This is a genomic window from Pusillimonas sp. NJUB218 (assembly GCF_003788685.1).
GTDB lineage: Bacteria > Pseudomonadota > Gammaproteobacteria > Burkholderiales > Burkholderiaceae_B > Neopusillimonas.
The window spans coordinates 168,782-221,170 of record NZ_NQMK01000006.1; the positions used below are offsets into that span (position 1 = coordinate 168,782).

General features: G+C 55.1%; 53 protein-coding genes and 1 riboswitch (1 of these 54 running past the window's edge). Of the genes, 19 read left to right on the forward strand and 34 right to left on the reverse strand.

All coding sequences use genetic code 11. The annotated features are described in order from the left end of the window. The 10 genes from flgK to flgB all read right to left on the reverse strand — a co-directional run. Positions 1-234 carry the 5' portion of a flagellar hook-associated protein FlgK gene (gene flgK, locus CHR62_RS09620; protein ID WP_123660793.1) on the reverse strand. The gene continues 1,425 nt to the left of window position 1, outside the view, so only the first 234 of its 1,659 coding nucleotides appear in the window; its start codon is at positions 232-234; its stop codon lies off the left edge, out of view. A 75-nt stretch (positions 235-309) separates the two neighbouring features. Further along, on the reverse strand, positions 310-1,341 hold the full coding sequence (flgJ, locus tag CHR62_RS09625; protein ID WP_123660794.1) for a flagellar assembly peptidoglycan hydrolase FlgJ: 1,032 nt from the start codon (positions 1,339-1,341) through the stop codon (positions 310-312). Positions 1,342-1,353: 12 nt separating this feature from the next. Beyond that, entirely contained in the window at positions 1,354-2,457 is a 1,104-nt protein-coding gene (locus CHR62_RS15685) for a flagellar basal body P-ring protein FlgI (RefSeq protein WP_199722920.1), read from the reverse strand. Positions 2,458-2,475: 18 nt separating this feature from the next. Beyond that, positions 2,476-3,165: a flagellar basal body L-ring protein FlgH gene (locus CHR62_RS15690; RefSeq protein ID WP_173862521.1), complete on the reverse strand. Its 690-nt coding sequence runs from the start codon at positions 3,163-3,165 to the stop codon at positions 2,476-2,478. Between the two features lie 21 nt (positions 3,166-3,186). After that, positions 3,187-3,972 carry a flagellar basal-body rod protein FlgG gene (gene flgG / locus CHR62_RS09635; protein ID WP_093970468.1) on the reverse strand — a complete coding sequence of 262 codons (786 nt, stop codon included), beginning with the start codon at positions 3,970-3,972 and terminating at the stop codon, positions 3,187-3,189. A gap of 42 nt (positions 3,973-4,014) precedes the next feature. After that, positions 4,015-4,773 (reverse strand): flagellar basal body rod protein FlgF, encoded by a 759-nt coding sequence (locus CHR62_RS09640; RefSeq protein ID WP_093970469.1) that lies wholly within the window; start codon positions 4,771-4,773, stop codon positions 4,015-4,017. Positions 4,774-4,785: 12 nt separating this feature from the next. Next, on the reverse strand, positions 4,786-6,258 hold the full coding sequence (locus CHR62_RS09645; protein ID WP_123660795.1) for a flagellar hook protein FlgE: 1,473 nt from the start codon (positions 6,256-6,258) through the stop codon (positions 4,786-4,788). Positions 6,259-6,296: 38 nt separating this feature from the next. After that, entirely contained in the window at positions 6,297-6,995 is a 699-nt protein-coding gene (locus CHR62_RS09650) for a flagellar hook capping FlgD N-terminal domain-containing protein (RefSeq protein WP_093970471.1), read from the reverse strand. Positions 6,996-7,046: 51 nt separating this feature from the next. Continuing rightward, positions 7,047-7,469, reverse strand: a complete 423-nt coding sequence (gene flgC / locus CHR62_RS09655; RefSeq protein WP_123660796.1) for a flagellar basal body rod protein FlgC — start codon at positions 7,467-7,469, stop codon at positions 7,047-7,049. Between the two features lie 16 nt (positions 7,470-7,485). Then, a complete protein-coding gene (flgB, locus tag CHR62_RS09660; protein ID WP_093970473.1) occupies positions 7,486-7,896 on the reverse strand; it encodes a flagellar basal body rod protein FlgB in 411 nt (136 codons plus the stop codon). 215 nt (positions 7,897-8,111) lie between these two features. Here flgB and flgA point away from each other — a divergent pair, with 215 nt between their 5' ends. From flgA to CHR62_RS09675, 3 genes are all read left to right on the forward strand, one after another. Beyond that, the gene (gene flgA / locus CHR62_RS09665) at positions 8,112-8,828 is read left to right on the forward strand and encodes a flagellar basal body P-ring formation chaperone FlgA (RefSeq protein WP_093970474.1); all 717 of its coding nucleotides are present in this window, start codon (positions 8,112-8,114) and stop codon (positions 8,826-8,828) included. A gap of 90 nt (positions 8,829-8,918) precedes the next feature. Then, positions 8,919-9,200: a flagellar biosynthesis anti-sigma factor FlgM gene (gene flgM / locus CHR62_RS09670; protein WP_093970475.1), complete on the forward strand. Its 282-nt coding sequence runs from the start codon at positions 8,919-8,921 to the stop codon at positions 9,198-9,200. Positions 9,201-9,209: 9 nt separating this feature from the next. Next, positions 9,210-9,722 (forward strand): flagella synthesis protein FlgN, encoded by a 513-nt coding sequence (locus CHR62_RS09675; RefSeq protein ID WP_093970476.1) that lies wholly within the window; start codon positions 9,210-9,212, stop codon positions 9,720-9,722. A gap of 114 nt (positions 9,723-9,836) precedes the next feature. On the opposite strand, the gene flhF is transcribed toward CHR62_RS09675, so the two are convergent. The 13 genes from flhF to flhD form a co-directional block, all read right to left on the reverse strand. Continuing rightward, on the reverse strand, positions 9,837-12,434 hold the full coding sequence (gene flhF, locus CHR62_RS09680) for a flagellar biosynthesis protein FlhF (RefSeq protein ID WP_123660797.1): 2,598 nt from the start codon (positions 12,432-12,434) through the stop codon (positions 9,837-9,839). After that, positions 12,431-14,545, reverse strand: a complete 2,115-nt coding sequence (gene flhA, locus CHR62_RS09685) for a flagellar biosynthesis protein FlhA (RefSeq protein ID WP_093970478.1) — start codon at positions 14,543-14,545, stop codon at positions 12,431-12,433. Before flhA ends, flhF begins: the two co-directional genes overlap by 4 nt. Positions 14,546-14,562: 17 nt before the next feature. Continuing rightward, positions 14,563-15,702, reverse strand: coding sequence for a flagellar biosynthesis protein FlhB (gene flhB / locus CHR62_RS09690; protein ID WP_123660798.1), 1,140 nt, complete (start codon positions 15,700-15,702; stop codon positions 14,563-14,565). A 114-nt stretch (positions 15,703-15,816) separates the two neighbouring features. Then, positions 15,817-16,473, reverse strand: coding sequence for a protein phosphatase CheZ (gene cheZ / locus CHR62_RS09695; RefSeq protein ID WP_123660799.1), 657 nt, complete (start codon positions 16,471-16,473; stop codon positions 15,817-15,819). A 10-nt stretch (positions 16,474-16,483) separates the two neighbouring features. After that, on the reverse strand, positions 16,484-16,873 hold the full coding sequence (gene cheY, locus CHR62_RS09700; protein ID WP_093970481.1) for a chemotaxis response regulator CheY: 390 nt from the start codon (positions 16,871-16,873) through the stop codon (positions 16,484-16,486). A gap of 40 nt (positions 16,874-16,913) precedes the next feature. Next, the gene (locus CHR62_RS09705) at positions 16,914-17,969 is read right to left on the reverse strand and encodes a chemotaxis response regulator protein-glutamate methylesterase (protein WP_123660800.1); all 1,056 of its coding nucleotides are present in this window, start codon (positions 17,967-17,969) and stop codon (positions 16,914-16,916) included. A 71-nt stretch (positions 17,970-18,040) separates the two neighbouring features. Continuing rightward, on the reverse strand, positions 18,041-18,880 hold the full coding sequence (locus CHR62_RS09710) for a CheR family methyltransferase (protein ID WP_370318053.1): 840 nt from the start codon (positions 18,878-18,880) through the stop codon (positions 18,041-18,043). Positions 18,881-18,892: 12 nt separating this feature from the next. Then, positions 18,893-19,393, reverse strand: a complete 501-nt coding sequence (locus CHR62_RS09715) for a chemotaxis protein CheW (RefSeq protein WP_093970484.1) — start codon at positions 19,391-19,393, stop codon at positions 18,893-18,895. Then, entirely contained in the window at positions 19,386-21,575 is a 2,190-nt protein-coding gene (gene cheA, locus CHR62_RS09720; RefSeq protein ID WP_123660801.1) for a chemotaxis protein CheA, read from the reverse strand. The genes CHR62_RS09715 and cheA overlap by 8 nt, the downstream gene beginning before the upstream one ends. 19 nt (positions 21,576-21,594) lie before the next feature. Further along, entirely contained in the window at positions 21,595-22,581 is a 987-nt protein-coding gene (motB, locus tag CHR62_RS09725) for a flagellar motor protein MotB (RefSeq protein ID WP_093970486.1), read from the reverse strand. A gap of 10 nt (positions 22,582-22,591) precedes the next feature. Further along, the gene (gene motA / locus CHR62_RS09730; protein WP_093970487.1) at positions 22,592-23,461 is read right to left on the reverse strand and encodes a flagellar motor stator protein MotA; all 870 of its coding nucleotides are present in this window, start codon (positions 23,459-23,461) and stop codon (positions 22,592-22,594) included. Between the two features lie 155 nt (positions 23,462-23,616). After that, positions 23,617-24,189, reverse strand: a complete 573-nt coding sequence (flhC, locus tag CHR62_RS09735; protein WP_093970488.1) for a flagellar transcriptional regulator FlhC — start codon at positions 24,187-24,189, stop codon at positions 23,617-23,619. Positions 24,190-24,209: 20 nt separating this feature from the next. Beyond that, positions 24,210-24,533 carry a flagellar transcriptional regulator FlhD gene (gene flhD, locus CHR62_RS09740; protein WP_093970489.1) on the reverse strand — a complete coding sequence of 108 codons (324 nt, stop codon included), beginning with the start codon at positions 24,531-24,533 and terminating at the stop codon, positions 24,210-24,212. Positions 24,534-25,186: 653 nt separating this feature from the next. Between flhD and glpK the strand changes: the two genes are divergently transcribed. The 6 genes from glpK to CHR62_RS09765 all read left to right on the forward strand — a co-directional run bounded on the left by glpK (position 25,187) and on the right by CHR62_RS09765 (position 29,364). Next, positions 25,187-26,683: a glycerol kinase GlpK gene (glpK, locus tag CHR62_RS09745; RefSeq protein WP_123660802.1), complete on the forward strand. Its 1,497-nt coding sequence runs from the start codon at positions 25,187-25,189 to the stop codon at positions 26,681-26,683. Between the two features lie 19 nt (positions 26,684-26,702). Beyond that, positions 26,703-27,782, forward strand: a complete 1,080-nt coding sequence (locus tag CHR62_RS09750; RefSeq protein ID WP_093970491.1) for a class I SAM-dependent methyltransferase — start codon at positions 26,703-26,705, stop codon at positions 27,780-27,782. An 83-nt stretch (positions 27,783-27,865) separates the two neighbouring features. Beyond that, positions 27,866-28,333: a TM2 domain-containing protein gene (locus tag CHR62_RS09755; protein WP_093970492.1), complete on the forward strand. Its 468-nt coding sequence runs from the start codon at positions 27,866-27,868 to the stop codon at positions 28,331-28,333. An 87-nt stretch (positions 28,334-28,420) separates the two neighbouring features. Beyond that, the gene (locus CHR62_RS15695; RefSeq protein ID WP_199722921.1) at positions 28,421-28,579 is read left to right on the forward strand and encodes a DUF5993 family protein; all 159 of its coding nucleotides are present in this window, start codon (positions 28,421-28,423) and stop codon (positions 28,577-28,579) included. A gap of 9 nt (positions 28,580-28,588) precedes the next feature. After that, entirely contained in the window at positions 28,589-29,152 is a 564-nt protein-coding gene (locus CHR62_RS09760; RefSeq protein WP_123660803.1) for a disulfide bond formation protein B, read from the forward strand. 23 nt (positions 29,153-29,175) lie between these two features. Then, entirely contained in the window at positions 29,176-29,364 is a 189-nt protein-coding gene (locus CHR62_RS09765; protein ID WP_093970563.1) for a ribbon-helix-helix protein, CopG family, read from the forward strand. Here CHR62_RS09765 and CHR62_RS09770 read toward each other — a convergent pair. Further along, positions 29,318-30,949, reverse strand: a complete 1,632-nt coding sequence (locus tag CHR62_RS09770) for a SulP family inorganic anion transporter (protein WP_123660804.1) — start codon at positions 30,947-30,949, stop codon at positions 29,318-29,320. The genes CHR62_RS09765 and CHR62_RS09770 overlap by 47 nt on opposite strands. 201 nt (positions 30,950-31,150) lie before the next feature. On the opposite strand from CHR62_RS09770, the gene panD reads away from it, so the two are divergent. The 4 genes from panD to CHR62_RS09790 all read left to right on the forward strand — a co-directional run bounded on the left by panD (position 31,151) and on the right by CHR62_RS09790 (position 34,687). Then, entirely contained in the window at positions 31,151-31,564 is a 414-nt protein-coding gene (gene panD / locus CHR62_RS09775; protein ID WP_093970495.1) for an aspartate 1-decarboxylase, read from the forward strand. A gap of 33 nt (positions 31,565-31,597) precedes the next feature. Further along, a riboswitch (TPP riboswitch) is annotated at positions 31,598-31,690 on the forward strand. Positions 31,691-31,753: 63 nt separating this feature from the next. Next, entirely contained in the window at positions 31,754-33,022 is a 1,269-nt protein-coding gene (locus CHR62_RS09780; protein ID WP_093970496.1) for a cytosine permease, read from the forward strand. Between the two features lie 93 nt (positions 33,023-33,115). Next, a complete protein-coding gene (locus CHR62_RS09785; RefSeq protein ID WP_093970497.1) occupies positions 33,116-33,904 on the forward strand; it encodes a hypothetical protein in 789 nt (262 codons plus the stop codon). A gap of 177 nt (positions 33,905-34,081) precedes the next feature. Then, positions 34,082-34,687, forward strand: coding sequence for a hypothetical protein (locus CHR62_RS09790; protein ID WP_123660805.1), 606 nt, complete (start codon positions 34,082-34,084; stop codon positions 34,685-34,687). Between the two features lie 71 nt (positions 34,688-34,758). Here CHR62_RS09790 and CHR62_RS09795 read toward each other — a convergent pair whose 3' ends face one another. After that, on the reverse strand, positions 34,759-35,223 hold the full coding sequence (locus CHR62_RS09795; RefSeq protein ID WP_233574948.1) for a tautomerase family protein: 465 nt from the start codon (positions 35,221-35,223) through the stop codon (positions 34,759-34,761). An 80-nt stretch (positions 35,224-35,303) separates the two neighbouring features. Between CHR62_RS09795 and CHR62_RS09800 the strand changes: the two genes are divergently transcribed. Next, the gene (locus CHR62_RS09800; RefSeq protein WP_093970499.1) at positions 35,304-37,220 is read left to right on the forward strand and encodes an ABC transporter ATP-binding protein/permease; all 1,917 of its coding nucleotides are present in this window, start codon (positions 35,304-35,306) and stop codon (positions 37,218-37,220) included. Between the two features lie 20 nt (positions 37,221-37,240). After that, complete coding sequence (locus tag CHR62_RS09805; RefSeq protein WP_123660806.1) at positions 37,241-37,615, forward strand: SirB2 family protein; 375 nt, start codon at positions 37,241-37,243, stop codon at positions 37,613-37,615. Positions 37,616-37,677: 62 nt separating this feature from the next. Here CHR62_RS09805 and CHR62_RS09810 read toward each other — a convergent pair whose 3' ends face one another. Genes CHR62_RS09810 through pap form a run of 3 tightly spaced genes read right to left on the reverse strand, consistent with a single transcriptional unit; the run spans position 37,678 to position 41,292 of the window. Then, complete coding sequence (locus CHR62_RS09810) at positions 37,678-38,607, reverse strand: DMT family transporter (protein ID WP_123660807.1); 930 nt, start codon at positions 38,605-38,607, stop codon at positions 37,678-37,680. A gap of 38 nt (positions 38,608-38,645) precedes the next feature. Further along, entirely contained in the window at positions 38,646-39,737 is a 1,092-nt protein-coding gene (locus tag CHR62_RS09815) for a hypothetical protein (protein ID WP_123660808.1), read from the reverse strand. After that, positions 39,712-41,292 (reverse strand): polyphosphate:AMP phosphotransferase, encoded by a 1,581-nt coding sequence (pap, locus tag CHR62_RS09820; RefSeq protein ID WP_123660809.1) that lies wholly within the window; start codon positions 41,290-41,292, stop codon positions 39,712-39,714. The genes CHR62_RS09815 and pap overlap by 26 nt, the downstream gene beginning before the upstream one ends. Positions 41,293-41,470: 178 nt before the next feature. Between pap and CHR62_RS09825 the strand changes: the two genes are divergently transcribed. Then, positions 41,471-43,027, forward strand: coding sequence for a diguanylate cyclase domain-containing protein (locus tag CHR62_RS09825; protein WP_123660810.1), 1,557 nt, complete (start codon positions 41,471-41,473; stop codon positions 43,025-43,027). On the opposite strand, the gene CHR62_RS09830 is transcribed toward CHR62_RS09825, so the two are convergent. The 4 genes from CHR62_RS09830 to CHR62_RS09845 form a co-directional block, all read right to left on the reverse strand. Continuing rightward, positions 43,028-45,136 carry a TIGR03768 family metallophosphoesterase gene (locus tag CHR62_RS09830; protein WP_199722922.1) on the reverse strand — a complete coding sequence of 703 codons (2,109 nt, stop codon included), beginning with the start codon at positions 45,134-45,136 and terminating at the stop codon, positions 43,028-43,030. A gap of 6 nt (positions 45,137-45,142) precedes the next feature. After that, positions 45,143-47,065, reverse strand: a complete 1,923-nt coding sequence (locus CHR62_RS09835; RefSeq protein ID WP_123660811.1) for an FUSC family protein — start codon at positions 47,063-47,065, stop codon at positions 45,143-45,145. Further along, positions 47,062-47,532, reverse strand: a complete 471-nt coding sequence (locus CHR62_RS09840; RefSeq protein ID WP_093970505.1) for a MarR family winged helix-turn-helix transcriptional regulator — start codon at positions 47,530-47,532, stop codon at positions 47,062-47,064. The genes CHR62_RS09835 and CHR62_RS09840 overlap by 4 nt, the downstream gene beginning before the upstream one ends. 104 nt (positions 47,533-47,636) lie before the next feature. Continuing rightward, positions 47,637-48,563 (reverse strand): LysR family transcriptional regulator, encoded by a 927-nt coding sequence (locus CHR62_RS09845; protein WP_123660812.1) that lies wholly within the window; start codon positions 48,561-48,563, stop codon positions 47,637-47,639. A gap of 138 nt (positions 48,564-48,701) precedes the next feature. Between CHR62_RS09845 and CHR62_RS09850 the strand changes: the two genes are divergently transcribed. Both CHR62_RS09850 and CHR62_RS09855 read left to right on the forward strand, forming a co-directional pair. After that, positions 48,702-49,340, forward strand: a complete 639-nt coding sequence (locus tag CHR62_RS09850) for an NAD(P)-dependent oxidoreductase (RefSeq protein WP_093970507.1) — start codon at positions 48,702-48,704, stop codon at positions 49,338-49,340. A gap of 16 nt (positions 49,341-49,356) precedes the next feature. Further along, positions 49,357-50,016, forward strand: a complete 660-nt coding sequence (locus CHR62_RS09855) for a DsbA family protein (protein ID WP_158214025.1) — start codon at positions 49,357-49,359, stop codon at positions 50,014-50,016. A 37-nt stretch (positions 50,017-50,053) separates the two neighbouring features. Here the strand turns inward: CHR62_RS09855 and CHR62_RS09860 are convergent, their stop codons facing one another. Then, positions 50,054-50,602: a GNAT family N-acetyltransferase gene (locus tag CHR62_RS09860; protein WP_123660813.1), complete on the reverse strand. Its 549-nt coding sequence runs from the start codon at positions 50,600-50,602 to the stop codon at positions 50,054-50,056. Between the two features lie 96 nt (positions 50,603-50,698). Here CHR62_RS09860 and CHR62_RS15645 point away from each other — a divergent pair, with 96 nt between their 5' ends. Beyond that, on the forward strand, positions 50,699-50,839 hold the full coding sequence (locus CHR62_RS15645) for a hypothetical protein (RefSeq protein WP_158609112.1): 141 nt from the start codon (positions 50,699-50,701) through the stop codon (positions 50,837-50,839). Between the two features lie 388 nt (positions 50,840-51,227). Here the strand turns inward: CHR62_RS15645 and CHR62_RS09865 are convergent, their stop codons facing one another. Next, positions 51,228-51,563, reverse strand: a complete 336-nt coding sequence (locus CHR62_RS09865) for a hypothetical protein (protein WP_093970510.1) — start codon at positions 51,561-51,563, stop codon at positions 51,228-51,230. Positions 51,564-52,389 lie beyond the last annotated feature (826 nt).

A 52,389-nucleotide genomic window follows, 5' to 3' on the forward strand; every position in this document is an offset into this window, starting at 1 on the left:
TTGCGAATTGACCAACTGACGATACAAAAAGTTGTCGTAGGCGCGCTCAATGGAGTCGGTTTTCACGCCCATGCCGATATACCCACGCCCCATGCTCTGAGCACCCGCCGTCGAAACATTGACCGACTGACGGTTATAGCCATCGGTATTGGCGTTATTGATGTTGTGGCCGGTGGTCTGGAGACGGTTTTGTGCAACATTGATGCCCGACAGACCCAGATTCGCTAAATTCATTGAGGTTCCACTAAGAAAACAGGGTAAATAACCTTACGTCAGGTTAACGGCCGGAATCGCCAAATGTTTAGCGCCTTAACCGGGGGTTACCGAAGAAGTCGGGTTAGCACGCGCTACCTGCTTCGGCCCCAGACGATCGTCTAGGTAACCCATGATAGAAATGAGCTTGTCTGCGTATTTTGGATCAGTTGCATAACCCGCCTGCTGGATCCTTACCGCCGCCGCTTCGGCATTGGGCGCCGTCATCACCTCGCTGTAGCGCTCGGACTGGCTGATCAAGCGCGCATAGTCGGCAAATGATTCGGCATACGAGTTGTAGGCCCGGAATGGCTGCACCATTTTTTGCGGCTGGCCGTCGACGTACTCGGTGGTGGTGATATTCACGACTTTGCCAGTCCAGTTTGACGTAGCCTTGATACCGAACAGGTTATAGCTGTTACTGCCATCTTCGCCGCGGATTTCACGCCGCCCCCACCCCGATTCGAGCGCAGCCTGGCTAAGAATCAATTTAGCCGGAATACCGCTGCTTTCCGCGGCCTGGCGCGCAGCACCGCCCAATTTCGCCACGAACTCTTCTATGTGAGCGGGCGAACCTTTAATGGCCGTATACAAGGCTTCGGTTGTGGCCTTAGCCTGCTTGGCTACGGGCGTATTGCCCAACAGTTGGAGCAAATCGGTAATTGAATCAAATTTATTTGGCGACCCTACGCCCGATGACTGCAGCGCCGCAGCGGCGGCCAGACCACGATCGTGCGGCAAACGCGGATCGACCGCGGGCTGCATTTCGCCCCGCATTTGCGACAGCAAAGCTTGAGCCAGGCCCAACCCCGATTTGGCCAGCGTCTGCGCCGATTGCTCATCGGACAAGCTCTGAGCCAAACGCGTTTGATCGCTGTCGAAAATACCTTCGATACCTGGTGTCGAGGCGCGGGCCTGCTTGAGCATTTGCTGGATGAACAAGGCCTCGAACTGCTGGGCAACCTCTTCCTGCGCTTTGGGATCGAGCGCGCCCATGCCCTGCACATCGCCACGCAAACGGTTCAGATGATTCATGTCCATCGAGGACACTTGATCGGCAGGACGAGGCAGATAAAGCGGTGCGTTCATGGCAGTCAAACGTCAGATGATTTCAAGATCGGCGCGCAGAGCGCCCGCGCTTTTGAGTGTTTGCAGTATCGACAGCAAATCTTGAGGTGTCGCCCCCAAGGCATTCAACGCACTAACGACATCAGCCAGGCGGGCACTCGTTTTTACCCGCTTGATGCTGCCACTGTCGGTGCGCATCTCGATTTGGGTGCTTTCGGTCACCACCGTTTCGCCGCCGGCAAAGGGCGTGTCGGGCTGGTTGACCTGCTGCTGGCTGCTGATAGCAACAGACAGGTTTCCGTAGGCAATCGCAGCTTCTTCGATGGTTACCGTACGGTTCATGACCACAGATCCGGTACGCGCATTAATAATGACTTTTGCACGGGCAGGCGGCAAGGCCACTTGAATATTTTCGATTTGCGACAGGAACAAGGCCTGACGCTCAGGATCGGTGGGGCCCCTCAGCTGAACCAAACGCCCATCAAGCACAGACGCGGTACCAGCGCCCAGCTTGCGGTTAACCGCAGACGCCACGTTTTGCGCAATACCAAAATCAGTGGTGTTCAGTTCGAGGTTGATGAAGCCATCGCGAATAAATGTCGTGGGCACCCCGCGCTCGACGATCGCGCCATCGGGAATCGTACCGCCATTCAGCTGATTAACCTGCACACTGGACCCACCCGATTGCGCACCTGCGCCACCTACAAGCAAATTACCTTGGGCAATAGCGTAAACCTGGCCATTGGCGCCTTTGAGAGGCGTCATCAACAACGTGCCACCACGCAAGCTTTTGGCATTGCCCATCGAAGAAACAACGACATCGACAGCCTGCCCTGGGCGGGCAAAGGCGGGCAAACGCGCCGTTACCATCACAGCGGCCACGTTTTTAATCTGCATATTGGTGCCCTGGGGTACGGTCACACCAAGCTGGGACAACATGTTCGTAAGACTTTGCTGCGTAAAAGGCGACTGACGCACCTGATCGCCACTACCGTCCAGGCCCACCACCAAACCGTAACCAATCAACTGGTTCTCACGGACGCCTTGTATTGAAGCCAGATCTTTGATGCGATCAGCCTGGGCCGGCACCATCAGCACCAGCGCCAACACGGCAAAGAAATATTTAAGAAATTTCATACGTATGACCGAGAGAGATTAGAACGGCGAAATGTTGAGGAAGAAACGCTGCAACCAGCCCATTTCCTGAACCTCATCCATACGACCCTTGCTGCGATACTCGATTTTGGCGTCAGCAACTTGCGTAGAAGGCACCGTACCCGCGCCAGAGATAGAGCGCGGGTCGACAACACCAGAAAACCGGATGTACTCAGACCCACGGTTAATGGCAATTTGCTTCTCGCCGGCGATTTGTAAATTGCCGTTAGGCAACACGCCTATAACGGTTGTGGTCAACGTACCGGAGAATGTATTGTTGGCCTGGCTAGACCCCCTGCCTTCGGCATCGTTGTTGCCGCCCATGTTGAAATTTTGCTGCGGGCCAATATTGGAAGGCAAAATTGCCGGCGCCAGCTCAATGCCTAAGCCGGCGCTGCCAGAGCGACTGGACTCGGTCGCTACGCTTTTGGCAGCGTTGGTGCGCTCTTGAATGATGATCGTGACGATATCACCCACATTGCGCGGACGACGGTCTTCGAACAACGGGTAATTACCATACGCCGTCGGTTGATAGATCGAGCCGTTGGGCTCGGGCATGACCGTATTCATGGGAGGCGGCGGCGCCGTGAGCGGCCCCGTAACAATAGGCTCAGGTGGCACAAGTGCACAACCCTGAACCAGAACAGCCACTGCCGCTACCACATACCCACGAAAACCACGAAGCAACATCGATATTCCAGACCAATAAAATTACAGCTGAGTCAAGCGAGCAAGCATCTGGTCGGATGTCTGGATAGCTTTACTGTTCATTTCGTATGCACGCTGCGACGTAATCATGTTCACGAGCTCTTCGGCTACGTTGACGTTCGACGTTTCAACATAGTTTTGCATCAGCAAACCCGCACCATCCAAGCCAGGCTGAGCAAAGTTGCCCGGGCCAGAGGCATCGGTTTCGGCGTAGAGGTTTTCGCCCAAGCTTTGCAAGCCAGTGGGGTTGATGAACGTCGTCAGCTGAATTTGACCGACTTCGACGCTAGCACCGACGGCACCAGGCTGCGTGATGGATACGGTGCCATCGCGGGCAATACTGACGCTCAGCGCATTGTCGGGAATGTTGATGGGCGGCTGTACCGGGTAGCCGCCCGCCGTCACTAACTGACCGTTCTGATCAACTTGCAAGCTGCCGTCACGCGTGTAGGCAAATGTACCGTCAGGCATTTCGACCTGCAAAAAGCCACGACCCTGAATAGCCACATCGAGCTGGTTACCGGTTTCGCGCATATTGCCTTGCGAATGGATGCGCTCGGTGGCAACGGTACGCACACCGGTACCCAACTGCATACCCGAAGGCAGCTGGTTGGCGGCACCCACCTGCGCGCCCGGCTGGCGAATGGTTTGGTACATCAGGTCTTCGAACACCGCGCGGCTGCGCTTAAAACCAGAGGTGTTGACGTTAGCCAGGTTGTTTGAAATGACATCGAGATTGGTCTGTTGAGCTTCAAGACCTGTCTTGGCAATCCATAACGAACGAATCATTGTTTTTCCTTTGGGGCGAGATTTGCGTCGCCCTGCTTTACATTAACCGTTGCTCGACAAAATGCTGTTAGCGCGCTCGGCGTTACGATCAGCATCTTGAATAATCTGCATCTGCATCTCGAACATGCGGCCGTTACGAATCAGGCCGATCATGGTTTCGGCAGCGCTGACGTTGCTTTTCTCGACAAAGCCAGACACCATGCGCACCGCAGGGTCTGCCGGTGCAGCCGCGGGGCCATTGCCCTGGTCGAAGCGGAACAGGCCGTCGTCGCCGCGCTGCATGGCCTGCGCTGGTGGGTTGACCAACTTGAGCTGACCAATAACTTGAATGTCGGCGGGGTTGTCACCTGCACCCAGCGCGGTAATTGAGCCATCAGACGTAAACGTAATGCTGCCGCGCTCGGGCACCTCGATGGGCGCGCCGTCGTTAGACAACATCACATGACCGGCTTGGTTAACCAACTGGTTGTTTTGGTTGACCGCAAGATCACCGGCACGCGTGTAGGCCTCTTGACCATTAGGGCCCCGCACAGCAAACCAGCCGTCTCCCATAACCGCTACATCAAGCGCATGACCGGTTTCGGTCATGGCGCCTTGCCCAAAATTACTGCCCGGGGTTGATGCAATGGTCGCGACTCGGGTGGGCGAGGTATTTTCGGCATTGATGGGAACAGCGCGGTAATTAACGAGCTGTTCACGAAAGCCAGAGGTAGCCACGTTGGCCATGTTGTTGCTGAGCACCGACTGCTGCTCAAGCACCTTAGCCGCCCCACCCGCTGCGATATACGCAATACGATCCATAACTTAAGCCGATTAGCGCATCGAGATCAGATTCTGGACGATCTGATCCTGGGTTTTGATGGTTTGTGCGTTAGCTTGATAGAAGCGCTGAGCAATAATCATGCGCACCAATTCCTGGCTAAGGTCGACGTTGGAGTCTTCGACCGCCTGCCCTTTGATGCTTGCCAGACCATTAGTACCAGGACGGCCCACGATAGGCTGACCCGACGCGCCGGTTTCTACCCAAGCGTTGTCGCCCGAAGGTTTGAGACCATTCAAGTTATTAAAGTTTGCCAGAGCCACGTAACCAGTGGTGCGCATTTCGCCGTTGGTATAGCTGGCAATTACCGCGCCGTCTGTACCGATAGAGATGCCGGCATATTCGCCCGTGGGGTAACCACTGGGGGTAAACGTATAGGAGAACGCGCCGCTGAACGATGTGGATTTGTCGTAATCAAAGGCGAGTTCCAAATCGGCAGCAGGCGCTGTAAGCCCGCCAACATTGGTAATGTTGAGCGTGTTCTGCTGGCCAGACACCAACTGACCACTTTCCGAGAAGCGCATCTGGTGCGGTGCGGTGGGGTTGATGACATTACCATCCATGGCATAGTAGACGTCCCAGGCGGTTTGGCCCGCATCCGATTCGCGCTTGACGAAATACTGAATGAACTGGTGGGAATTACCCAGCGAGTCGTAAGCCGTTAACGGCAACGAGTGGGTATAGCTGTTGGCGTCGGTAGTGCTGAACGGACGGGCAACGATGCCGTCGGTTTCGCCGACCGATTTAATTGCTGCGGTGTCGGCAGGTGCGACTGCATTACCAGCCACTGCGAACGGACCTACTGATCCTGTACCGGCGGCATCATTTGCAAAATTATAATTACCATCGGCAAGCGTCGCTGGCGAACCGTCCGCATTGCTCCATGACAAGATAGCGCCAGAGGCACTATCCATACGATAACGGTATTGATTCCAAGTCGTCCCCCCATCGCTACTGGCATACACCAGCCCGATGGTATCGCCTTGTTCGTACACAATGTTGGCGTTTGCGTTCAGGTTGGTCATCGTCGCAATATCGGTGGTTGCAGACGGAGGCAAGTTACCCAGGGGTACCTGAAGCGGCGCCATATCATCGCCAATCAGGCCAAAACCGGTAAGACGCTGGCCTTGTGCATTGACAATAAAGTTCTTTTCGTCGGCAAAGAACTGACCGTTACGGGTATACAGAATATTGCCGTTGGGGTCCTCGACACGGAACAAGCCCTTCATGCCGTCGATGGCCAGGTCGAGCTGGTTACCCGTGTTTGTGATGGAACCCACCGTAAAACGCTGGTTGACAGCGGCCAGCTTGACCCCCAGACCGACCTGCGAATTGGCGTAGACGTCGGAGAACACCACCGACGACGACTTGAAGCCGACTGTGCCCGCGTTGGCAATGTTGTTGCCAATGACGTCGAGCTCTTGTGCAGCAGCATTCAGACCGCTTAAACCTTGACCGAAACCCATGATTCTTCCTTGTCCTGACCGTTAACTTAACGAATGAATTACATAATTTTGCGAATGTCGAACAGCGAGCGTGACCCCACAAGACCGAGGTCGAGCCGCACGCCGTCGGAGGCATACGCAACACTTGAAACCTTGCCGTACGTGAGTGCTTCACTGCTGACCGCTACGCCTTCGGCGCCTGTGGCGGCAACCTGCACCGAATAGGCGCCATCGGCCACCGGCTGACCGGCGTCGTCCAGGCCGTCCCACTCCATGGAGAGCACGCCTGAGGGTGTGGCACCCAGTTCGATAGTGCGCACTGCACGGCCGCTGCCGTCTTGAATGGTGACAACAACCTTTTGAGCGGACGAAATAAGATCGACCCCGAACGGTGTCGCCACTTTGACCGTTTCGCCATCGACCTGCGAGCTGCCCAAGGAAATCTTATTGCCCGTGACCAGGACGCCCTTGCCAATCAGACTGGCAGCCTGCATGGACTGGGTCATGTCGAGCTGACCAGACAACGCCAGCAACGTATTGTTCAGCTGTGTAATGCCGTTTACCGTCTCGAGCTGCGCCAATTGCGAAGTGAACTGCGCATTGTCCATTGGGCTTAAAGGATCTTGGTTACGCAACTGCGTCACCAACAAGGTCATGAACTGATTCTTGGCGTCTTCGGCCCGCTTGTTTGCTGCCGCATTTGCTGCAAACATAGAGGCCGAATCAACGGCATTACTGGTAGGATTCACTGTAGCCACGGTTCAATCTCCGTATCGGGGCCAGGCATCACCGCCTGGCCATTAAAACTGTTACTGACCAATCGACAACGTACGATTCATCAGGCTTTTGGCCGTATTGATGACTTCGACGTTGGCCTGGTAAGAGCGCGACGCTGAAAGCATATTGACGGTTTCTGCAACGACATCGACATTAGGCAAGGTGACGTAACCGTCGGCGTTGGCCAATGGGTTTTTGGGGTCGTATTGCATGCGCGGGGCTGCGTTGCTTTCGATGACACGAGACACCTGCACACCACCCACCGCTGCCGCACGGCCGGCATTTTGGCCGCCCTGCGGCACCATTTCGAAGACAACCTGACGGGCCTTGTAGGGCTGGCCGTCGGGGCCGGCGACGCTGTCGGCGTTGGCCAAATTACTGGCCGAAACGTTCATGCGTTGCGACTGGGCGGTAAGCGCCGAGCCGGCGATCTGAAAAAGACTTAACGAAGACATGACTTAATAACCCTAATTACTGCTGCAACGCGGCCATCAGACCCTTGATACGCTGGGAAATGATAGTGAGGTCGGTTTGATATTTGGTGGTGTTCTCGGCAAACTGCACGCGCTCGACATCCATATCGACGGTGTTGCCATCAAGACTGGGCTGCAAAGGCTGACGGTAAAGCAAATTGGCACCCGCGGGTGATTGCGCCAAACCTGGAATGTGCCGCGCCGATGTCGTTGCCAGCGCTGTGTCGGGCAAACGCTGGTGGCCATTGCCCATTGCTTCTTTCAGGGCACTGCCAAAATCAAAGTCGCGGGCCTTGTAATTAGGCGTGTCGGCATTGGCAATATTTGCAGCCAGCACTTCTTGACGCTGCTGACGCAGCCTGATGGCGTCCTGGAAAAACTTGAAATCTTCGCCGATACGATCAACCATGATCCAACCTGTACAATTCAAAACGCAAATTTTTGATTACCGGCCTAAAGGTTTTACCTATGCAGCCGTTAATCGTCAGGTTCTATAGTAGACGCCGGCCTCGCAAGACAAACTTCGAAATAAGGTGCAATTTGTCGGCCAATTCCCCAGTTGAATTGCAGTCATCGGGCGAACCGGCTATTGGCGACACTTTGAACGGGCCTTAAAATGGGGCCATGTCCACATTAAATGCCCTAGGGCTCAGCGTTCTGCTTTTCTTAGCCCCCACCTGGGCCGCAGCGCAATCAGCCCCCTCCTCTCCCGAATCCCCAGCCATCAACACCGATGCCTTGGTGTCCGATATCGAGGCATTTTTGCAAGATCTGGCCGCTTCGTGGCCTGGCGTACCCGTGATCTCGATCTCTGACCCCAACCTGCAAAGACAGCCGGCCTGCGCCGACTACGAAATTTTCTTGCCAGGCCGCCAAACGTTACGATCACGGCTTAACGTGGGCATACGATGCTTGGCACCGCAACCGTGGGTCGGCTACACCCAGGTCAATGTACGCATCGACGGCGTGTATTACGTTGCCGCACGCAGTGTTAATGCAGGCAGTGTGCTTAGCCTAGACGATATCTTGCCGCAAGAAGGCGACCTGCTTCGCCTACCCGCGGGGTCGTTGCTCGACCCGGGTCAACTCGTTGGCTACATTACCACCCAGCGCTTAGCCGCCAGGCGCCCAATCAAGGCATCTGCCTTACGCAGCCCCGACTCTATTGAACGGGGGCAACGCGTTAAAATAGAGGTTCGGGGCCTGGGGTTTGTCGCCAGCAGCGACGGCCAGGCCATGCAGGGCGGCGAACCGGGTACCCAAATCCAGGTCAAGACCGCATCAGGCCAAATCGTGACAGCCACCGTACTTAATGCCCAAACCGTCATCATCCCGATGTAAGAATCTTGTTTTAGCGGCTAAAGTTTTGTGTCGTGCGTCCGTTACCCTCTATACTTAGGGCTCAGACGCCCTGTTACACCGGAGCAACCCGTGAAAATCACACCGTCGCTGAACAAACCTGCCGTTAATCCAATTGCCCCTCAACGGGCGGGCGCAACCGCGACCCAAAATAACGCAGGCCCAACCGGCAAATCGGCTGTCGACCTCAGCAGCACAGCACGACACTTGTCCAGCCTCGAAAACAGCGACAACGACATCAACATGGAGCGCGTCCAGCAAATCCGCGATGCCATCGCTGCTGGCGAACTCAAAGTCAACCCCGAGCGCATCGCCGACTCGTTGCTGGCAAGTGCCCGCGAACTTCTCAAATAAGTAGCCATCATGTCAGACCAGCCCGAAGCACTTCAAGCCCTTATCAATTGTCTTGATACCGAAGTGCGTCTCGTCGGGCGGTTTATCGACACCCTGAAAAGCGAAGCTCAAATTCTCGAATCGGGCCGCCCCGACGAGCTGGTTGCATCAAGCCAGAAAAAAGAACAACACGCCGAACAACTGGGGCAGGCGACGCAAGCCCGCGACCAAGCCCTCGAGGCCCTCGGTTTTTCTGCAGGCCATGCTGGTTTACAAGCAGCAGCAAAAGCACACCCCGAAGCCTCTACCCTAGCGGCACGGCTAACCGACCTCGCCCTGCAAGCACGCAGCCTGAACGAAACCAACGGCGCATCTATTGGCTTGCTGCAACGCCAAAACCGGCAGATGCTGGAAGTATTGCAACGCCTAGCCAATGTAGGTACAGGGGCTAGCGAAGTCTACGACGCCAGCGGAAAGTCGAAACACCTCGACACCCCCGGCGGTAGCACCCAACCACGGCTCAAGCCCGTCAAAGCCGGCTGATATCCGGCAGTCACAGGCGTATCACGTCTTGGGCAAGCTTAAACAAAGATAGGTGAAGCGGCACCCGCAGGCAGATTACGTTATACATGCCTGCGGTTACCTGGGCCTGTCAGCTCAGACGGTCATTTCTTTGAGCGTAAACAATTTCATCATGGCCGACACTGCTGCCACCTGAGTGGGTCTTGGGCTACCCGCCAGGCCCAAAAGCGCCTTACGCAACCCGACAGTCTCAACACCCGCAAGAGCATGCCACGTTGTCAGCCCTACCTGTATGGCGGTCAACGCACGCTTTTGAGAGGCATCGGCCCATTGTCGTGGCGCAAGCATAGGCCACCAGCGGGCGGCCAGACGGAAAGCGGCTTTCTGCTCGGTGGCGACCAACAACGCCATTGCCAAACGCTCGGGCGATGCATTGATGGTGGTGGCATGTGCAAGCCCATGCACCGTGCGCAATACAGTACCGCTGTCGCGATCGACTACGCGAGCAGCCACCAGAAGCACTGGCAGATGGCCGGCCTGCCGAGATACAAGCTCTACGGCTTGAACGCCAGCCCAAACAACCAGCCGCCCACGATCTATGCTTTGAATTTCGGCCAGATCGAGGAGCTCGTTGAGTGCGCCGACGGGATGGTAGTCGACGGCCTTGGACAGCGCGCCTACCGTCGTGGCGCACCCCTGTTCGTACACTTTGGTTGTTGCGGGGCATGGCGACAGCCAAGCTGCACCCGACGCAGACACCGCATGCCAAAGCGCTTGCGTTGACTGGTCGAAAACATGCAACACAGGCACTTCGGCCAGCGACTGCGCCACCCAACTGATCTGGTCCAGCAAGGCCTCGATGTTGCCAGGTGCCTGAAGCGCGGAACTGCCGTCGGAGGCTCGCCACCCGTCGGCCAGCGTAAGCTGCTGATAAGGCGACGCCCAAGGTGTGCCGGATTGACTGCACAATACTGTGGCGCGCAAGCGGCCTGCCGAACGGTTATCGGATTCTCGCAGCGCAATTTGATCGTGCAATGCCAGCATGTATTGCCCCTGCTGGCCTACAAATTCGTTTTGCGCGGCCCGCAATAAGTGCAAGCCCAATGCCTGGATGCCGTCGGTAATATCACCTTTAAAATAGCGGCGCCACAGCTCGTAAGTTTCAGAGGTCAGCAGATCGTCGTCGATTTGCGCACAAGCGCCCTCGATGTCGGCGAGCTCGACGCCACTGCCCGCACTGCCGGCAACCGTCAACAAATTCGGCAATAACTGACGACGCTTTTTCTCGATATTCTGAGGTGTCTCTTCAGCCGGCTTGGCCATGGACATCAGGGCCGCAAAATCGGCCTCGGACGGCGCATACAAAGCCTGAGACTGTGGCTTGACCATGGCCCGGTCGACTAAATCAGACGCCGACAAATACGACAGGTTTTGCGGAACTTTCTGACCGTCGGATATATAGCAAACCGGCAACTGATAGCGAATGGCCGTGTCGAGTGCAGCGCCCAGGCGAGTTGCTTCGTCGACCTTGGTAATGATGCAACCGCGCAACCGGCTGCCACCATCATTGGTGTAGCTGCGGGCGACTTCATCGAGCGTATCACCGTGGCTGGAGGCATTCAGTACGAGCAAGCGCTGGATGTCGCGCCCGGCCTGGCCCAGCATGGTGGCCTGTTCAGCCACATGGCGATCGCGTTGGCTGATACCTACGTTGTCGATAAGCACGGTTTGATGCGCGCTCACACCGCCCAGGATACGGCGCAACTCGGCAGCATCTTGAACCACGTGAACCGGCACGCGCATCATTTGGCCATAAATGCGTAACTGTTCGTGGGCTCCAATACGGTAGGTGTCGGTCGTCAGCAACACCACATTTTCTGCACCCAAACGCTTGACGCAACGCGCGGCCAGCTTGGCCACCGTCGTCGTTTTACCCACACCGGTCGGCCCCACCAGCGCCACGACTGCACCAGGTTGCCAAAGCTCGTCTTCAGTTTCAAGCACGGGCAAGTGGCGCACCAATTCGTTGCGTGCCCACTGAAATGCCGCTTTGGCACCCATGTTTTCTGGCAAACGCTTAAGCATGGCCCGAAGCAGTGCCGTACTGAACCCAAAACCCAACAGGGTTTGAAAAAGTGAAATAGCCTGGGGCGCCCGACGCAGCTGGCTGCCCCATAAAAGTTCGTCGATACGGCTTTCAAGAACGCCTTGCAGAGCGCCGATGGCCCCAAGCACATCGCCGGACGACTCGGCCGGCCCGCCCATCGCTGCAGCCAAAGCTGCCGGCGCTGGGCGCAAACCTGTTGCCGGCGGCTGACGCAACCCCGAAGGAGGCAAACCGCCAGCGGACGGCATCGCGCCGGTCGGACGTGATCCGCCCTCTGCAGAAGACATGTGCCCGGACAAAGCCCCGGCACGACGCGGATCACTGCCAGAGGCAGACGTGGGCGGTGTCCCAGGCATACCCGGATATGACACCGGACCCGAAGCCGGATCAGGACGTCGAAAAGCGGTACGCATTGTGACGGGCGCCTGCTTGGCTGCAGCTTCGGCTTCTTGAGCTGCAATCTGCTGCACGACATTATCGGGTAATGCGGTTTGATCGGTGGCCAGTATTTCGACGCCGCCATTGACACGGCGATTGGAAATAATCAGCGCATCAGGCCCAAGCGCCAGACGAACCTGACGCAGGGCTTCACGATTCGTCGCGCCGAAAAAACGACTAATGTTCAACTAGGACTCCCGCCAATTACTGAAGTGATACGCAGTATACGTTCTTCAGGAATTTCGAAGTTGGACAAGACACCCAGTTGCGGAAAATGATGTCGCAAGAATCGCGACAATGAAGATCGCAACACAGGCGGCACAACAAGCACGGCTGCATCACCACGCGCTTCTTGCGCATTGATGGCGCGCTGTGCGTCGTTGAGCAGAGTTTCAGCCAGACCAGGCTCGAGCGCACCACTTGTAGTGAGCGCCTGAGTCAGCACCCGCTCGAGTTTGGGATCGAGGCCAATAACGCGCAAGTCGCCATCGCCCGGAAACCACTGCTGAGTAATTGCCCTGCCCAATGCCATACGAACCTGCTGCAACAACTCGACTGGATCGGGCCCAGTACCATTAGCATTCATGGCCGAAAGTCGTGGTGCATGTTCGGCAAGGCATTCGATAATAGTGCGGACATCTCGAATGGGTACCTCTTCGTCGAGCAAGCCTCGCAATATTTTCTGCAAGGCGGTCAGGCTGATGGTCTTGGGCACCAGGTCTTCGACCAGCTTGGGCGACTCTTTTGCAATATGGTCAAGCAACTGCTGGACTTCTTGACGGCCCAGTAACTGGGCACCGTAGCGATGCATTAAATGATTTAAATGCGTCGCCACAACGGTACCCGCGTCCACCACGGTATAGCCAGCAATCTGTGCCTGTTCACGCAACGACACATCAATCCATACAGCCGGCAAGCCAAACGCGGGGTCGGTCGTTGGAGTACCCGGCAACTTGGTAGCCACCTCGCCCGGGTCGATCGCCATCCATTGGTCAGGCATGGCCAGGCCGCGCCCGACTTCAACGCCCGACAGCAAAATACGGTATTCGTTGGGTTTGAGCTCGAGATTGTCACGAATATGCACCACGGGCGGCAAAAAGCCGACGTCTTGCGCAAACTTTTTACGTAGACTGCGAATCCGGTGCAACAACTCGCCATTTTGAGAGTGGTCGACCAAGGAAATCAACCGGTAGCCGACCTCAAGCCCCAGCGGGTCGACCAAGGCAACGTCATCCCAGGTCGCCTCGGCTGCGGCAGCTTCGGCTGCTGCCTGCTGCTGGACGGGATCCGGCGCCGCCTTCACGGCTTCTTCCTGCTGACGCTTGTAAAGCACCCAGCCCGTGCCGGCTAACGAAGCGGCCAACAACAAAAATGCGAAATGCGGCATGTTGGGAATGAGCCCCATGATGCCCAAAATAGCGGCCGTGATGAACATGACGGTGGGATTGGCCAACAATTGCCCGACCATTTGCTGGCCGATATCTTCGTCGGTAGCCACACGCGACACCACTACACCCGCAGCAGTTGAAATAACGAGCGCCGGAATTTGCGCGACCAGACCGTCGCCAATCGCCAGAATAGTGTAGACCTCGGCGGCATCAGCGAAACTTAAGCCGTGCTGACCAACGCCCACGATCAGGCCACCAACAACGTTGATGACCATGATCAGCAAACCTGCGACGGCGTCGCCACGCACGAACTTGCTGGCGCCGTCCATCGAACCATAGAACTCCGCCTCCTGACTCACCTCGGAGCGGCGTCGGCGCGCCTCTTCTTCACCAATCAGCCCCGCATTCAGATCGGCATCAATAGCCATCTGCTTACCCGGCATCGCATCGAGCGTAAAGCGTGCGCCGACTTCGGCAATACGCCCCGCACCCTTGGTGATGACCATGAAGTTGATGATGACCAGAATGATGAACACGATGATACCGACCGCAAAATTGCCGCCGATAAGAAAGTGACCGAAAGCTTCGATGACCTGGCCGGCTGCGTCGGGGCCTTGATGCCCGTTCATCAGCACCACGCGGGTCGAGGCGACGTTAAGCGCCAGCCTTAACAAGGTGGTAAACAGCAGCACCGCCGGGAAAGCCGCGAAATCGAGCGGCTTTTTAGTAAACATGGCCACCAACAGCACCATGATCGACATCGCGATGTTGAACGTAAAAAACAAGTCGAGGACGATGGGCGACAACGGCAGGATCATCATGGACAAAACCATGATGATCAAGACGGGGCCGGCCAGCAATCGTGCGTGCTGCGAACCGTTGGCTTTAAACAGGGCGAGTAAGTTATTCATTAAATTCAGGTGCCTGGCTATTTAGCCGACAAGGGGTCGAGCTCGGGCGGTACCGGTAAATTGTCGGGCACCAGGGGTTCTGCACCCGTGCCATTGTTCCAGCTTCGCAGCTGGAACACCCAGGCCAAGACCTCGGCCACCGCTTTATAGAGTTCGACAGGAATTTCGTGCCCCAGCTCGACATGCTCGTGCAAGGCACGAGCCAGTGGCGGCGCGCTGAACATGGGGACTTTATGCTCATCGGCAAGCATGCGTATGCGTGCGGCGATCAGGCCACTGCCTTTGGCCACGACACGTGGCGCGCCGGTACCGCCATCTTCGTACTTTAACGCTACCGCATAATGCGTAGGGTTGGTGACAACCACGTCGGCCTTGGGAACCTCGGACATCATGCGACGCCGTGCCATGGCACGTTGCTGCGCCCTGATACGCCCTTTGACGTGTGGGTCGCCCTCGCTTTCTTTGTGTTCTTGCTTGACGTCCTGACGGCTCATTCGCAGCTTTTTATGATGACTGTACAACTGCCAAGGCGCATCGATGAACACAATAAGCAGCAATGCAGCAACTATAAGGGCGCTACACAAGGCCACCAGTCGCATGCCATTGACCAGCGCAGCGGTCGGCGACGCATAAGTCAGCGCCAGCATGTCGTCGCGGTAAGCCCAAATGACTGCGGCCGAGATGCCGCCGATAACCGTTGCTTTAAGCAAGGTCTTAATCAACTCGACCAAGGTTTGCGCTGAGAACATGCGCATGACGCCTTTCAAGGGGTTCATGCGTTCGAACTTGGGCTCAAGTGCCTTCGTAGAAAACAGCAACCCGCCAAGCGAAACCGACGAAAACACGGCCAATATGACCAATATGCCAAAAATCGGCAGCAGAACCAGCAGCGCGTTCCAAGCCGAGTTGGCCGCCTGTGCGGTCATGACTGCGGTATCTTTGGCAACCCGCAGGTCGAACCACATGCCGGCACGTATCACGCCGGTCAGGGTACGGTAGAGCTCGCCGCCCATGAACCATAAACCGGCCACGCCGCCGGCCAGCAACATGAAGGTATTGAGCTCGCGCGAACGCGCCACCTGCCCATCTTCTCGCGCCTTTTCCAGGCGCCGGGGGGTGGCTGATTCGGTTTTTTCGAGGTCGCTATCCTCTGCCATGGGTCAAAATGCTGCCGGAAAAAATAAAAGGTAAAACCTACCTGCCCGGAGTATAAGGGCTGGCCGATTTTACCTAAGTGGCAAGCAACACCAATAAAAGCGCTTAATTCGGGCCTAAAAACCCAGACTGGACAATAAGTCGTCGACCTGATCCTGGCTCGACACAACTTCTGGTTTGCCTTCGGGCTTAACCTGGGGGCCATTAAGCAAAGAATCCATTTCTTTTTGCTTAACCTGGCGCTGGTCTTCAGGCAAGTAGTTAATTAGTACTTGAACCAGTTCAGTCTCGATCGCGCTGATCACGCCCAACATACGCATAATGACCTGACCGGTCAGGTCCTGGAAATCTTGGGCCATAATGATTTCCATGAGCTTGTCTTGCGACACCTGAGTTTTTGTCGGGATATCACGCAACAACGCACGCGTATCGTCAACCAGCTGACGCGCCTCGGTAAGCTCGGCAGGATGCTTGAACCACTCTTGCCAACGCGCATCGAGGCCCTCGGCCTGACGCTGCATTTCTTCTTGCAACGGACGCGCCTCTTCAGCCGCATTCAGCACCCGATTCGCAGCTTGCTCGGTCATTTGAGCAACGTAATCAAGCCGATCACGCGCATCGGGAATGGCTTCTGCGGCCTCGGTGATGGTCTGATCAAGACCCAGTTCTCGCATGCTTTCGCGCAGCATGCGTGTCACATGGGCAATGCGTTGGATAAGTTCGGGGTGCTGCTCGGGGCTGGCGTCAACCGCACCGGGGTCTTCGGTCGTCATGGCACACCCTTTACGCGTTGATCTTTTCGAAAATCTTGTTCAGCTTCTCTTCGAGAACCGCCGCAGTAAATGGCTTGACCACATAACCGCTGGCACCGGCCTTGGCGGCCGCAACAATGTTTTCTTTTTTGGCTTCAGCCGTCACCATCAGCACCGGCAAACTGGCCAGCGCCGCATCGGCACGAATATGCTGCAACATGGTCAGACCGTCCATATTGGGCATATTCCAGTCAGACACGATAAGGTCAAAATTGCCGTTACGAATTTTGTCCAAGCCCATCTGGCCGTCTTCCGCCTCATCGACATTATCAAAGCCCAAGTCTTTCAGCAGGTTTTTAATGATCCGACGCATTGTGGGAAAGTCGTCCACAACGAGGATCTTGATGTTTTTTTGAACCACTTTACTCTCCGATTGAGTTTATGACTGCCCGCGTGGCGGCTTAGACGCGATGACCGTACGCACCCGCGCTAGACAATAATTTTTCGCTAATATTTTGCAATGGAACAGCCTCATCGGCAGCGCCAATCAGTAATGCTTCGCGCGGCATGCCAAAGACCACGCAACTGGCTTCATCTTGCGCAAATGTAGCCGCGCCGGCCTGTTTCATGGCCAGCAAACCCTGGGCGCCGTCTTTACCCATACCCGTAAGCAGTGCGCCAACCGCGTTCTTCCCGGCCACTTGTGCCACAGAATGAAACAGCACATCGACAGAAGGCCGATGCCGGTTAACAGGCTCGGTTTCTTCGAGGCGAACCACATAGTTTGCGCCAGAACGCGCCAGCTTCATGTGCGCCACACCACCTGGCGCAAGGTACACATGCCCAGGCAAGACGCGCTGACCGTCTTCAGCCTCGTGGACCCGAACTGCGCAAAGATTGTCGAGCCGTTGAACAAATGACTTCGTAAACCCAGCCGGCATATGCTGCGTAATCATAATCGCCGGACTGTTGGCTGGCAACGGTACCAGCACCTGCCGAATGGCTTCAGTGCCGCCTGTAGAGGCCCCGATTGCAATGATTTTTTCGGTCGTTGAAAACACCGCATTCAGGCGTTGCGCCGGCGCACCAGGCACCGCCGCGGGGCGAGGCCGTGGGCGCGAGCTGGCCGCCGCACGGATTTTGTCGGCGATCAAGTCGCTATATTCCATCAGACCATCACGCAGGCCCAACTTGGGTTTGGTGACGAAATCGACAGCACCCAGCTCAAGCGCCCTAAGTGTGACTTCGGAGTTGCGTTCGGTCAGTGACGACACCATCACCACAGGCATGGGCCGCAACCGCATCAGGCGCTCAAGGAAATCGAGCCCGTCCATGCGCGGCATTTCAACATCCAGTGTCAGGACATCAGGATTGTGCAGCTTGATCAGCTCGCGGGCAACCAGAGGGTCGGGGGCAACGGCCACGACTTCCATGTCGGGCTGCTTATTGATGATCTCGGTCATCAATCCACGGACCAGAGCCGAGTCATCAACGCATAACACCCGGATTTTCTTCATGACTTTGGCCTTTTGTATATGTGCTACTAAAAATCTTTACCACCCGCCGGACTGGCAGCAGGCATTACCGCTTATCGGACAACTACGTAAACCGTTTGACCTTGCAGCTTGAAGGCCTTGGTCAGATAGGTGAAGTTCTCTGAGTGACCGGCAAACAACAAGCCGTCGGGTTTAAGCATAGGGGCAAACCGGTCGAGGATTTTGGTTTGTGTTTCTTTGTCGAAATAAATCATCGTGTTCCGGCAAAAAATTGCATCGAATTTTTTATCGGCCGGCCACTTGGGCGCCAACAAGTTCAATGGTTCGAACTTGATCATGTCTTGCAACAGGGGCTTGACCCGGACCAAGCCCGACTTGGCGTCTTTGCCGCGCAAAAAATATTTACGCAATAAGGGTTCGGGCACCGTCTTAACGCGCTCAAGGGTGTAAACGCCTTTTTGAGCACGTGCAATGGCTTGGGTGTCGATATCAGTGGCCCAAATCGACGCCTGACTGGAGGCGTTGGGCACGGACTCTTGCAAGGTCATGGCTATTGAATAGGGCTCTTCACCAGTCGACGAGGCGCAACACCAGATATTTATAGGGCCGCGCCGCCCTTTCACAAAATTTCGCAGCGTCTCGAAGTGGTGCTGCTCGCGAAAAAATGCCGTATGGTTGATGGTGAATGCATTAACGAAGTCTTCCCATTCGGGGCCATCAGGGTTCTGCTGCAAAAACCCTAAATAATCGGACACCGTGTTTACGCCCAACTTGCGTGCACGCAAACTGAGGGTGCGCGTCGCCATCTCGCGCTTGTGCTCACCTACAACAATTCCCGTGCGTTGATGCAGCAGACGCGTCGCCCGCTCAAACTCTTCGGGCGCCACGGGCAATACCGCTGGCGTCATCTGCGCAAAAACCGAGGTCGTCAATTGAATATCTTTTTAGACAATAGCTTGTTCGACCAGAGCCATTTCGCTGCTGGTCATCAGCTTTTCGATGTCGACCAAAATAAGCATTCGCTCGCCGACTGTGCCGATACCCGTGAGATATTCGGTAGAAAAAGCCGTACCAAACTGTGGCGCCGCACTGATCTGTGACGGGCGCAACATCAGTACGTCGGAAACGCCATCGACCACCACGCCAACTACTCGAGTTTCGAGGTTGAGAATAACCACGACTGTCTGGCTGTTGTATTCAACATTTTCAAGGTTGAACTTCAGGCGCATATCGACGATAGGCACGATCACGCCGCGCAGATTGGTTACGCCCTTGATAAACGAAGGCACGTTGGCAATACGCGTTACGCTCTGGCTATCGTAACCACGGATTTCTTGCACTTTAAGGATATCGATACCGTACTCTTGGGCGGCCAGGGTAAAGACCAGAAACTCTTTACCGGCGTCGTCGACCTGTTGCGTCTTGTTATTTGTTTCGTTAAGCATTTTGTTCTCCGAGAACTTTCATAGCGGTAGTCTGGGTTCCTTTGCTGCATGTCATGCGCATCAGGGCAAAGACATCGACAATCAATGCAACGCTGCCATCGCCCAAAATGGTTGCTGCCGAAATACCCGGAATTTTCCGGTAGTTCGATTCGAGGTTCTTAACCACGACTTGCTGCTGACCCACGAGATGGTCGACGAGTAACGCAAAGCGGTTTTCTTCGGCCTGCAAAATAACGGCAATTGATTTTGAAATATCAGTTTGGGCGTTATCTACGCTGAAAACATCGTGCAAGGCGACCAGCGGCAGATACTCGCCGCGCACATGCAAAACCTGTTCGGTCTGCGAAATGCTATGTACCTGCTCAAGCGAAGGCTGCAACGACTCGGTCACATGACTGAGCGGCAAGACGAATATTTCTTCGCCCACCTGCACCGACATACCATCCAGAATGGCCAGCGTCAGCGGCAGAAAAATACGGGTTGTCGTGCCCTGCCCCGACCGTGAAGACAACTGGATATGACCACCCATGTCTTGAATATTGCGGCGCACGACGTCCATTCCAACACCACGACCTGAAATTTCGGTCACTTTTTCGGCGGTTGAAAAACCCGGCGCAAAAATCAGCTGCCACAACTCTTCGTCGGGCGTACTGTCATTGACAGGGAAGCCTGAACTAATCGCTTTTTTCAGAATGCGCTCGCGACTCAAGCCAGCACCGTCGTCGGAAACTTCGATGACAATCTGCCCCCCCAGATGTTGCGCGGACAAGGTCAGCGTACCTTCGGGCTTTTTGCCTTTGGACACCCGAACTTCAGGAGTTTCGAGCCCGTGATCAATACTATTGCGCACCAGATGGGTGAGCGGGTCGATAATTCGCTCGATGAGGCTCTTGTCGAGTTCGGTTGCCTGCCCCTTTGTAATAAGGCGAATTTCTTTATTGAGCTTGAGGGCATTTTCACGCACCACCCGCGGGAAGCGGCTGAAAACGTAGTCCATTGGCATCATGCGAATTGACATGACCGCCTCTTGGAGGTCACGGGCGTTACGCTCTAGGTGTTCGATACCATTAAGCAGGCGATCGTGCAGCACGGGATCGAGGGTGGATGCCGTTTGCACCAGCATGGCCTGCGTAATGACCAACTCGCCGACCAGGTTGATGATCTGGTCGACTTTTTCGACCCCTACGCGCAATGTGCCTGCCTCTTTGTTGGCAGCCTTGCCTGCATCGCGCTCTTTGGAAGACGACGGTGTAGAACCTGCGGCAGCAGACGGCTGCGCGGCAGCGGGGTCAGGCGTAATATTTTTTTGTTCGTTGGCTTGGGTTACCGGCGCGGCCTCTGAAACAACCCCTGATGTAGCAGGTATGGCATTGGCGACGGGTGCCGCAGCTTGCACTGCGGGTGCCGAAACATCGGCCTGAGCAGGTACAGCCTGCGCGACCACAGTAACCTGCTTGCTATCGACAACAAAACAACATACAGCTTCGATATCGGCCGCCGATTCTGTTGTTTTGATCCAGAGATCGAGGGTTTGATCGCCCTTGACCTGATGCAGAATATCGCCCATGAGCATCATCTCTGCCTGTAAAACCTCGGCGTCTTTCTCGTTGAGGTTGATCAGGCTTACGTGCAAGGGCAAATCGCTCGAACCGTGGGCGGCAACTGGCGTTGATTCGGCCGCTACGGTCGGTTTAGGGCTTTCGACTGCCGAAGCGTTGGCAGCGGGCACCTGCGCGGCACTTGATGCCATACCCCCGGCAGGACTCGCCGGCACTTTACCGCCCTCTTGCAACGCCAACTGGCGCAATTGTTCACAAATTCGCTCGTAAGCTTCGGCATCGGGCTGCTCGCCATTGCGATAAGCAGCGACTTGATCGGAAAGCACGTCTTTAGTTTCCAGGAATAGGTCTACCATGTCTTTGCGCAGCGTCATTTCGCCCTGGCGCAAAGCATCGAGCAGGTTTTCGAGTAAGTGGGTGGTTTCGGCGAGCTGCCCGAAGCACCCGAACGTACCAGCCCCTCCTTTTATGGAGTGGGCGGCCCTGAAGATGGCATTCAACTGATCCATATCGGGCTGGCCAATATCCAGCTGGAGCAACGTCTGCTCCATATCGGCCAGCAGCTCGTCGGCTTCGTCGAAAAACATGTCATAAAACTGACTAAGGTCGACCCCTTCGCTCATTGCCTTTCCTTCTGGTTCTTTAGTTGTTATTGCCCTGCGCCGCTGCCGGCGGCGTAGTGCCGGGCACAGCGGATTTTGCGTTATCGACGGGCATGGCCTTACCAGCCCCAAGACTTTGTTCGAGTGCCTCGACGATATTGCCTTGCGCATCAACATCGAAACTGTCGGTGGCGCTTTCAAGATCCATACGACGCTCAGACCGGGCGTTAAGTACAACCAGGCTGATCCGTCTGTTAACGGCTGCATACGGGTCTTCTTTAACCAAACTGACGGTAGAGGACAGCCCAAGAATACGTTTGACCTTTTCTTCGGACATACCGCCTGCGATCAGCTCTTGGCGCGCTGCGTTGGCACGATCTGCCGAGAGCTCCCAGTTACTGTAGGCGCGTTCACCGCGCGCATACTGCGTGGCGTCGGTGTGGCCCGATATGGTCAGCGAATTCGGCAAATGATTGAACAGCGGACCCAATTCGCGCAAGATTTCGCGCATATAGGGCTGCACGATTGCGCTACCCGTTTGAAACATTGGGCGATTTTGCTGATCGACGATCTGGATACGCAAACCTTCGGAGGTCATGTCGAGCAACAATTGGGGCCTGAATTGACGCAGGACCGGATCGGTATTGATGAGTTCCTCGAGCTGGCCGCGCAAGTCTTCAAGACGCCGCGTATCACGTGTGTCGGCCTCGTCGTCGATAGGCGTTTGCCGCGACTGGATAGGATTTTTATTGGGAATGACACTCGGTGACTGGCCCGGAATGACCGAGCTGTTGTCATTCAAGGCTTTGCCCCCCGAGATCGCATCCATGAGCGGCATGCGGAAGTACTCGGCGATTTGGCCGAGATTTTCTTTGGGCACCAGTGACAACAGCCACATCACCAAGAAGAAGGCCATCATCGCCGTCACATAGTCGGCGTACGCGATCTTCCAGGCACCACCGTGATGTGCCTCGTGGCCCCGTTTCTTACGTCGGATAACAATGCGTGGGGCGTCAGTACTACTCATGTACGCCCCGTTACGCTTTCTTGACCGACTTGGTCTGGCGCACGTGCTCTTCGAGCTCGCTGAACGACGGCCGCTCGGCAGAGAACAAGACCTTACGACCGAACTCGACAGCGAGCTGCGGCGGATAACCGTTCATATAGGCCAGCAACGTGACCTTGATGCACTCAAGCACTTTGAGTGAGGCATCGTTGCGCCGCTCCATGGCGGAGGACATGGGCGAGACGAAACCGTAGGCCAACAAAATACCCAAAAAGGTACCCACCATGGCCTTGGAAATGAGGTCGGCCAGAATAGCTGGCGGCTGATCGACCGACGCGAGCGCCTTGATGACCCCCAAAACCGCCGCGACAATACCAAACGCCGGCAAGCCGTCGGCCACCATCGCCAAGGCCCGACTTGGCACGCTGGCTTCCTGGTGGTGGGCGTCCAGTTCCTGATCCATCAGGGTTTCGATTTCGAAGGGGCTCATGTTGCCGCTGATCATCAGCCGCATGTAATCTGTAATGAACTCGACCAGGTGATGGTCTTTAAGAATGCGGGGGTATTCGGCAAAAATCGGACTCTTGTCCGGCTCTTCGATGTCGGCTTCGATAGTCATGAGACCATCGCGACGTGCTTTATTTAGCAGCACATACAAAAGCGCCATCAGCTCCATGTAAAGCGCCTTGTCGTAGGGCGACTTTTTCAGTACTGCCGGCAAAGCCTTAAGCAGTAGCTTGATAGAGCGCCCGTTATTGGCGGCAATGTAAGCCCCAAGGGCCCCGCCACCAATAAGCACGAGTTCGAAGGGCTGATACAAGGCACCCAGGTGCCCGCCCAGGGCCACATAACTACCAAATATACATACCGTAACAACAACGAAACCAATAAGAATCAGCACGAACGAACCTTTTTTAACTTTTAGCCGTAACCGGTATGATCGCCGGTTTTAAGCGCCATAAAAATGCCCGTTAACGGGCATTTTTATGGCTAAATCGCCGCGCTAGCATAACGCAGTTTGATACAGCCTGACAGATTTTGAAAACCCGGGATGCATCAGGGGCTGGTGGGCGTAAGCTGCTTGGCGCGAGCGGCCCGTTGATTTCGCGTTTTGCCCGCACGCGGGGGCGGACGACAAATAGCGCAAACAAAATCGTGCTGGGGATCGTGGGCGTGCGCCACAAATAAGCCGGTACACCGCACGCAGGCAGATAGTTGCAACAAACCGCTTTCAAAAAAACGCACCAACATCCAGGCGCGGGTAAAGCTCAGCACCGGCTCGTTGGCATCATCGGGCAAACGGCCCGCCGAAGACTGTTCGATATAAAGCCGGTACGCATGTATGAGCGCCTGCGACTTTTTTGCCGGCGTGAAGCGGTCGAGGTAACTGTAAATATTGTAAAAAAGGCTGGAATGAATATTGGGCAGCCAAGTCATGAACCAGTCGACCGAAAAAGGCAGCATGCCTTTTGGCGGTGAAGCCCCTTTGATTTCCCGGTACAGCCGCGCCAAACGGTCGTAGCTGAGGGAAGTTTCGGCCTGCAAAACCTGCAGGCGCGCACCCAACGCAATCATTTCGGAGGCAAGAATAATTTCTTCTGCTTCTTTAGCGACGCTTTTAGAGGCCATGACTGACGATACCAGACCGCTTAAACGGTTTGTGCTACGCGGTTGGAAAGCAAAATAGTGGCGTGCGCTTGCTGCAGCACACCATCGAGTACGTCGCGCGTTAAGGACGACAACAAGGCGTAGTCGTCGAGGCGAAAACCACACACCAACGAACTGGAACTGGCCAGCTTGACCAACTGGGCCGGAGAGAGTTCGAGCAAAATACCTGCAGCATCTTCGCCAATACCCAAACGAAACATACCTGCAGCGAGGTTTTCGCGCAGTAAACGTTGGGCCAGCATGAGGTACGACAAGTTAACTTCTTGAATATCCTGCAACAATGCAGTTGTTTCTTTCGTAGACACTGTCAAATTCCTTAAATTTGTGTCACATCTGGGCCGCAAACGCGCTGCCCAAACACAAGCTTAGCAACAGTTTATGAGCGCTGTATGACACCTACAAGGCCACACACAAACAACAAACTGTTACCAAATACCCTGCTAACGCCAGCCTTTGGCTGCATAACCAGCAAATACGGCCTACGCCAAAATTCCTAACTCGTTCTATATAACAATTAGACGTGAAGGATTATCGACTTAATCTCTTATGGTTCTGTTGACTAATGTCAAAAACGCAACAAAGTCCGTCGAAATGTTGAAAAAAAGCCGCAAATTCTTAAAGCTTGCCGAAAGCTCATATGACAAACACACGAACAACACAAAACAAGCCTCACACCCCAAAACCCACCGAGTCAGCCTAGGCCGTATTTAAGACAAAAATACGCACCACCACTCAAAAAGAATTAGCCAACCAACAACAAAAGCCCAGCAAAATATTGATAAAAAACAGATTTTCTTGACTTCATCACATAACAAAACATGCATTCAGTGACAGTTTGTTGCCTTTACCAAACAAAGTTTACATCAGCAAACAAAAAAAGGGTCTAGGAACAATAGCCTATTCCTAAACCCATACTTTTATTGATATACTGAAAAGTTATCAAAAAAATATTAAAACCATGGCCTACCTGCTAGCACTCGACCAAGGCACATCAAGTTCGCGCAGTATTATATTCGACTTATCAGGTGGCCTCATCGCCATTGAGCAATCTGAGCTGCTGCCCGCAACACCCAAACCCGATCAGGTTGAACATGATCCTCAGCGCCTTTGGCACACCCAACTTGAAACGGCCAAGAAGGTCATTGCAAAAGCAAATATCAGGCCGCAAGACATATTAGCCATCGGCATTACGAACCAACGCGAAACAGTCGTTGCGTGGGATACGCGCAACGGAACACCGCTTTGTCCCGCTATCGTTTGGCAAGACCGACGCACACAAGCCCGGTGTCAGCAACTTATTAACGCCGGGTACGAAACAGCCATATCGAACGCAACCGGACTACGTCTCGATGCCTACTTTTCGGCAACGAAAATGCAATGGATGCTTGAAAACATCCCCGATGCAAAACGATGCGCCGAGGCTGGGCACCTTGCACTTGGTACTGTCGACAGTTGGCTGTTGTGGCAACTGACCCGGGGCAAGTCCTTTGCAACAGATGTCAGTAATGCGTCGCGCACGCTACTGTTCAATATACATACGGGCCAATGGGACACCGACTTACTCGCCTTGTTCGGCATCAACGCCCAATCACTACCCGCTGTGCTGCCCTCCAGCGGTTTATTCGGCCACACCCACAAAGACTGGTTCGGCGCAGAAATCCCAATATTCGGGGTTGCCGGCGATCAGCAAAGCGCCCTGTTTGGCCAAGCATGCTTTTCAGACGGCATGGCCAAAAACACCTATGGCACCGGCTGCTTTGCCCTGATGCATACCGGCACAACCCCCAAGCCATCCGCCAACGGCCTAATCACGACCCGGGCTGCGCAACCCTCGGCCCAACCCATGTTCGCGCTTGAAGGCAGCGTATTTGTCGGCGGCGCCATTGTGCAGTGGCTGCGCGATGGTCTGAATGCCTTCGAGCGTAGCGCCGACATTGAAGCCTTGGCGAGCAGTGTCGACACCGCGGGCGGCGTTACCGTCGTGCCGGCTTTTTCGGGGCTGGGCGCGCCCTACTGGCAACCCGACGCCCGGGGAACAATTACCGGGCTGACGCGCGGCACGACCTTGGCGCATATTGCTCGGGCTGCCCTAGAAAGCATCGCTTTTCAAAGCACGGCGCTATTGCTGGCCATGAGCCGCGATACAACCCAGCAAGGCGGGCTGCCTCTTTCCGAACTCAGGGTCGACGGCGGCGCCAGTGCAAATAACTTGCTGATGCAGTTTCAGGCTGACTTGCTTGGTATCCCTGTCATCAGGCCAGCCGTGACCGAAACCACGGCCCTTGGTGCGGCCTGGTTGGCCGGCCTGGGGTGTGGCGCCTACACCTCACAAAACGAACTGACCCAGCTCTGGAAACCAGAACGTGTATTCACGCCAGGCATTTCGACGTCTCAGGCGCAGGCCTTAATGCAACAATGGGAACACGCTGTTCGCCAAGCCTGCGTGCCGCAATAAACAAAAAAACTCATTACACATGCCACTGCCCGCGCCCACCGTTTTACCTAAAAAATCAAAAGTCGCCCACGATGGTTACAGCGCAGACGATGCGTTCACGTGGTTCTCACAAGGTGGCACCCTCATATGGGAGGGCGACTACCACCAGGCACGTCAGTTACTTACCGCAGTCGCCAAACGTATCGACAAAAGGCGCAAGGCCAAACCCGACGATGCCGCCCTGTCACCCAAAGACGCCTTCAATCGTTACCGGCAAGCACAATCCCGGCGCGCCGAACTGCTCAACCGCCTGCTAGTGCCGGTCGGCCCGGGCTATACCGTATCGCTAAGGCGCGCCCCCGACATCGTCGAAGCCTGCCAAGCAGCATTCGAACCGCTTTCAAACGACGCACTAATCCCCCTGAGGCAAATTCTGGGTGCGCTCAGCGCCTACGAGTGGCGTAAGAAAGGCGTCGCCATCGAGGGTCTACCCGAACCTTTGCATGTTCATTACGGGGTGTTCTCGCCCATACGGGGCGAGTACCTGGACCTGATCCGAACAACGCCTCTTCCACAGGGCGCATGCCGTGCACTTGATTTAGGCACGGGCAGCGGCGTCATCGCGCTACTTTTAGCCCAACGGGGCATCGAACACGTCGATGCCACCGACAACAATCCCGTTGCCCTGGCTTGTGCAACCGAAAACATCCAGCGCCAGGGGCTTGCAGGCCGCGTCAATGTCATCGCCAACGAAGGCTACCCCGACAACACTTACGACCTGGTTGTTTGCAACCCACCCTGGCTTCCCGGTCGGCCGACATCAGCGCTCGAAACTGCGGTCTACGATCCAGACAGCCAAATGCTCAAGTGGTTTTTACAGGGGCTGTGCCAACACCTGGCGCCAAATGGCGAGGGCTGGCTGGTTATGTCGGACCTTGCCGAGCATCTGGGCCTGCGCGCGCCCGGAGCCATTGAACAATGGGCCGCCGATGCAGGCCTTGCTGTCTCGGCACACCACGACACACGCCCTCGTCACGCCAAGGCCTTTGACGCCCACGATGCACTGCACGCGGCACGGGCCAAAGAAGTGACGCGACTTTGGCGCTTTCGGGTCGCGTAAGCGCGACACAAACCCGTTACACTAGGGCTCGCAGCCCAGGCCTGTGTGTAGGGGCCAGCCAAATTTTATGCACTGAGCCAAAAATGAAGCAAAAGATACTTGTCCCGCTCGCGGTTTTTCTGGTTGTGTTGGTCGCACTGACCTTTGGAGAAACCATAGGGCACGAACTCTTGTTATGGATCGAGGACTTAACCGGGTTAGTGCTGCATAATTTTGCCGATGTGTTTCGCGCCGTCCAACAATATATTGACCAAAACACCTCAAAAATTCTTATCGCACTGGTGGTGACCGTACCCATTAGCATTTGGCTGTTGCGCAACCATGGGCAAGCACTTGCCAAACGCACAAGCCAACGCAAAATAGCCATCGTGCTAGCGGTGTTTTTAGGCTGGCTGGGCGCCCATCGTTTTTACCTGGGCCAGATCGGCTGGGGTATTGTTTACCTGATCATTTTCTGGGTCTTCACACCATTGGTCGTCATCATTGGTCTTATCGATGCCATTCGTTATTTTTTTATGACCGAAGAAGAGTTCGCCCCGCTGCGTCAATAAACTCTGGCAAACCCCGATACATTTCTGACAACAATATCTATACAGTGTGTGTCCGTCTTGATTAAACGACACAGCAAAGGGCCAGCCATGATTATGGTTTTACCGTTCATCACACTTGCCATCACCATCTGGCTAAGCATGGCTGGTCGCCGTGCGGCTTGTATATGGGCGTGGGCCATTAGTTTTGCTATTTTTGTCGCCTGGTGCGACTTCCACATGACCGACCCGCTCGGTCTATCGTTGTAAGGCGGCCCCATGAGAAGTTATCAGGCCAGCGCCGCGTTTACGCTTCCACGGTTTCTTAACACGCTTGGGTTAGCAGGCATTTGCGCCGTGCTGTGCTTTGCCTTTGCGTGGCAGTTCGCCTACAACGAACTCCCCTGCCCGCTGTGTCTTTTACAGCGCGTTGCATTCATCCTTGTTGGCGTAGGGTTTTTGCTCAACGCCCGGTTCGGCTCGTCGCCACTGCACTATGGGGCGATTATTTTGTCGGCACTGGGTGGCGCCTTTGCTGCCGGCCGGCAAACGCTGCTGCATATCGGCCCCGGCGATGCCGGCTATGGCAGCCCGTTTTTGGGCCTGCATTTTTATACCTGGGCGTTTGTCGCCTTCGTGTTAATCATTGTTTTTTGCGCACTGCTTTTAATGATCGACCGCGCTCAAAGCGTATTGTCCAGTAGTGCCTCGCCTAACTTTTTTGTTCGGTTGATCATGTGGGTTTTTTTGTTGCTGGTAGTGGCAAATGGCGTATCTACACTTTTAGAATGCGGCTTTGGCGCATGCCCCGACAACCCAACCCACTACTTGTGGCTTAAATGAACCCGATAACGATGAAGGTCAGCATGGAAACAAAAACTGCACGACTCACCGTACTGCTAGACCCAAGAAAAAAAGAAGCTTTCGAACAACTCTGTGCCAGCCAGGACCTGACATCGTCACAAGTTGTTCGGCAGCTCATTCGGGGTTATTTGGCCGAGCACGGTGTTAATTATCTGGCCGAAACAGATCCGCCAAAGAAGACACCACACTAACTCCTGTTAACGACTGCAAACCCATTTTTTTGATTTTTTCGCCAACACGTGCGTTGGCTTCCGCTAGCAAAACGTTTGCCCCCTCAGCCGTCATGCGGCGCACCTGACCCTCCAAGGCATGCAAGCCCGTGGCATCGATAAAGGGCACCCGCCCCAGCCGAATCACGATCGTTTCGCCCGCCACCGGCTTATGCCCCAAGAAACCGTCGGCAAAGGTATCAGAGGCGCCATAAAACAAAGGCCCCTCAACCGAATAAACGTGCACACCAGGCAGCACCCGAGACTCGGCAACCCCGAAATCGCGCGCCAATTGAGCCGACGATTGCCGCGTCACCGTTACGCTGTCGGCCATGCGTCGTAAAAAATGCAACATGGCCACCACCACACCAATATTCACTGCCACCACCAGGTCGGCAAACACCGTCAGTGCAAATGTCAGCAGCAAAATAGCCACGTCGGCCCGTGGCGCGCGCTTCACCAAACGCACAAAATGAGGCAGCTCACTCATGTTCCAGGCCACGACAAACAATATTGCCGCCAACGTGGCCAACGGTACATTTTTTGCATACGGTGCCAAAAACAAGATAATCAGCACCAGCGTGATGCAATGGACAATACCGGACAGCGGGCTGTTGCCCCCATTACGGATATTGGTTGCCGTACGAGCGATGGCCCCCGTTGCCGCAAAACCACCGAACAAAGGAGCCGCCATATTGGCCAAGCCCTGCCCGATCAATTCTTGGTTGGAGTTATGACGCGACCCGGACATCCCGTCGGCGACGACAGCAGAGAGCAAAGACTCGATGGCACCGAGCATGGCAATAGCAAACGCCGGGCCAATCAGTTCGACCATACGCAGCAATGTAATGTCGGGCCACTCAAATGTGGGTAACCCACGCGGTAGCTCTCCGAAAACACTGCCAATAGTTGGTACCCCTTGAAACTGAAACACCGACTGCAGTGCCGTCATGCCCACCAGCGCAACCAACGGACCAGGTATTTTTGAAAAGCGGGGTACCCGTGGAATGACCAACAATAAAGCCAGCGATACAACACCGAAAAGCGTTGCAACCGGACTTAAACTGGGCAGGGCCTGCAACATCTGCAACACTTTCTGGTGAAAGTGGCCCTCGGGCGTTATGGGCAAACCGAAGAAGTCTTTCCATTGGCCAACCCAAATAATGACACCGATACCCGCGGTAAAGCCAACGATAACGGGCTGTGGGATAAACCGGATGACGGCCCCCAATCGGGCGACCCCCAGTAAAAGCAAAATTACCCCGGCCATCAGGGTGGCAATCTGCAAGCCTTGAATGCCATGAGTGGCCACAATGCCAGACAAAATAACAATGAAAGCCCCCGTCGGGCCAGCTATCTGGACGCGACTTCCACCAAAGACAGAGACGAGCAAGCCGGCAACAATGGCCGTGTACAAGCCCTGCTCGGGTTTGACGCCACTGGCTATTGCAAACGCCATGGCCAGTGGCAAGGCCACCACGCCCACAATGACGCCGGCAACGATATTGGGCAACCAGTGAGACCGGCCAAGTAGCCCTGCACGATAAGCCTCAAGCAATGCAAACATGGCCCCTCCGCCACAAAACAAGTTGAACCCAGATCCAAATTATTATAATTAGATGATAATGAAATTACCCTAAAAAGGCGGTTGAAAGGCTTTATTGCATGAAACCGTCCCATGTCTGCCACCAACCCTGCACAGATTTAACTTCATAGCGACGAAAAAAACTACAATGTTTAGCTTGTTAATTCTTAACCCGAGACAACAGTGAGAAAAGTAGTCGCCGGCAAACTGCATGGCATTCGTGTCACAGGCGCCGATCTTGAATACCACGGCTCTATTACGCTTGACCCCGACCACTGCGAAGCAGCGGGCATTTTGCCTATGGAGTTTGTAGACATCTGGAACAAGCACTCAGGTGCGCGTATCAGCACCTACGTCATTTATGGCGAACGGGGCTCGCAATGTTGCATTTTGAATGGCGCAGCGGCCCGCACCTGCCAAAAAGGTGACGAAATCATCATTTGCAATGCGGTTTACGTGACCGAGCAAGAGCTTGAACACATCAAGCCCGTCGTACTGACCTTCCACCCCGACAACTCCATCAACGAACGCCTGGGCTACGACGTCAGCCGCGACGAGCACAATCGTCTGGCATTCAACATCATCAAATTCGACTAGGCTGGCTTTTTTACGCAGAACCAGTACAATTTGGCGCTTCGCTAGGGGTGCCGCTTTTTGCGGCTGAGATAGTCCCTTTGAACCTGTTGAGATAATCCTCGCGCAGGAAAGCGACGTCATCGCTGACATCCGAAGTCCATCCGATTTTCAGTCAGCCTGTTTGTCGCCCCTGCATTTTTTGGGTCTGCCATGACAAACAGTTCTACGCCTCATAATCAGGCGCTTACACCTATACCTCAATCCGACCGCGTTTTTGGCTGGCATGAACATGCCTCGCTCTGGTTCAGCCTGGGGGTCGGGCTGCTGGTGATGCAGGTGGGTGCCTACCTTGTACCCGCTATTGGCACCAAAGATGCCGTAATGGCGATTTTGCTGGGTTCGATTGTGGGCTCGGGCTTGCTGGCTTGGGTGGCCCGAACCGGATGCAACTCGGGGCTTTCCAGCGCGGGGCTAATCCACTGCACCTACGGCAACGCGTTTGCCCGCCTGCCCGTCTTGCTCAACATCATTCAACTTCTGGGTTGGACAACATTCGAGCTCGTCATCATGCGCGAAGGCACCACCGCCATTACCCGGCAGGCCTTTGGCATTGATCTAGGCGGGTCGCTCGGCATCGTGCTGGTGACCTTGTTCTGGGGCGCTATCCTGATGGCACTGCTCGCGGGCTCGATGATTACGCTTGTTCGCAAGTTCATCAGCCGCTTCGGCCTACCCCTGGTTGTGCTGTCGCTTATCTGGTTAAGCTGGCAATTTTTGGGGCAATTGCAAACTCAGGGCTTCGAGGCCATGTGGAACCGACAAGGCAACGGTTCGATGAGCATGTTCTCTGCCATGGATCTTGTCATTGCCATGCCGGTGTCATGGCTGCCCCTGGTGGCAGACTATGCCCGCCACGGTCGCAGCGGCCGAGGCGCCATGGGCGGCACATGGCTGGGCTACACCGTTGCCAATATCTGGTGTTACGCGTTGGGTGTCGTTGTGGTCAGCGTTGCCGAACCCAACACCAGCCTGGTCAGCGCTCTGCTGCTGGCGCAAGGTGGTCTGATCGCACTCGGCCTGATCATGATCGACGAACTCGACAACGCCTACGGCGACCTATACTCGGGCTCGGTCTCCACACACAGCCTGATGCCGCGCTGGAGTATTCGCCGGTGGGGCTTGACGCTTGCCGTCGTCAGCATGGTGCTGGCCACCCTGCTGCCCATGCACACTCTCGAACCTTTCTTGCTGATGTTGAGCTCGATATTTGTGCCGTTGTACGGCGTTATTCTGGGACGCCAGGGCTTTGTAAAGTCTGAATTGCGCCCGGATGGTCGGGCCATCGACTGGACAGCCGCCGCATTGTGGCTCCTGGGAATCGCCTGCTACCACGGCATTGGCGAATGGGCACCCGGGTACGGCTCGGCGTTACCCACGCTGGCCATTACCTTTGCACTGGCTGCGCTGACCCGAAAATAGGGTAAGGCTTCGACAAACAGACCTTGCGCGACGTTAAGGCTTGCTGGAGCATACGTGGCCAGTCACGGCAATTGATAAGTGGATGAATGTAATATGTCTGAACTGCTGAACCTACTGGACGCTAACGCTTTGAAGATGCTGCTGGCCATTTTTTTCGTGCTGGCACTGTCCGCATGGGCAGGAAGCGCAGTCAGCCGCCGCCAGCGCAAGGCGGACCCTGCCAAGGACGAAGGCCTCAAGATTGTGCTGGGCGCTACGCTGTCGCTGTTTGGCCTGCTGATGGGCTTTTTGCTGTCGTTTGCCATCAGCGGCTACAACACGCGCGTGAGCGCCGAGGAAAACGAAGCCATGGCGCTGGCTAATGCCTTCCAGCGCACCACCTTGCTGCCCACGATCAGCGCCCAGCAACAGGCCGAAACTCTGCTGGAAGAGTATCTGGTCTCACGCATTGCGTTCTACCATGCAGCGGATGAAGCCCAGCGCGCTGCATTACGCATGCAGTCAATTCAGTTGCAGACCAAGATGTGGAATTTTGTGAGCGAGGCGGCCAAGAAGGCGCCGAACCCGGTGTCCGTATCACTAGTCGAAGCCTGCGGTCAGCTTTACATCACACAGCAAAAGACCATGGCAAGCTGGCGCCACCAGATTCCGATGACGGCATGGCTGATCCTGATTGTGTTTGGCGTGTGTTCCCACTTCCTGATCGGCTACCACATGCGCGCCGGCAGCCAGGCCTGGCTGCTGGTCGTACCCTTTGTGACGGCCCTGGCCTTGTTCATGATTTCAGAAATTGATGTACCCGGCAAGGGCGTCATCCATGTAACGCCGCAGAACTTGGAAGCGTTACAGGTCACCCTGTCCAAAGGTGGTCTGACGCCTTAATCTGCAAACAGTTTTTGCTTGCCTCTGCGGCCTGCAAGGCGCATCTGCCGGAGCGATACAAGATAAGAGCAACAGGCGCATTTGTAACAATACGCCATGCTTTTGCATGATTTGATGAAGAAAGATACGCCTGACAGGCATACACTGACCTTGTCCATAACAAACGGGAGGACGGTCATGAAAATGTCTTCGGTATGGCGTGGCTCTGCGGCGGCATTGGCTCTAGCCGGGTTACTGGTTACAGCCCCCGCCTCTGCCCAGGTGCCCGACTTTGTGCAAAATGGTCCCGGCGCAGGGCAAGGCAAGGGGCCGGGTAATGGCCAGGGGCGCGGTGGCCCCAATATGCAAGGCACACCCGGGCAGGGCCCTGGATCGGGTCCAAAATACGGAAATGGGCCGGGCAATGGCATGAGTCAGGGCGGCGGGCGACAAATGGGGCCTGGCCCGCGCGGTGGCGCCGACCTGTCAATACGGTTCAGTTTCAATGACGACCAGCGCCGTTACGCCCACGACTATTTTCAAGACATGTATCGGGCAGGTAACTGCCCACCGGGGCTGGCTAAGAAAAACAATGGTTGCATGCCCCCGGGCCAGGCCAAACAGTGGCGGCGTGGTTACCCCTTGGGCGCCGACATCATGTTTTACGAGCTGGATGGCCCTTTGCTGGCACGCATAGGCCCGCCCCCGGCCGGTCACCGCTATGTAAGGGTCGCATCGGATATTTTGATGCTGGCGGTGGGCACCAACATGGTGGTTGATGCCATTGAAAACCTGGGGCAGTAAACGTTCATGAGGTTAGGGTGCAAAACAATGCCAATTAGGCACTTGCCATAAGCACCAACAACACCACGCTTTTAACGGCCCGCTTGGCGGGCCGTTATGCCGCCTGCCATACCCACGTTGGTGGTTGGCATATCGATCAGCCACACACGCACATCGTCCTCCGAAATACCTGTTGCCTCATGGGCACTTTTGCTCAAGCCCGCAATCAGCGCTGCTTTTTGCTGCTCGGTGCGCCCTTCAATCATGTCGACACGGAAATTGATCGCAGGGGTATCGAGCTTGCCTTCGGCAAGGTAGTGGCCGCCTGGCAATTCATGTAACATCACGCGGACGGATTTCAGAGACGCCCCCACCGCTTCGATGACGGCATCGCTGGCTTTGTGAAGCAAGGCTTTCTTTTGCTCTTGGCTAAAGCTTTGGGTAGCGGAAATAGTGATGAATGGCATGAACAACCCTTGTATTAGATGATGACGGGCCATTATCGCTGTCGTGATGCCAAACTGACAAGCCTCACCGCGCAGCGCCCAAAAGGTCATTTTGCAACCTGGGCAACGCCGGTATCAAAGCACAATTTGAATCTCATTAAATAACCATAACAGCAAAGCGCAGGACGTGAATGGATTGGACTTCAGAACTCATTAGTAGCGGGCTATGGATCGCCAAGACCTACGCCATTACTCTGGTTTGCTTCGCGCTGACCGTCTGGCTACTGGCAAAGCGTACCGTCTGGGGACGACAGTTCTGGCAACTGTCGGGCGCGTACTTTTCGCCCAAACGCAGTATTAGGCCCATGCTGGCCGTTGCCTTCATCCTTTTTTTAACATTGGCTGGCGTGCGCTTGCAGGTGCTGTTTTCCAACTGGTACAACACTATGTACAGCGCGTTGCAAGACCTGAACGAAGCAGGGTTCTGGCTGGCCATGTGGCTGTTTGCCGCACTCGCGACTGTGCATGTGCTGCGCTCCCTCCTCGATTTCTACGTACAACAAGCCTTTACCATCCATTGGCGAACTTGGCTGAACGAGCAAATGCTTGAGCGGTGGCTGGGTGGCGAGTCGTATTACCGCACGCAACACCTTAAAAAAGGTATCGACAACCCAGACCAGCGCATTCAGTACGACGTCACGGTCTTCGTTGAGTCGTCGTTAACCTTGTCGATGGGCGTGGTCGATGCCTTGGTCTCAACCGTCGCGTTCACGCTCATTTTGTGGGGTCTTTCCGGCCCGCTGGCCCTGTTTGGCACCGAAATTCCACGGGGCATGGTGTTTCTGGTGTTCGTTTACGTGCTGGTGGCCACCATCTTTGCAATACGCATTGGCCGCCCACTGATTTTGCTTAACTTCTTGAACGAGCGCTTTAATGCAGACTACCGTTATGCCCTGGTGCGCCTGCGCGAATACGCAGAAAGCATTGCATTTTATGCAGGGGAAAAGGTTGAGACCGCTCTGCTGAAACACCGTTTTGCTCAGGTCATCAGCAACGCCTGGGCCATTGTGTACCGCTCGCTTAAATTTCTGGGGTTCAACTTTTCGGTTACACAGGCTGCCGTTGTTTTTCCATTCATTATTCAAGCCCAGCGCTTTTTCTCGAAGCAGATCAGCCTGGGCGACCTGATGCAAACCGCTCAAGCCTTTGGGCGCTTGCAAGACAACCTGTCGTTCTTCCGTAACGCTTACGACAACTTTGCGTCTTACCGCGCCACACTAGACCGTCTGACCGGATTCACACAAGCCATCGACGAAGCGGCCAAACTGCCCAAGCCAGAGGTCCAGTCAACAGGCCAGGCGTTGAAGCTAAACAACTTAACGGTGCGAACCCCGACCGGGAAGCTACTTCTGGAAAACCTGAATACTCAGGTGCACGCCGGGCAAGCAATGCTGATTCGCGGCCCATCAGGTTCGGGCAAAACCACGTTGCTACGTGCTATAGCAGGCTTGTGGCCCTACTGCGACGGCGCGATTACCCGACCGCAAGGCCAAATGCTGTTTTTGGCACAAAAGCCCTACCTACCCTTGGGCAGCCTGCGCGACGCCTTGCATTACCCTAACGCGGTCAGCCGCTCAGATGATGCGGGGATCACGGATACCGAAACACTGGAAGCCGCCGCCGTTGCCAGTGCCGGCCATGCGCCCCAAAACCTCGACAAACTGGTAGACAACACGTCACGTCAGTCTACCCAAGCGGCGTCAACAACCGCCGACCAGCGCGCTCGTCAGGTACTTGACGCCGTGCAGCTTGGCCACCTGGCCGACCGCCTCGACGAAGACGCCGACTGGAGCCGGATACTATCGCTTGGCGAGCAACAACGACTGGCTTTCGGTCGCTTGTTGCTCGCTCAACCCGCTGCCGCCTTCTTAGACGAAGCAACGTCCGCAATGGACGAAGGCCTTGAAGACGCCATGTACCGCCTAGTCGCGCAGCACCTGCCAGACACTTTACTGATCAGCGTCGGGCATCGCAGTACCTTGGTCAGACACCACCCTGTTCAACTTAACCTCAAAGGAGACGGTGGCTGGGAAATCAGCACGCATTAACCCAGTTACCCATGCATTCTATGTCGTACCTCGCACTCAAACATCTGCACACCACAGCCGCCGCACTTAGCCTGCTGTTCTTCATCATTCGTGCGTACTGGTCGATTGTTGAGTCAGCCACATTACGAAAAAAATTGGTGCGAATTGCCCCGCACATCATCGATACCGTACTTCTGGTTTGCGGGGTAGCCATGGCCGTGCAAATCGGTTTTTTTCAAGACTGGATCATCGCCAAACTGATCGCCTTGTTGCTTTATATTGTCGTAGGCACCGTTGCCATCAAGCGCGGCAAAACGCCCGGCAGTCGAGCCATCGCGGCCATTATTGCCGTCGTGATCTTTGCCTACATCGTGGGCGTGGCCATAAAACACAGCCCCTTGTCGTGGCTGGCGTAAGCGTCAACTACCACCGCGGCTGGTCTAAACCCGGCCGGCCGCACCCGATATAACGCAAGCGCCTAGCGCGCTTTAGGGCGCTTGCCCAACACCAAAACACCTGTCAATACAAACGCCGTACCCACCAGTTGCAATGGCGTAATGGCCTCGCCCAGTATCCAGGCAGCCAAAAACAATACTGACACCGGCCCGATCAAGCCCAACTGGGCGGTAAGCGGCGCGCCAATACGAGCCACTGCCCACATGATCATGAAGGTAGGCACCACTGTATTCAAGGTGGCATGAATGAAGGACAACTGGTATACAGGCCACGGTAATGCCAGCCCTTCCCATGAATACACCCAAAAAAACTGAACCAACGTAAATACGGTAGATACCAGCATGGCGTATGCCACCAGGCGCGTCGCCCCCACCCGAGCCATGATTTCGCCCGAGCCGATCAGGTAAATGGAATAGCACAGCGCCGACGCTAGCACGAAGCCCGCACCTAAAACCACGGCATCGCCACTGAACGACAAGTCGTTAAGAAAAACACACACGACCCCGCCGTAAGACAGCGCAAGCGCCAACCATTGACGCGGCGCTATGGCGCGCTTGAAATAAAACGCAGTAATAAGCAGCACAAACGTGGGCGATAAAAACAACACCACACGCTCGAGACCGGCAGAAATGGTTTGCAGGCCCAAAAAAGCCAGAAAACTGGACAAGTAGTAGCCAATAAAGCCCAATAAAACAAGCCGAACGCTATCTTTGCGCGTTAAACGTGGGATAAGCCCCAGCTTTGCTTTACGGGCCTGAAACCAAGCCACCACCAAAAAAAACGGCGCGGCCAACAGCATGCGCAAGCTGATGATAGTGATGGCATCAACGCCGGGATACCGATAGGTTAACTTGACAACAATGCCCTTGGCCGAAAAGAACACCGCCCCCAACAATGCAAAAGCAAACCCTGCCCAGAACGTTGCCCGGGGTAAATTCAGCGAAGACGACACGTTTAACCAAAACCTTGCAAAACAGTAAGGCCAAGCCGCTATAACAGCACCAGGCACGACACCAGCAAAACAACCACATAAAGCACCGGGTACGCCAGGCGCAACCACCGATTGATTCTTTGGGCATAGCCATGATGACCATCGGTAAAGAGGGCGGCCACGGCACACGATGCCAGCATCGCAAAACTGAGCATGATGATGGTCGTATTGAACATCACGTCGGAAAGCGTCAGATAGTGCAGCACGGGCAGCTCGTTGTTGAGCGCAAACTTGAGGGCGATAGTCGTCAGAATAAGCGTAACAGTACCGGCAATACGCGGCGACGAGAAGGCCGGCTGAACCAAGAAGTTCATCCAGAGCAACCCGCACGAGGCCAGGCCAATAATCAACAACGGCAGCAATATTTTATGAACACCATCGACAAAATCGTGCTCAACCTGGATTCGCACGTTAATTTGCGGCAGCTTACGGCTTGGCTTGTCGGGCAGCGCGACAGAGCCGGTACTCCACTGCACCTTTAACGGGTCCCAGTTGCCATGTAAAACGGCATCGACCCTGGCCAGATCCTCGCGCGGGCTGAGCTCGCCGAGCTCAAAAGCAAGCTGGGTTTCGTCCATGATGACACTGGAGATCGTCAGGTCGAGATTCAGACGGCCAAAAGGAAAATACTCAAGCTCGCCAGCAAACCGCGGCGATGTCGTGAACTTCTGGCGTAACGACACCAACCCATCGGGGTAGACCGACAACGAATGGATGGTATTTGCGCTTAGCCCCTTTTCGCCGCTGATATCCAATGTGGGGTGCCAGATCGTTTCGAGGTAACGTTCGGCGCGCGTACCCATCCAAACCTTCGGCCCCTGGGCACCCTGATCTGACGAGGCAAAAGCCAAGCGGGGGTCGCGCCACTTCAATATTAATTGCGCCGTCACATTGTAGGTGCCGGTGGTTAGCTTGATGTCGTTGATATCATCGAGATAAAGATACACGCGCACGACAGTTGGCTGATCGGTGCGGGGTGGCGCGATATCGGCCAGTGACGGGCCAGACAGCCCCCACAATACGACAGCCAGCAGCAGCCCCAAAAAGCTGCGCCATACCTTCAGATCAATGCGTATGCTTGCCAGTCCCATTGTATTTCTCCAACGCCTTTTCAAGCGCTTCGACTACAGTGCGCAACACGGTAATGCGCGCATGCTGCTTATCGTTGGCCGAAATGACATGCCATGGACAAGCCACCGTACCAGTCTCGCGAAACATATCGTTCGCAGCCGTCACATAGTCGTCCCAGCGCTCACGATTGCGCCAGTCTTCGGGTGTAATTTTGAAGCTTTTAAATGCAGACCGCTTGCGGTCGTTGAAGCGTTCGAGCTGCTCTTCTTTGGTAATGGCCAGCCAGAACTTGAGTAATACGGCGCCTTGCTCGACCAACTGATTTTCAAACTGGTTGATTTCCTCATACGCCCTGCGCCACTGAGGTTCGGCGGCGAACCCTTCAACGCGCTCGACCAGTACGCGTCCGTACCACGACCGGTCGAAGATCGCGATTCGACCGCGCTCGGGGATACGACGCCAGAAACGCCACAAATAAGGGCGTGCCAATTCTTCGTCGGAGGGCGCAGCGATAGGAATAGCGCGATACTGCCGCGCATCGAGCGCATGGGTGATACGACGAATGGCGCCCCCTTTGCCAGCCGCGTCTTGCCCTTCAAAAGCCAAAATAAGCGGTACATGCTTGAAACGCGGGTCGCGCACCAGCCTCGCCAAGCGCGCCTGCAGCTGAACCAGCAGAGGCTCGTATTCGGACTTTTTCATGCTCGCCGAATAGTCGACTTGATCAAGGGAAACAACGCGTGACGCGCCGTTGCCTTTGGTGGGCGACAGGTCGGCAATGGACAATAATGCTTCGGCGTCGGGTTCAGGCAACACCTGGTCAGGCACACGCTCGCGTCGGCGCAGCGCCGCCAGCACAGCCTGCCCCGCGTAGATGTAGCGCGTGTTTTCGTCGGCTGAAGGCACAACTACCCAGGGCGCATGCGCCTCTTGTGTCAGGGTCATCGCCAGCGCCCCCACCTTGCGCGCGCGATCAAATTTCTTGCGCACTTCGAGATCGATGGGCGTCACTTGCCAGGCGGTATCGGGGTCGGACAGCAAGGTATCGACGCGCTTTTGCTGAGCCTCTTTTGACATGTGAAACCATAACTTGACGATTTGCACACCGTTGTGCGTCAGCATGGATTCGAACTCGCGAATCTCGCGCGCAATACCCAGCGCCCTGGTTTCGTCGATGCTCTTTTCAGCAAGAACCTCGAAGAGGCGCTGATACCAAGAGCCAAACACCACACCGGTTGTGCCCTTAGGCGGCAAGTGCTGCCAATACCGCCAAAGGTACGGCATTTGCGCCGCATGAGCCGCCGGTTCGCCATAGGCGAGCGTTGTCACATGACGTGGGTCCATCCATTCGTTGAGCATATTGATACAGCCGCCCTTGCCTACACCATCAATGCCGGTAATCACCACCAAAACCGACTGTGTCGCCTTTTTCAGGTGTGCGTATTGCGCTTTCAGCAACTTGATACGCAAGTCGGCAATAAGAGCTTTTGCCTTGTCTTTTTCCAGGATCGGATCGGCCTGGGCCTCGTCAAGGACGAGTTCGAAGTGGTGTGACGCTTTGAGTATTTTTGACATGCTGTACGTAAGGGTTGGCTACGCAACAAGGCGCCGACGTTGCATTGTATTTCAGGTTATTGTCCATGAAAACGCAAAAGACTTAATGCATAAACACCGTCTGGAACCCACTAAACTATCGTTGGTGTTCTAACGATGCCGGTGTAAACTGGATTATTTGTAAGCGCCTGTTACGGCCATGCATCTACCCACGCTCCTCATCCTGAACATTGCCCTAAGCGTCGTCGTGGGTTTGACGCTTTCCTATACCGCTAATCGTCAATTCAAAGAACTATACCTGTGGGCAGGGGCCATTGGCATCCAGGCCCTGGGCTACGCCCTGAGCATGCTGCGCGGTCAAATCGACGACATGTGGTCAATTGTGTTGGGCAATTGCGCCTTCGCGATCAGTCTGGCCCTGATGGCCGAAGGTATTTATCACTTCCAAAAAAGCAAGCCCTTGCGGTGGCTGATCTGGCTACCGGTACCGCTCACATTTGTATTGTTCAGTGTGTTCATCGACGACATGCGGGCCCGTTTGCTATACGGCGGCCTGCTGCTTGCGGTGCAAATTGCTGTGGCAATCTGGTTGCTGGCACGACGACACCAACACACTGCTGGACGCGGCCAGTACGTCATGATTCTGGGGTTTACGGTGGCATTGGCTGGCCTTGGACTAAGGGTATCGCTTGCCATCAACAATACCGGGCCCGAGACCTTTATGGACCCGAACCACGCCTTCAACTTGATCTTTCTGGGCAATATGCTAAGCCTGCTACTGGTAACGGTGGGTGCAGTCATGATGGTTCAAGAACGTATTCAGCACGCCTTGGTGGCCAGCGAAAACCGGTATAAACAACTCATCGAGTCTGCCCAGGAAGGCATCTGCATCTTGATTGACGAGCGTTGCCGTTTTGCCAATGAGCGCATGGCAGCCCTATTGGGTGTTTCCGTAAAGCAGTTGCTGGACAGCATGCTGGCGGACCTGGTTGACCACGATGACCAACCCTTGCAAAAGATGTATCGTCAGGCCCAGGCGCCGGGAACAACACATGTTCAGACTTACGATGTTCGGCTACGCACGGCTCACGCCGGGGTGCGTTGGTTCAGCATCAGCGGCGTGGGCTTGCAATGGCAAGATCAAGACGCAACCCTCGTTTTCCTGACCGATATTCATGAACGTAAACTAGCGGAAGAACAAGTACGTCAGTTGGCCTACCATGATGAACTGACGCGCCTGCCCAATCGCCGTCAATTCATAGACCGGCTAACGCAAGTACTTGACCTGCATCAACAGGTTGGCAGCCACTTGGCGCTAATGTTCATCGACCTTAACAAGTTCAAGGCCTTGAATGACGAATACGGACATCATGCCGGCGATCAAGTCTTGATAGCGGTGGCACAACGCCTGCGCGAAGTGGTGCGTGCAAGCGACCTGGTCGCCCGATTGGGCGGCGACGAATTCGTCGTGTTGCTTCAGGGCCTAAGCGAAGATGCGACGTGTGCGAAAGAACAAGCCAGCCAAATCGGCAACACGCTGCATGAAATACTGGCGGAGCCTTACGAGCACATTTTTAACGACGAAACCCACCTGCCAGTTACCTGCTCGATATCAGCCAGTATTGGCATACACCTGTTCGAACGCACAAAAATATCGGCAGAAGTACTGCTGAACGCTGCTGACACCGCAATGTACCGCGCAAAAAAAGCGCCCACTCGCGGCGTGCAATTTTTCGATACGGACGACGCCGGTTAATCAAACGAGCCTGTTCATGACCTCAATCATTTTGGGGGTGAGCTGCTTGAACAGTTCGGCGTTGTACGACGCGCAGTAAGGCACCCCTTCCACATCACCGTATTGAATGCTCGGATCAAGGCTGCCATCCTGCGCACGCGTAGGGTCTACGCTGTCGACCTTGAGCGTGGTTCCGGGGAAATATTGCAAATTCGGCGCGTTGCTACGCAACGGTGTCTGACAAATCTGGTGCTCGGCAATGGCATACTTGCGTGACGTTGCCGCCGGGGTTCCATCAGCGACTTCCGGGTCGACATTAATCGCACTGATAGAGACCGTGCCGTCTGAGTTGAAATAGATATCGAAGGTACGAAATTGCTGCGGAAAATGCTGCAGAGATGAGGTTTCGACCTGCCAAAAACTTTTCTCTGGCACCAATTGTCCCGCATCGCCATACGCGGGCAAAGCCTTGACCGTGTTCAGGTGACGATGCCCGGCCATCCACATCACCAGATTAGGCGTATCTTGTAGTTTTTTGATGAGCTCGGGTAAGGTCACCGCATTGTCGATAACGGCGTTGGGGTCATTCTGTTGCGGCGTGTTTTGCCCTTTGGGATTCCACCATTCCATCAAACTACCGCTGGCAGCGACAGCAATAGGAATATGTGCCGCAATAACCATCAACTGATTATTAACTTGGCCCGCATCGAGTTCATCCTGCAACCACCGCCAACGAACCTCATCAAGAAAACCATGGCCATGAATATCGCGTGATCCGTCAGTTTCCAACTGTGTGTTATCCAACACAATAACCTTCAACGGAATTTCAGGCCGGGGCACAAAGCTATAACAGGCAAAACCGTCCTGGCTGCTACGTAAGGCTTCGGGCACTAGACCAAACCCGTGACCTTTGGGTTGCGTGGTGGTATTGAAGAATTCGTCAATCCACTCGCTTCGAAGCAAAGCGCGCCGGTTGGGATCTGCGGCGACCTTAGGGGGCGAAGCAAAATCTTCCTTCTTGCCCGCATACTTGATAGCCCCGTAGGGGCTGGAGCCATCAACCACACCCATGTAAAAGGTGTTGCCTGCAATGCCCGTAACAGGGTCGTTCAGTGTTACCGGTGAAGTACCCGCGATACTGGCCTGGATGTCATAAATGACGGGCGGCAACGCCATTGGCTTGGACTTTGCTGCGTTGGGTATCAGTACATCGCCAACCGCCCAAACCTGATCGCTAACATAGCTTTCGCGAATGCCAAGGCTCGGGTCAGCATCGACGGGCACCGAGCCAATGAAAAAGTGATCATGGTTACCTAATACCTGGTACCACGGAATCGATGGATTCAAGCCGGCTGCCTGAAAAGGCTTCTGATAGTCGACCGTATCGGCCCCCAGGTGCGCTCCCGAGCTAGGCGTAATCGACTTTCCATCGATCACGTCAATATACATACGTACTTCGTTGTAGCGCGCACTGTCGCAAACGTCACCCAACGAAATGCCGAAATCGAAGGGGCTTTGATCGTGCAAGGCATTGACGGTCTGGATGGTGGCATCGAGCATTTGCGTGGTGTACGAAATTACCGGCGAATAAATCGATGTCATCCGACTGCCGTGTACAGAGTCAGCCTGCTGAATGTAAATAAGTTGGTTAGGTGCTTCTTTATCTGTGATGTGTACGTCAGTTATGGCAAAAAAACTGGCCAGCTTGGCGCGTTTTTTGGGTGCCGTGTAGCCAGCAGCACGGCTCAGTAAATCGTAGCGCGACACCACGGGAAGGCCATTGCCCATCTGGTATTGGCCATACCCGAACATATCGTAGTCCTGCACCTGGCTTAACTCGGTTGGGTGCAGGCCGACACTCGACTTCAACGATGAAACAGGCGCCGCCTTGACGTCGAAGGCCAGCATTTGATCGGTCGTTTTCTTAACCTTGCCAGCGTCGATAGGGTAGCGTTGAAGCGAAGTATTGCCGCCACTTGCTGCGAAGGCCTTGGGGACAGCCCCAAAACAGAACCCAGCGGCAAAACCAAACGAATACTTGATGAATTGACGCCGGCTGAATCCAGCTTCGCCCGAGCCTTCATTAATGGTCGACCCCGTTGGGTTCATCTGATAGTAGGACGATTTCATCTTTGATCACTTTTGCTGAAAAAATGGCAAATTGTCTGCCAGTTGCTGACTCGCTCGTTCAAACAGAATAGCCTCATTTGGCGCCTGAGGTAACAAGACTGCAGCCGTGCGTCTCAACGCAGGCACAACGCGCTCAGGGTTATGGCTAAGGCGAGATATCCGCTTGAGCAATGCGCGCAGACGGCGCCTAAGACGCTGTGTTGACGACGGTCGCTCAAGCATTTCACGCGCGAGAAAGATGGCATTACCAAGGGTCAGCACCGCAACGCCCCCCTCAATTGCAGGCACATTGGGGTAGCCGTTCCTGGTCCCCCATGCCACCAGGCGCATTAAACGATGATACAAACGTGCCCGCCAGATGTTGCGACGCTTAGATGCATTCGATGCCCCCGCCAGGTTCTGTAGTTCCTGCACCATCATGTGCATCAGCGTTTGCATCCGACGCCGGGCATCTGTCGGATAAACAAGCCGGTACGCTACAAACGCAAACAGCGGCGCGCACAGCACAGCGACAGCGGTCGCCAACGATAGTCGCAGGTTGTCAGCGAGCGGATAAGCGGGTTGCAACAGCAAAAGCATCACCATGTTGTAGTCAAAGCCGCTTGCCATCGTTCGACGATGTGAGATAACAAATGCACCCAGCAAGATGAACGGCACCATCATGATGAGAAGTTGCGCCTCGCTGGAGGCGAGTGGCCACGCCAACCAGCGACAGGCCAGAGCACCAGCAACACCCATGACCTGACCCGCGATAACCGCGTGCATGGTCCTGGCCGGATTGTCGAACGTGGAAAACAGCGTGATCATGACCGACGTGCCGAGCAACATGTAGGCCGCCTCATTCCAGCCAGTCCACCACCAGAAAACACCAATGAGCAACATAGCCCCGCCGGCGCGTAGCAACGCGTGGCGGGCGCCTACCCAGTCCCGATGCAATACGACCAGATGCGCTCGTCTTGAGGTCGTCGGGCTATCGTCCTGAACCTGACGCCCGTCTGGCAATAGGGCTGCAAGCCTTTCAATCAACGGACGAATTTGCATCAAGAGCTGTTCAGGAGAATCGTCAGGTGGACTGAGAGCGTCTCGGACTACCCTGAAAGCGCCACCGGTTTCCAGCGTTTGCGCCGCCTGCTCCAGGCGCAATGCCAAGTCGTCGTTTGCCTTTAATTCCTGCGTCGCTTTAAGCCAGAGCAGTACCGATACATGGCTGGAGAGAAGCGCGCGAAAGGCATGTATCGAGCGCTTCGAGCGCCACGAGCCCGCACCTTGCATGTCGAGCGACTCTTCGACCATCGCGACCTCTGCAAGCAATGTATGTTCATCGGTGGTACTTGAGCCTGAACTACCGCGCAAGCGAGACGCAACGTGTCGAAGCAATCGCCCGGAGAGTTGGCGCAGGCTATCGGCCAACAGGTCCTCGGAAGAACGGCGAGCAAAGAACCAACCGGCAAGCAAGGCAACCGCTACGCCTGTCAGTACTGTCAGCATTCGATCCGCGCCCAGTGCAATGATGCTTTCCGGATGTGGGGAGCCCAGCAACGCCACCATGGCAGCGGAATAACCCGCGAGTATCGTTCCATAAGACACGAAGCCGCGCTGCACATTACCAATGCCGACGCACACTGCGCTCCACATAGCCAAACCAGCGACCAGGATCAATACCTGACCATTAGCCAGAGCCACCAGCGCCATACCGACCAGAGCGCCGATTATCGTGCCGGCAACGCGAAACAGGCCCTTCTCGATCAGATGCCCGCGCGTCGATTGTGAAGCCACCCAAACCGTCATGCCTGACCATTGAGGATGCTCCAGGCCCAGCATCCAGGCAATGAACACAGCCAGGCAGCAAGCCACCGCAGTACGCAAATAAAAGCCCAGCCGCGATAGGTCAAAGCCCCACCGGGCCATGGCGTTGGTCAGCCCGCTCACCTTGGCTCCTGTTGCGCGTCCAGAACGCTCTGAACACGCACACTGATTTTTGCGAAGGCATCGCTGAGTATTGCAATATCAGCGTCACTGACGTCGGCCAACATTTCCAGCTCGATTTTCGTCAGCACCCGCTGGATATCGCGGATTGCCCGACGACCGTCAGGCGTGAGGAAAATGCGCTTGGCACGACGGTCATGGGGGTCTTCTCGTCTTTCGATCAGCCCCTGGGTGCAGAGGATATCGAGCAGCCGAACCAGGCTCGAACCGTCGAGGCCAACCCGGACAGCAAGCTCTTTCTGCTGAATGCCATCGCCGGATTCGTGCAGGTGCATCAGCGGCGCCCAGGTCGCATCGGTCAGACCGGCCTGTGCCAGCCTGGAGTCGAGCGCGCGCCGCCAGCGTCTTGCGAGTTCGACAAATTGGAAACCAAAGCGTTTGCGCGAAGAGGAAGAGGAAGAGGACGTCATCTGATAATTCTATGCCCAACTAGTTTGCAATACAAATTATTTTGCATAAAATCTAATTCAGCTTAATGACGATTTCTAGCCCGCTTTCTACATTGCGTATCTGGCTAAATAGACTTTGGCGCGGGCTTTAGCTCTTCCAGGTATTGCCGATAAAAGTCGATAAAGCTGCGGACTTTTGCCGATACCTGTCGCCCCGGGGGATACACCGCATAAATGCCTCCAGACGGCAAAGACCATTCCGGAAGCAGACGAACCAACCGATTCGAGCCAATGCCCTCCTGCGCATTGAACTGGTCCAGTACCGAAACACCAACATGCTGCTGGAGTAGCGAACGCAGTGCGCCAGGCGAGTCGACTCGGAAGCGCGACTTGATGTGGATGGTTTTCGCTTCACCCGTGTTGCCATAGAACTTCCACGTAAAAGGCGTTGGAAGCAACGTCAGTGCCACCCAATCGAAACACAACAGATCCTCCGGCGTATTCGGGGGCTTGACACGCTGCAGGTAGGCTGGCGACGCAACAACATACTGCTCAAACTCACCAAGTTTCACTGCGCGAAACGAGGAGTCCGCAAGCCAGCCAAGACGAATAGCGACGTCTATCCCCTCCTCGATCAAATCGGTAACGCGGTCGCTCGTGCGCAGGTCGATGGTGAGATGAGGATGGCGATGTGCAAATGGCGCTAAGGCAGGGGCCAGTATCAACGCCGTATGATCGACTGTGCTGCTGATTCGAAGCGTGCCCGAAAGATCCTCTTTTCCGGATCCGGCGCGCTCAATGGCTTCTATCAGCTCATGCAGTAATGGCCGGCATTCTTCGTACAGTGTCTGCCCAGCGTCGGTCAAGGCCACCTTTCGGGTAGTACGGCTAAAGAGTGCAACGCCTAATTTGGATTCAAGCCGCCCGATTTCAACGCTGACTTTAGCCGTCGCAACGCCAAGGCGCGCGGCAGCGGCGGTGAATCCACCCGTCTGCGCTACAGCCTCGAACACTAACAGGTCATTCAGATCAATTTTTCCCGGGAGCGCCATAAATCACCTGATTTTTAAGAAAGCTATAAAAGTAAATTATGAATTGATCCGTATTTCTATTCAATGGATTATGTGATGATGCTTCACATCGGCAGGCTGAATCGCCGCCATCCCTGATTATTAAGACGGAGAAACATGATGAAAATTGCAATTATTGGTGCTACCGGCTTTGTCGGCTCGGCGTTGCTACAGGAAGCAGTCACACGCGGCCACGAAATTACCGCGCTCGTGTCGACCCCGAGTAAAGTCCCCGCCTCCGACAAAGTGACTGCATCGCAGGTTGATGTCATGATGCAAGACAGCTTGACCGATAAACTTAAGGGCCACGATGCCGTTATCAGCGCATTCAGCGGCCATGCGCAAACTGATGTGCTCGGCTATTACGTCAAGGGTATGCATTCCATCATTTCAGCGGCCAAGGCAGCGGGTGTTCCCCGACTATTGGTCGTCGGTGGCGCGGGCGGTCTGGAAGTTGCGCCAGGTGTCCAGCTTATCGACACACCAGAATTTCCAGTCCAATGGAAAGGGACCGCAGAGGGGGCGCGCCAGGCGCTGAACCTGCTACGCGCTGAGGACGAGCTAGACTGGACTGTATTGGCGCCATCGGCTCACATCGAGCCTGGTGAGCGCACCGGCAAGTTCCGCCTCGGCAAAGACCAGTTACTAACCGATGAGAGCGGCAAGAGCCATATTTCCCTTGCAGACTACGCCGTTGCAATGATGGATGAACTGGAACAGCCAGCGCATTCACGCAGCCGTTTCACGGTGGGTTACTAAACCACAGAGACTAACAATGAAAAAAGTACTTCATTACATTTATGACCCCCTTTGCGGGTGGTGCTACGCCGCAGAAGCGTTGGTGGAAGCGGCAGCCAGTCGCGCAGCCGGCCAATTTGAAATCGAGCTACACGCAGGCGGGCTGTTCGCCAGGACTCACCTACCCGTCGCCACGCGTGACCACATCCGGATCGCTGATGCCCGTATTGGAGAAATGACCGGTCAAGTATTTGGTCAAGCCTATCTGAATGGTCTGCTGAACGATCCAGAAACGATATACGACTCAGCCCTGCCGATTCGCGGTGTATTGGCGGCCAATGCCATCAAGCCAGGTAGCAGTCTGCCGATGCTAAAAGCACTACAGCGAGCCCACTACCGCGACGGCATGCGCATCGTAGAAATACCGACAATCGCCCGGGTAGCCGAATCCATTGGTCTGGACACGGCACGGTTTACCGCGGCGTTTGAAGAGACGAATAAGGGCGCGCTGGCCAAACATCTGGAAAGCACGCACAGACTGATGCACGACGTCGGCGCGCGCGGCTATCCGACATTCGTTGCGCAAGTTGATCAGGGTTTCGAACGATTGCCCCACGAACGCTTTTACGGCAATGCGGAAGGCTTCGCAGAAATGGTGTCGGGCGTTCTGGGCAACGGCGTTTCCCCACAAAGCTAGGTGACTTAGGCCGCGTCCCACGTGTTCGGGCGCGGCTTCAGCAAGTTTGTCTTGGTGCCGTTCGCAGCATGTAAATCGCGTCCGGGCCGTAAGTAGCCAAGTTAGCTTGCTGCCTTGGGTCGTGCAACGCGTAGGGCTGAAAACCCAAGCGCTCCCAATAGCCTTGCGAGCCCTGCACCGAAACAAGCGCCGCTTGCGCAATGCCACGAGCACTTGCTTGCGCCAGAAGAGTCTCGATCAGATAGCGTGCGACGCCCTGCCCGGATAGCAACGGCAGTACAGACACATCGTGCAAATAAAGCAATTGTTCAATGTGCTCCGGCTCGGTAAAGTCGCCGTTCAGCGGCGTGACCTTTTCTAAGACAGACCAGTAAGCGACTGCATAGGCATGCAGCCCGACATCACCATCGCGCACCAAACCGATCGAGCACTGATGTGCAACAGACAGGCGACGCGCAAAGACTTCACGACTTTCAATAAACTCGTCGCCGTAACACACAGCTTGCACTTGCTGCACGCCGGGCACATCGGCAGCCGTAAGCTCACGCACTCGCCAAGGTAGAGAAATTGCTGGTTGCAAAGTCATACAGCCATTTTACGTCGCGCAAGGCACAGGCCCCGATACGCCCTTCAAACAAGGAACTTATCCACACAAGCTGTGAATAACCCAATGGATAACCCTATGAAAACCAAAAAAGATGCTAGCGACACGGCGAATTACGTTGGCGTGGTCGATATGGGCTCATTTCTGCCGGTCAAAAACGCAGCGCCACCAAGCAGGCAAACCTCGATAAAGACACCAGAGAAGCAACTACCCGCCTGAAGGCTCACCTGCCTCGCGCGGCACCCCGGCCCGCGGTCTTTCGATCGTGCCCTGACTTCGCACTCTTAATACCACCACCAGTCCCCTGCCCGGGCCAACGAGCCTGTTTCAGAGCAGGTTTCGCGGCGACTGGCTTCGCTTTCTCGGGTGCTTTGTCTTTCGTATCCATTTCAATACCTCATGATCATGCGGCGAATGCACATTTGCCCTCGCCAACCCACCAGCATAGGCCATATCGACGAATAAAGCCCGTCTTAGTTTTGAACCAACACAAATCAAAGTTTTGGCGCCGTGTTTCGACGACTCACAGGAAGGCATATGGTGCTTTTGATCTGGACAATAAAAAACCGCCCGGAGGCGGTACGTTGCACTGCAACGAAGACAACGCTTACTCTGTAAACGTTAACTCGCCTACCTTGCAAACGTTCAAATCTGCGCGAATTGTCTCGGTTCCATCCTTGAACTCAGCCTTTACATCGAACATGCACTTGCCGCTACCATCGTCCATATTGATTTCCACGGACTCGCCAGGACCCAACACGTCCTCACCCAGAATATCTTCTTCCCAAGTAGAGGCGCCAACGGTGGAAGCATAAATCGCCACCATCGTCGTTTTTGTGCCGTTGACGATTGTCACGTTTTTGTCTGCAGCGATTGCTGACCCTGAAGCGAAAGCAGCGATTCCTACGAAAGCTGAAAATACAAACGCACGAACTTTATGCATAAATTACTCACATTATTAGAAAGATTATTTGCGGCATCAAATGGCCGGGCGAAATGTAACATAACGTTGGATAACTTACTTGCAAAATATTGCATCGTTGTCACGTTGTTACCACCACCCGGCCCCGCGCGGTGACTCACGTAGGCATCACGAATTCGAGAAATTTCATAAGTGGATATAGAACGATTCGCTTAACGAATATAAGCATTTCGCTTCTTAAAAAGTTAAGCACTTTGCTTTGTAATGGCCGAATATGAAATCTGCTACCCACGCCCGCCTAGAAAACTTTGAAACGCTAATTCTCACCCTAAACGTAATGAAAATTAAATTTTATTAGGGGATGATATAAGATTGATCGACAAGCAAAGCATCACCGGGCGTAAATTTGCCGCTCAGGCCACCGCGATCGTCATAGGACTGGTGCTTTAGATTATGTGCCTGCGGGATTAATTAACCCAGGGATAACCCATTACCACCACCTCAGCAGGAGCATACGTGTCACAACAGGAACTCAGCCAGCCTCAATCCGAAGCGTCGACAAACCAGTCACGCCAAACCTTCTTCGGAAATGCGTCGCCAACATTCCAAAACCTTCAGCTGAAATCCGAGCTGGGTGCCTTTGACGTTCTGGGCCACCTGATTATTTGGCTATTACTGACATTCGTCACTTTTGGTCTAGCGCTGTTTGAAGCGCCCCGGTTTTCGTGGAGGCCGGTTGGTTTAAGTTAGACCTCGACGGCGACCTTTTCAGTCAGCTGTCGGTAATAGTTTTCTTCAGCCTCTGCCGGTGGAATATACCCGATGGGAGCCAGCAGGCGATGATGGT

What these genes read in the sequence shown, in the direction of transcription:
- CHR62_RS15690 (WP_173862521.1), bottom strand. Translation starts at nt 3,165, where the DNA reads ATGTTGCTTCGTGGTTTTCGTGGGTATGTGGTAGCGGCAGTGGCTGTT.
- CHR62_RS09865 (WP_093970510.1), bottom strand. Translation starts at nt 51,563, where the DNA reads ATGCATAAAGTTCGTGCGTTTGTATTTTCAGCTTTCGTAGGAATCGCT.
- CHR62_RS09850 (WP_093970507.1), top strand. Translation starts at nt 48,702, where the DNA reads ATGAAAATTGCAATTATTGGTGCTACCGGCTTTGTCGGCTCGGCGTTG.
- cheA (WP_123660801.1), bottom strand. Translation starts at nt 21,575, where the DNA reads ATGAGCGAAGGGGTCGACCTTAGTCAGTTTTATGACATGTTTTTCGAC.
- CHR62_RS09815 (WP_123660808.1), bottom strand. Translation starts at nt 39,737, where the DNA reads ATGGGACTGGCAAGCATACGCATTGATCTGAAGGTATGGCGCAGCTTT.
- CHR62_RS15685 (WP_199722920.1), bottom strand. Translation starts at nt 2,457, where the DNA reads ATGAAATTTCTTAAATATTTCTTTGCCGTGTTGGCGCTGGTGCTGATG.
- CHR62_RS15645 (WP_158609112.1), top strand. Translation starts at nt 50,699, where the DNA reads ATGAAAACCAAAAAAGATGCTAGCGACACGGCGAATTACGTTGGCGTG.
- CHR62_RS09785 (WP_093970497.1), top strand. Translation starts at nt 33,116, where the DNA reads ATGTCTGAACTGCTGAACCTACTGGACGCTAACGCTTTGAAGATGCTG.
- CHR62_RS09840 (WP_093970505.1), bottom strand. Translation starts at nt 47,532, where the DNA reads ATGACGTCCTCTTCCTCTTCCTCTTCGCGCAAACGCTTTGGTTTCCAA.
- CHR62_RS09765 (WP_093970563.1), top strand. Translation starts at nt 29,176, where the DNA reads ATGGAAACAAAAACTGCACGACTCACCGTACTGCTAGACCCAAGAAAA.
- pap (WP_123660809.1), bottom strand. Translation starts at nt 41,292, where the DNA reads ATGTCAAAAATACTCAAAGCGTCACACCACTTCGAACTCGTCCTTGAC.
- CHR62_RS09760 (WP_123660803.1), top strand. Translation starts at nt 28,589, where the DNA reads ATGAGAAGTTATCAGGCCAGCGCCGCGTTTACGCTTCCACGGTTTCTT.
- motB (WP_093970486.1), bottom strand. Translation starts at nt 22,581, where the DNA reads ATGAGTAGTACTGACGCCCCACGCATTGTTATCCGACGTAAGAAACGG.
- CHR62_RS09780 (WP_093970496.1), top strand. Translation starts at nt 31,754, where the DNA reads ATGACAAACAGTTCTACGCCTCATAATCAGGCGCTTACACCTATACCT.
- flhC (WP_093970488.1), bottom strand. Translation starts at nt 24,189, where the DNA reads ATGGCCTCTAAAAGCGTCGCTAAAGAAGCAGAAGAAATTATTCTTGCC.
- CHR62_RS09705 (WP_123660800.1), bottom strand. Translation starts at nt 17,969, where the DNA reads ATGAAGAAAATCCGGGTGTTATGCGTTGATGACTCGGCTCTGGTCCGT.
- CHR62_RS09830 (WP_199722922.1), bottom strand. Translation starts at nt 45,136, where the DNA reads ATGAAATCGTCCTACTATCAGATGAACCCAACGGGGTCGACCATTAAT.
- CHR62_RS15695 (WP_199722921.1), top strand. Translation starts at nt 28,421, where the DNA reads ATGATTATGGTTTTACCGTTCATCACACTTGCCATCACCATCTGGCTA.
- flgG (WP_093970468.1), bottom strand. Translation starts at nt 3,972, where the DNA reads ATGATTCGTTCGTTATGGATTGCCAAGACAGGTCTTGAAGCTCAACAG.
- glpK (WP_123660802.1), top strand. Translation starts at nt 25,187, where the DNA reads ATGGCCTACCTGCTAGCACTCGACCAAGGCACATCAAGTTCGCGCAGT.
- CHR62_RS09770 (WP_123660804.1), bottom strand. Translation starts at nt 30,949, where the DNA reads ATGTTTGCATTGCTTGAGGCTTATCGTGCAGGGCTACTTGGCCGGTCT.
- CHR62_RS09825 (WP_123660810.1), top strand. Translation starts at nt 41,471, where the DNA reads ATGCATCTACCCACGCTCCTCATCCTGAACATTGCCCTAAGCGTCGTC.
- CHR62_RS09845 (WP_123660812.1), bottom strand. Translation starts at nt 48,563, where the DNA reads ATGGCGCTCCCGGGAAAAATTGATCTGAATGACCTGTTAGTGTTCGAG.
- flhB (WP_123660798.1), bottom strand. Translation starts at nt 15,702, where the DNA reads ATGGCAGAGGATAGCGACCTCGAAAAAACCGAATCAGCCACCCCCCGG.
- CHR62_RS09715 (WP_093970484.1), bottom strand. Translation starts at nt 19,393, where the DNA reads ATGCTTAACGAAACAAATAACAAGACGCAACAGGTCGACGACGCCGGT.
- CHR62_RS09805 (WP_123660806.1), top strand. Translation starts at nt 37,241, where the DNA reads ATGTCGTACCTCGCACTCAAACATCTGCACACCACAGCCGCCGCACTT.
- flgB (WP_093970473.1), bottom strand. Translation starts at nt 7,896, where the DNA reads ATGGTTGATCGTATCGGCGAAGATTTCAAGTTTTTCCAGGACGCCATC.
- CHR62_RS09675 (WP_093970476.1), top strand. Translation starts at nt 9,210, where the DNA reads ATGTCAGACCAGCCCGAAGCACTTCAAGCCCTTATCAATTGTCTTGAT.
- flgA (WP_093970474.1), top strand. Translation starts at nt 8,112, where the DNA reads ATGTCCACATTAAATGCCCTAGGGCTCAGCGTTCTGCTTTTCTTAGCC.
- CHR62_RS09755 (WP_093970492.1), top strand. Translation starts at nt 27,866, where the DNA reads ATGAAGCAAAAGATACTTGTCCCGCTCGCGGTTTTTCTGGTTGTGTTG.
- cheZ (WP_123660799.1), bottom strand. Translation starts at nt 16,473, where the DNA reads ATGACGACCGAAGACCCCGGTGCGGTTGACGCCAGCCCCGAGCAGCAC.
- CHR62_RS09855 (WP_158214025.1), top strand. Translation starts at nt 49,357, where the DNA reads ATGAAAAAAGTACTTCATTACATTTATGACCCCCTTTGCGGGTGGTGC.
- CHR62_RS09795 (WP_233574948.1), bottom strand. Translation starts at nt 35,223, where the DNA reads ATGACCTTTTGGGCGCTGCGCGGTGAGGCTTGTCAGTTTGGCATCACG.
- CHR62_RS09750 (WP_093970491.1), top strand. Translation starts at nt 26,703, where the DNA reads ATGCCACTGCCCGCGCCCACCGTTTTACCTAAAAAATCAAAAGTCGCC.
- flhA (WP_093970478.1), bottom strand. Translation starts at nt 14,545, where the DNA reads ATGAATAACTTACTCGCCCTGTTTAAAGCCAACGGTTCGCAGCACGCA.
- CHR62_RS09790 (WP_123660805.1), top strand. Translation starts at nt 34,082, where the DNA reads ATGAAAATGTCTTCGGTATGGCGTGGCTCTGCGGCGGCATTGGCTCTA.
- flgJ (WP_123660794.1), bottom strand. Translation starts at nt 1,341, where the DNA reads ATGAACGCACCGCTTTATCTGCCTCGTCCTGCCGATCAAGTGTCCTCG.
- CHR62_RS09640 (WP_093970469.1), bottom strand. Translation starts at nt 4,773, where the DNA reads ATGGATCGTATTGCGTATATCGCAGCGGGTGGGGCGGCTAAGGTGCTT.
- CHR62_RS09860 (WP_123660813.1), bottom strand. Translation starts at nt 50,602, where the DNA reads ATGACTTTGCAACCAGCAATTTCTCTACCTTGGCGAGTGCGTGAGCTT.
- CHR62_RS09645 (WP_123660795.1), bottom strand. Translation starts at nt 6,258, where the DNA reads ATGGGTTTCGGTCAAGGTTTAAGCGGTCTGAATGCTGCTGCACAAGAG.
- flgC (WP_123660796.1), bottom strand. Translation starts at nt 7,469, where the DNA reads ATGTCTTCGTTAAGTCTTTTTCAGATCGCCGGCTCGGCGCTTACCGCC.
- CHR62_RS09800 (WP_093970499.1), top strand. Translation starts at nt 35,304, where the DNA reads ATGGATTGGACTTCAGAACTCATTAGTAGCGGGCTATGGATCGCCAAG.